This is a genomic window from Pseudomonadaceae bacterium SI-3 (genome assembly GCA_004010935.1).
In the GTDB taxonomy this organism is placed as follows: Bacteria; Pseudomonadota; Gammaproteobacteria; order Pseudomonadales; family Pseudomonadaceae; genus Stutzerimonas.
In genome coordinates this window covers 2,529,661-2,587,331 of the sequence record CP026511.1, presented here as the reverse complement: position 1 = coordinate 2,587,331, position 57,671 = coordinate 2,529,661, and the positions used below count along the sequence as shown (strand labels likewise).

42 protein-coding genes and 2 pseudogenes (2 of these 44 only partly in view) are annotated in these 57,671 nt (G+C 60.9%); 17 read left to right on the top strand and 27 right to left on the bottom strand.

What is annotated here, in order from left to right:
- The 5 genes from C1896_12150 to C1896_12130 all read right to left on the bottom strand — a co-directional run.
- On the bottom strand, window positions 1-111 hold the 5' end (the start) of the coding sequence (locus tag C1896_12150; GenBank protein ID AZZ45575.1) for an urea carboxylase. The gene continues 618 nt to the left of window position 1, outside the view; 111 of the gene's 729 nt are visible here — the first part of the coding sequence; the start codon lies at window positions 109-111; the stop codon falls past the left edge of the window.
- A gap of 1 nt (window position 112) precedes the next feature.
- Window positions 113-949 (bottom strand): lauroyl acyltransferase, encoded by an 837-nt coding sequence (locus C1896_12145; GenBank protein AZZ45574.1) that lies wholly within the window; start codon window positions 947-949, stop codon window positions 113-115.
- A complete protein-coding gene (locus tag C1896_12140) occupies window positions 946-1,761 on the bottom strand; it encodes a lipid kinase (protein AZZ45573.1) in 816 nt (271 codons plus the stop codon). The genes C1896_12145 and C1896_12140 overlap by 4 nt, the downstream gene beginning before the upstream one ends.
- 845 nt (window positions 1,762-2,606) lie before the next feature.
- A complete protein-coding gene (locus C1896_12135) occupies window positions 2,607-2,879 on the bottom strand; it encodes a DNA-binding protein HU (GenBank protein AZZ45572.1) in 273 nt (90 codons plus the stop codon).
- 303 nt (window positions 2,880-3,182) lie between these two features.
- Complete coding sequence (locus C1896_12130; GenBank protein AZZ45571.1) at window positions 3,183-3,611, bottom strand: hypothetical protein; 429 nt, start codon at window positions 3,609-3,611, stop codon at window positions 3,183-3,185.
- Window positions 3,612-3,849: 238 nt separating this feature from the next.
- Here C1896_12130 and C1896_12125 point away from each other — a divergent pair, with 238 nt between their 5' ends.
- The 8 genes from C1896_12125 (at window position 3,850) to C1896_12090 (ending at window position 18,333) form a co-directional block, all read left to right on the top strand.
- Window positions 3,850-4,326 (top strand): transcription elongation factor GreAB, encoded by a 477-nt coding sequence (locus tag C1896_12125; GenBank protein AZZ45570.1) that lies wholly within the window; start codon window positions 3,850-3,852, stop codon window positions 4,324-4,326.
- Between the two features lie 541 nt (window positions 4,327-4,867).
- Window positions 4,868-5,923: an isochorismate synthase gene (locus tag C1896_12120; protein AZZ47651.1), complete on the top strand. Its 1,056-nt coding sequence runs from the start codon at window positions 4,868-4,870 to the stop codon at window positions 5,921-5,923.
- Entirely contained in the window at window positions 5,920-7,545 is a 1,626-nt protein-coding gene (entE, locus tag C1896_12115; GenBank protein AZZ45569.1) for a 2,3-dihydroxybenzoate-AMP ligase, read from the top strand. Before C1896_12120 ends, entE begins: the two co-directional genes overlap by 4 nt.
- 11 nt (window positions 7,546-7,556) lie before the next feature.
- Window positions 7,557-8,429 carry an isochorismatase gene (locus tag C1896_12110; protein AZZ45568.1) on the top strand — a complete coding sequence of 291 codons (873 nt, stop codon included), beginning with the start codon at window positions 7,557-7,559 and terminating at the stop codon, window positions 8,427-8,429.
- Window positions 8,426-11,521 (top strand): non-ribosomal peptide synthetase, encoded by a 3,096-nt coding sequence (locus tag C1896_12105; GenBank protein AZZ45567.1) that lies wholly within the window; start codon window positions 8,426-8,428, stop codon window positions 11,519-11,521. The genes C1896_12110 and C1896_12105 overlap by 4 nt, the downstream gene beginning before the upstream one ends.
- A gap of 12 nt (window positions 11,522-11,533) precedes the next feature.
- A complete protein-coding gene (locus tag C1896_12100; protein ID AZZ45566.1) occupies window positions 11,534-12,292 on the top strand; it encodes a 2,3-dihydro-2,3-dihydroxybenzoate dehydrogenase in 759 nt (252 codons plus the stop codon).
- An 18-nt stretch (window positions 12,293-12,310) separates the two neighbouring features.
- A complete protein-coding gene (locus tag C1896_12095; protein ID AZZ45565.1) occupies window positions 12,311-16,888 on the top strand; it encodes a non-ribosomal peptide synthetase in 4,578 nt (1,525 codons plus the stop codon).
- A complete protein-coding gene (locus C1896_12090; protein AZZ45564.1) occupies window positions 16,885-18,333 on the top strand; it encodes a peptide synthetase in 1,449 nt (482 codons plus the stop codon). Before C1896_12095 ends, C1896_12090 begins: the two co-directional genes overlap by 4 nt.
- Before the next feature lie 46 nt (window positions 18,334-18,379).
- Here C1896_12090 and C1896_12085 read toward each other — a convergent pair whose 3' ends face one another.
- From C1896_12085 to C1896_12045, 9 genes are all read right to left on the bottom strand, one after another.
- Window positions 18,380-19,324: an ABC transporter substrate-binding protein gene (locus tag C1896_12085; protein ID AZZ45563.1), complete on the bottom strand. Its 945-nt coding sequence runs from the start codon at window positions 19,322-19,324 to the stop codon at window positions 18,380-18,382.
- Window positions 19,321-20,187, bottom strand: a complete 867-nt coding sequence (locus tag C1896_12080) for an iron-siderophore ABC transporter ATP-binding protein (GenBank protein AZZ45562.1) — start codon at window positions 20,185-20,187, stop codon at window positions 19,321-19,323. The genes C1896_12085 and C1896_12080 overlap by 4 nt, the downstream gene beginning before the upstream one ends.
- Window positions 20,187-21,230, bottom strand: a complete 1,044-nt coding sequence (locus C1896_12075) for a permease (protein ID AZZ45561.1) — start codon at window positions 21,228-21,230, stop codon at window positions 20,187-20,189. Before C1896_12075 ends, C1896_12080 begins: the two co-directional genes overlap by 1 nt.
- Window positions 21,231-21,232: 2 nt before the next feature.
- Entirely contained in the window at window positions 21,233-22,270 is a 1,038-nt protein-coding gene (locus C1896_12070) for a permease (GenBank protein ID AZZ45560.1), read from the bottom strand.
- A 56-nt stretch (window positions 22,271-22,326) separates the two neighbouring features.
- Window positions 22,327-24,288: a TonB-dependent receptor gene (locus tag C1896_12065; GenBank protein ID AZZ47650.1), complete on the bottom strand. Its 1,962-nt coding sequence runs from the start codon at window positions 24,286-24,288 to the stop codon at window positions 22,327-22,329.
- Between the two features lie 62 nt (window positions 24,289-24,350).
- Window positions 24,351-25,523: an MFS transporter gene (locus C1896_12060; protein ID AZZ45559.1), complete on the bottom strand. Its 1,173-nt coding sequence runs from the start codon at window positions 25,521-25,523 to the stop codon at window positions 24,351-24,353.
- A 245-nt stretch (window positions 25,524-25,768) separates the two neighbouring features.
- On the bottom strand, window positions 25,769-29,716 hold the full coding sequence (gene putA / locus C1896_12055) for a trifunctional transcriptional regulator/proline dehydrogenase/L-glutamate gamma-semialdehyde dehydrogenase (protein ID AZZ45558.1): 3,948 nt from the start codon (window positions 29,714-29,716) through the stop codon (window positions 25,769-25,771).
- 322 nt (window positions 29,717-30,038) lie between these two features.
- Window positions 30,039-31,127 carry an endonuclease gene (locus C1896_12050; GenBank protein ID AZZ45557.1) on the bottom strand — a complete coding sequence of 363 codons (1,089 nt, stop codon included), beginning with the start codon at window positions 31,125-31,127 and terminating at the stop codon, window positions 30,039-30,041.
- Window positions 31,128-31,364: 237 nt separating this feature from the next.
- The gene (locus C1896_12045) at window positions 31,365-33,065 is read right to left on the bottom strand and encodes a cellulase (protein ID AZZ45556.1); all 1,701 of its coding nucleotides are present in this window, start codon (window positions 33,063-33,065) and stop codon (window positions 31,365-31,367) included.
- A 628-nt stretch (window positions 33,066-33,693) separates the two neighbouring features.
- Between C1896_12045 and C1896_12040 the strand changes: the two genes are divergently transcribed.
- On the top strand, window positions 33,694-34,827 hold the full coding sequence (locus tag C1896_12040) for an aminotransferase (protein ID AZZ45555.1): 1,134 nt from the start codon (window positions 33,694-33,696) through the stop codon (window positions 34,825-34,827).
- Window positions 34,828-35,085: 258 nt separating this feature from the next.
- A complete protein-coding gene (locus C1896_12035) occupies window positions 35,086-35,304 on the top strand; it encodes a hypothetical protein (protein AZZ47649.1) in 219 nt (72 codons plus the stop codon).
- 86 nt (window positions 35,305-35,390) lie between these two features.
- Here the strand turns inward: C1896_12035 and C1896_12030 are convergent.
- Window positions 35,391-37,054, bottom strand: a pseudogene (locus C1896_12030) (GGDEF domain-containing protein).
- Between the two features lie 248 nt (window positions 37,055-37,302).
- Between C1896_12030 and C1896_12025 the strand changes: the two are divergent.
- Window positions 37,303-37,893 (top strand): alkaline phosphatase, encoded by a 591-nt coding sequence (locus C1896_12025; GenBank protein ID AZZ45554.1) that lies wholly within the window; start codon window positions 37,303-37,305, stop codon window positions 37,891-37,893.
- A 52-nt stretch (window positions 37,894-37,945) separates the two neighbouring features.
- On the opposite strand, the gene uvdE is transcribed toward C1896_12025, so the two are convergent.
- Together uvdE and C1896_12015 are read right to left on the bottom strand one after the other, a co-directional pair.
- Window positions 37,946-38,971, bottom strand: a complete 1,026-nt coding sequence (gene uvdE, locus C1896_12020; protein AZZ45553.1) for a UV DNA damage repair endonuclease UvsE — start codon at window positions 38,969-38,971, stop codon at window positions 37,946-37,948.
- Window positions 38,972-39,127: 156 nt separating this feature from the next.
- Window positions 39,128-40,957 carry an FAD-dependent oxidoreductase gene (locus C1896_12015; protein AZZ45552.1) on the bottom strand — a complete coding sequence of 610 codons (1,830 nt, stop codon included), beginning with the start codon at window positions 40,955-40,957 and terminating at the stop codon, window positions 39,128-39,130.
- Here C1896_12015 and C1896_12010 point away from each other — a divergent pair.
- The 4 genes from C1896_12010 (at window position 40,950) to C1896_11995 (ending at window position 46,068) form a co-directional block, all read left to right on the top strand.
- Complete coding sequence (locus C1896_12010) at window positions 40,950-41,210, top strand: hypothetical protein (protein ID AZZ45551.1); 261 nt, start codon at window positions 40,950-40,952, stop codon at window positions 41,208-41,210. The two genes, C1896_12015 and C1896_12010, sit on opposite strands and share 8 nt — an antisense overlap.
- Window positions 41,211-41,374: 164 nt before the next feature.
- A complete protein-coding gene (locus C1896_12005; protein AZZ45550.1) occupies window positions 41,375-43,273 on the top strand; it encodes a sigma-54-dependent Fis family transcriptional regulator in 1,899 nt (632 codons plus the stop codon).
- A gap of 103 nt (window positions 43,274-43,376) precedes the next feature.
- Window positions 43,377-45,383: a DNA helicase UvrD gene (locus tag C1896_12000; protein ID AZZ47648.1), complete on the top strand. Its 2,007-nt coding sequence runs from the start codon at window positions 43,377-43,379 to the stop codon at window positions 45,381-45,383.
- Window positions 45,384-45,447: 64 nt separating this feature from the next.
- Entirely contained in the window at window positions 45,448-46,068 is a 621-nt protein-coding gene (locus C1896_11995; GenBank protein ID AZZ45549.1) for a glutathione S-transferase, read from the top strand.
- Between the two features lie 34 nt (window positions 46,069-46,102).
- Here C1896_11995 and C1896_11990 read toward each other — a convergent pair whose 3' ends face one another.
- From C1896_11990 to C1896_11950, 9 genes and pseudogenes are all read right to left on the bottom strand, one after another.
- Entirely contained in the window at window positions 46,103-46,864 is a 762-nt protein-coding gene (locus C1896_11990; GenBank protein AZZ45548.1) for an NAD-dependent deacylase, read from the bottom strand.
- Window positions 46,865-47,286: 422 nt separating this feature from the next.
- Window positions 47,287-48,786 (bottom strand): methyl-accepting chemotaxis protein, encoded by a 1,500-nt coding sequence (locus tag C1896_11985; GenBank protein AZZ45547.1) that lies wholly within the window; start codon window positions 48,784-48,786, stop codon window positions 47,287-47,289.
- A 129-nt stretch (window positions 48,787-48,915) separates the two neighbouring features.
- Entirely contained in the window at window positions 48,916-50,163 is a 1,248-nt protein-coding gene (locus C1896_11980) for an FAD-dependent oxidoreductase (protein AZZ45546.1), read from the bottom strand.
- 15 nt (window positions 50,164-50,178) lie between these two features.
- Window positions 50,179-50,355 (bottom strand): annotated as a pseudogene (locus tag C1896_11975) (short-chain dehydrogenase).
- A gap of 71 nt (window positions 50,356-50,426) precedes the next feature.
- Window positions 50,427-50,855: a transcriptional regulator gene (locus tag C1896_11970; protein AZZ45545.1), complete on the bottom strand. Its 429-nt coding sequence runs from the start codon at window positions 50,853-50,855 to the stop codon at window positions 50,427-50,429.
- Window positions 50,852-52,279 (bottom strand): deoxyribodipyrimidine photo-lyase, encoded by a 1,428-nt coding sequence (locus C1896_11965; protein AZZ45544.1) that lies wholly within the window; start codon window positions 52,277-52,279, stop codon window positions 50,852-50,854. Before C1896_11965 ends, C1896_11970 begins: the two co-directional genes overlap by 4 nt.
- The gene (locus tag C1896_11960) at window positions 52,276-53,217 is read right to left on the bottom strand and encodes a helix-turn-helix-type transcriptional regulator (protein AZZ45543.1); all 942 of its coding nucleotides are present in this window, start codon (window positions 53,215-53,217) and stop codon (window positions 52,276-52,278) included. Before C1896_11960 ends, C1896_11965 begins: the two co-directional genes overlap by 4 nt.
- Window positions 53,218-53,219: 2 nt before the next feature.
- Window positions 53,220-54,182: a hypothetical protein gene (locus C1896_11955; protein AZZ45542.1), complete on the bottom strand. Its 963-nt coding sequence runs from the start codon at window positions 54,180-54,182 to the stop codon at window positions 53,220-53,222.
- Window positions 54,183-54,322: 140 nt separating this feature from the next.
- Window positions 54,323-54,538, bottom strand: a complete 216-nt coding sequence (locus C1896_11950; GenBank protein AZZ45541.1) for a TIGR02450 family Trp-rich protein — start codon at window positions 54,536-54,538, stop codon at window positions 54,323-54,325.
- A gap of 180 nt (window positions 54,539-54,718) precedes the next feature.
- Here C1896_11950 and C1896_11945 point away from each other — a divergent pair, with 180 nt between their 5' ends.
- A complete protein-coding gene (locus tag C1896_11945; GenBank protein AZZ45540.1) occupies window positions 54,719-55,618 on the top strand; it encodes a TIGR01777 family protein in 900 nt (299 codons plus the stop codon).
- 72 nt (window positions 55,619-55,690) lie between these two features.
- Window positions 55,691-56,716, top strand: a complete 1,026-nt coding sequence (locus tag C1896_11940) for a ferrochelatase (protein ID AZZ45539.1) — start codon at window positions 55,691-55,693, stop codon at window positions 56,714-56,716.
- Between the two features lie 36 nt (window positions 56,717-56,752).
- Here the strand turns inward: C1896_11940 and C1896_11935 are convergent, their stop codons facing one another.
- On the bottom strand, window positions 56,753-57,671 hold the 3' portion of the coding sequence (locus C1896_11935) for a histidine kinase (protein AZZ45538.1). The gene runs 1,718 nt beyond the window's last position; only the last 919 of its 2,637 coding nucleotides appear in the window; its start codon lies beyond the right edge, outside the window; the stop codon is at window positions 56,753-56,755.

The window sequence follows — 57,671 nt, the reverse complement described above, 5'->3', positions numbered from 1 at the left end:
GAGGTCGGTCAGGCGCAACAGCTGACCGCGCTTGAGCACGAAGGAGGTGTGGCCGCCGCCGGGTAGGGTTTCTTCATAAAGCATGGGGCGGATCGCGAGTGAAGCGCTCATGTCAGACTCCTTGATTGACGGTATGCAGGTGGCCTAGCTGCGGTGGCAGGTCGCCAGCGGCGGCGCGCGCGACTCGGCGATCGCTGTTCAGCGGGATGTCATAGGTGACGCGTGCGCCGTAGGCGCCAGGGGCGTGAGGGTCGAGGCGGGTCTTGTCGAACACCAGGATGCGCGTTCCGAGGGTGAAGCCTTCGGATAGGTCGTGGGTGACCATGAACACCGTCAGTTGGGTCTCCCGCCAGAGTTGCAGAAGCAGCTCATGCATGTCCTTGCGAATGCCGGGATCGAGTGCGCCGAAGGGCTCGTCGAGCAATAACACACGGGGCTTCATAACGAGTGCCTGGGCGATGGCCAGACGCTGCTGCATGCCGCCGGAGAGCTGTGCCGGGTACTTATCCAGCGAGTGACCAAGGCCCACTTTGCGCAGGATGACTTCGGCCTGCTCGCGTGCTTCGCGCTTGCTACGGCCGAACAGGCGGCCCAGTAGCGGGGATCTGGGCAACTCCAGGCCGAGGGCGACGTTGTCCAGTACCGACAGGTGTGGAAAGACCGAATAACGCTGGAACACCACGCCACGGCTGGCGTCGGGCTCGCCGGCGATGGGTGCGCCATCGAGCAGGATGTCGCCGCGGCTGGGCCGTTCCTGACCGAGCAAGAGGCGCAGAAAGGTGGATTTTCCGCAGCCGGACGCGCCGACCAGGGTGCAAAATTCACCTTCATTGACGCTCAGGTTCAGCCGTTCCAGCACCACCTGATCGCCATATTCCTGCCAGACATTGTTGACCTGAATGAAAGGGTTGGTTGGCCGTTCGCCAGCCGGGCGGATGACATGACTCATGCCTTGGCTCCTTCGTACCAGGGGAAGGCCAGCTGGGTGAGCTTGCGTAGACCGAAATCCATGCTCCAGGCGAGCAGGGTTATCCAGGCCACGTACGGCAGGATTACGTCCATCGCCAGATAGCGGCGGACCAGAAAGATGCGGTAGCCAAGCCCGTCGGTGGAGGCGATGGCCTCGGCGGCGATGAGAAACAGCCAGGCTGAACCGAGCACCAGGCGCAGTGCAATCAACAGGCGCGGCAGTAATTGCGGTAGCACCACCCGCAGGATCAGCGTCCAGGTGTTGGCGCCCAGCGTCTGCGCTTTGATCAACAGCTCCGGCGGCAACTCTCGGGCGCGCTGTTCCAGATCGCGGGCCAGCACCGGGGTCACGCCAATGACGATCAACATCACCTTGGACAGCTCGCCGAGACCGAAGACGATGAACAGAATCGGCAGGATCGCCAGCGGCGGGACCATCGACAGTACCGTCAGCAACGGCGATAGGGGCGCGCTGAAGAGCGGCAGCGTCCCAGCGGCAACACCGAGGCACAGCCCGGCAACGGCGGCGATGCCGAGGCCGACGCCGAGGCGCTTGAGGCTGGACGCGGTGTCCTGCCAGAACAGGTAGTCGCCACTGCGTTTGTCCGGTGTGAAGGCAAGGCGCTCCACAGCGCTGGACATCTGCGTGAAGCTAGGCAAGAGCTTGTCGTTGGGGTTGGTCTCGAGCCGTTGTGCAGAGCTGACCAGATAGGCGAACAGCAGAATTGCGAAGGGCAGCATCACCAGCAGCGTCCAGCCGGTGCGGCCCGGAACACGATTGATCAGGCGCATGGAGAGGTCCCCCTTTCGATCGGGGGGTGTTGCCGCGGGTCGGTCGTGTTGTCGAAGCCGAGCAGGGGCATAAAAGGCCTCCAGTGAGTGGACATGGCAATAGGAGCTGCGTGTCGAACGCCGTCTCCCGGGCTTTTATCCCGCCGTGTAACCTCACTGGAGGTCGCCAACTCTCGGACCAGCCACTCGCAACCGCGAGCCGGAACCCTAGTCAGCTATTTCTGAATTTTCTCGTCCTTGAGCCGCAGCTTCCTGGCAATAGGGTTTTGCAAGAGCAGTGCCAACCACAGACCTGCATGTTACGGCGCTTGCGGCGGGGTTAAGCAGCGCTGGCGCGCTTTAATAGTGCAGGACGAGCGTTCCATGCCCCCTTTCGGGACGCCAGCTGGTAGATCCAGAGCAGCGTAGGCGAGGGGTGCATCAAAACCTGTCTGGCAGCGAAGCCGCCTGGGACTTTTGCTTGCAAGGCGGAAACCGCGCATGCGGAGCTGAGCACTAAAGACAGGTCGCTAAGGGGATCTTCTAGGGTGCTACCGCACACCAAGATCAACCGGCGCGAGGACGTCAGACGATTGATCGCCCGAGGACACACAGGCAATAGTCGGCAGCCACCTGGTGCTGTCGTGCCAGTCTGCTTGTCTTGATCAGGGTTTCTGTTGCGCAAGTGCAGGTGAGATTGAAAGCCTACCGGCTCAGGCGAATGTCACGAACGCGCGGTATGGAAGCTTTCGCCTTGCGGCTATAGGGCAGGTGGAATCAGGCGGGGATAAGCAGGAGCGGGAAGGTCCGAGCAGGCGCTGCGTCCGTGAGGACGTCAGCGGCCCGGTTTCCTGGGATGCAGTGACTTAGTTCACTGCGTCCTTCAGCGACTTGCCTGGCTTGAAGCCTGGCAGCTTTGCTGCGGAGATCTTGATCGTTGCGCCAGTCTGCGGATTGCGGCCATCACGGGCTGCACGCTCTTTGACGGCAAAGGTGCCGAAGCCGACCAGCGTCACGCTGTCGCCGTTCTGCAGGGTGTTGGTCACGCTTTCGGTGAAGGCATCCAACACGCGGGTGGCGGTGCTCTTCGGTACATCGGCGGAGGCGGCGATCGCTTCAATCAACTCGGCTTTATTCACGGGTGTGGCTCCAGATTGGAATGGGTGGTCAGTATAAGCAGCGTCTCGCTCTGCCGCCTGCGGCAAATTTCCTCTTTTTCAAAAATATCCGGTGCGGGGCGACAAATCGTTTGTTTGCCTAATCCAGACGCTTTTGTCTGGACAGCGGGATTTTGGCTCCGGTTCATTGCCCTCCCGACCATTGGTAGGGTTGCCGTCGGCAGGATGCATCAAAAGCGATCCATGCGCGGCTAACCAGGTCGCGCCAAGCGCAAAACGCCCATGAGCCGGCCGATCAACAGGCTGATTGGCTCGCATTCGACTTTAGTAGTGAATGTCGACGTCGATCTCACTGGGCTTGTCGCCTAGTACTTCGAACCGGCTCTCCTCGAATGCTGGCGGACCCATGACCTTGGGGTTATTGGACAGTCCATAGCCTTCGGTAGGAAACATGCCAAATCGGAGGTCCAGCTCGCCGTTAGCGTTTTCGTCGTGGTAGGCCATCACCGCGTACTGACCGGCTGGTACGTCATCGAACACCAGTGTGACCGTTCCGGTCTTGGCTGGCGATTCGCTCGAGGCAAATGCCTGGTCCGCTTTACGGAACGTCTTTGGGTCCGAGAACAGAGCCACGCGAACCGTGCCACGGTCGTGTTCGATGTTGTTCAGTTTGACCGTCAGCGGCTGGCCGTCGGCGAAAGCCGCTTGACCTACCGCCATTGCTACCAAAGTTAGCGCTACGCGCAGTGTCATCGATTCGCTCCTGGTTGGCGTGCATCTCGGATGGATTGGATGGCGCGGACATATCAAGCGTGCCCGGAACAGCATGGCGATAGTGCCGCGCTTCTAACGGATCGACCAGCCTCTACGGTTGATTAGTCAGCCTCGGCTTAGCACACGTAGGTGCCCATATCGATTGAGAAGGACGCCGTGGCTCTAGAAACGCCGCAATGCGATGCTAGTCGCCAAACGCCTTACTGACCGAGCCCGCATGAACAAGACCCATCTTCAGACGCTGATCATCGACAAGCTGCAGGCCGACCTGGCTGTTGCAAAGGATGCACTGAAGGCCTCTCACGAGGCGGCGACGCACGCCGAAAGCAAAGCGGAGAACAAGTACGACACCCGTGGTCTGGAGGCGGCCTACCTGGCTGATGGCCAACGGCGACGCGTTCATGAAATAGAAACAGCGCTCTCCAGCTATCGAAACCTGCCGGTGCGATCGCATCGCAATGCAGCGATTACCCTGGGCGCTTTGGTTTCGTTGGAGTCCGCTGACAATTGCCGCTGGGTGTTCCTCGGGCCGGATGCCGCTGGGCTGACTGTGACGATTGAAGGAGAAGAGGTGCTGGTGATCTCTCCGCGCTCACCGCTGGGCAGAGCGCTGCTGGGCTGCGAGGAAGGTGATGAGGCCGAGATTCGTGTCGAAGGACAATCCATCCGCTACAGCGTTATCAGCGTCAGCTGATCTGCTTTCACCGCCCGAAACAGAAAGGGCATCTCAGCGAATTTCTAATAGCCATAATTTACTGCTATATCAATCAGATATGAACCTGATCTGATGTGGATTGTACGGTTTGTGTTTCTGCTTTTGCTCGGTGGGTGTGAGGCGCAAGGCCATTTGATAAGTCATATCAATAAACGTCTCTATCCTGCTGATTCTAAAGGATAAAAAGTTATAGAGTGGCTCATTTTAGCCGCTACCTTTAGCTCTCGCACCCAACCGTTCTACCGCACTGTTTCTACCTTGCTGCTGGCGTCTCAGCGTCGCTTGGTGCCGGCAAAATGCCACCCCTCATTCCGTTCAGAAACAATTTGACGCATCCAGTCGAGCTGACTATCGTGCCGCATGCAGATGATAAGCAATCTCATTAGTATTTGCGGAGGTGGTGGTGAACGCATTGACTCGCGTCGCCTACGACGGGCCTGAGGCAGGGTACAAATTCCCGCCGTCGTACCGATTCTACTCACCGGCTGGGGGTATTGAAGCCAGCGGTTGTTTCAAAGTGATAGACACGCCGGCGGAGGGTGCCGGGCCGGGCCTTGAAAGGGACGTCCAGCGCGGTTTCGCCGAAGCCCAGGCAGCCGGGCTGCGCAATCCAGTGCTGGTTGGTGTAATTCCTTTCGATAAGCAGCAACCTTCAAATTTATTCATTCCGCGACACGTCAGTCATCTCCCGCCGACGGCACCGCCTACCTCAATTTGTGGATTTGCTTGTGGTAACGCACGCCAGTGCATCGAGCAGCCCAACCAGGCTGGCTTCCAGCAGGCGGTCAACCGAGCGCTTGGCGCGCTGCGCAACGGACGGCTCGACAAAGCGGTGCTGTCGCGTCTGTTGCAGCTTGAGTTCGATGAGCCGCCCTGTGCCGCGACGATCTTCCAGGGGCTGCGTCAGCAGAATCCCGAGGCATACCACTTCTTCACCGACCTGCCTGGCGGCGGCGTCTTGATCGGCGCCAGCCCCGAGCTTCTACTTCGCAAAACCGGCCAGCGTCTGGAAACCAACCCACTGGCGGGCTCAGCCCGGCGTCATGCCGATCGAATCGAAGACGAGTACTCGGCACAGTGCCTGCTCGATTCCGCCAAGGACCAGCACGAGCACCGCTTGGTGATCCGCGATATGGAACGCCAGCTTCGCCCCTTGTGCCGAGAGCTGCACATCCCAGGCGCACCATCTCTAATGAGCACGGCAAAGCTGTGGCACCTGTCGACGCGGATCGAAGGCGAGCTCGCCGAGCCCGTATCGGCGCTCAAACTGGCGTGCCAGCTGCACCCGACTCCCGCGCTCTGCGGTTTCCCTACCGCCGCAGCCAAGCAACTGATTGCAGAACTCGAACCCTTCGATCGAGGCGTCTTTGGCGGCATTGTCGGCTGGTGCGACGCGGCAGGTAACGGTGAGTGGGCCGTAGTGATCCGCTGCGGCGTGATCGATGACCGCAGTGTTCGGTTGTTCGCCGGGGCTGGGCTGGTATCGGAATCTTGTCCTGAGTCGGAGTGGCGCGAGACCGGCACCAAGCTCGGCACCATGCTCGCAGCGTTTGGTCTCGATCGGGAGGCGGTATGAGCCTGGTTCCGTTTACGCGCTGGCCTGATGAATTCGTAGAGCGCTATCGTCGGGCCGGCCACTGGCGTGGCGAACCGCTGAGCAAGATGCTAGTCGAGCAGGCCAGCACCCAGCCGGACGCCGTTGCGGTAGTCGACGGTAGCGGAGCATTGAGCTATGCCGACCTGGACCGGGCTTCGACCAACCTGGCGCAGCGGCTGGCGAACCGCGGCCTGGGGCAGGGCGACCGCGCACTCGTGCAGCTGGGTAATCAGGCTGAGCTGTACGTTGTGTTCTTTGCATTGTTGAAAGCCGGCATAGCGCCGGTCAATGCACTGTTCAGTCACAACCGTCTGGAGCTGGTGGCCTATGCCGCGCAGGTCCGACCTCGGCTGCTGATTGCCAGTCGGGCCCATTCGCTGTTCATGGGCGATGCGTTTGTTGAGGAACTGACCGAACTTATTCCCGAGCTGGATACCGTCTTGCTGCACGACGATCCCCACCCTGAGCTGCGTCTGCAGAGCTGGTGCGTGCAAGCGAAGGCACTGCGATCATTCAGCCCGACGCCGGCCGGCGAAGTGGCCTTCTTTCAGCTCTCCGGTGGCAGTACCGGGACGCCAAAGCTGATCCCGCGCACCCATGACGACTATCTCTACAGCGTCCGTCGCAGCGTCGAGATCTGTCAGTTCGACCGCGAAACCCGTTACCTCTGCGCACTACCGGCAGCGCACAACTTTCCGTTGAGCTCCCCCGGCGCGTTGGGTGTGTTTCTCGCTGGCGGTCGTGTCGTGCTGAGTCCAGACCCCGGTCCCGCCAGTTGCTTCCCTTTGGTTGCACAGCAGCAGGTCAACATTACCGCGCTGGTGCCGTCTGCCCTGGCCATGTGGTTACAGGCCGCGCCCGGCTATCACCATGAACTCGCATCGCTGCAGTGGGTACAGGTGGGCGGCGCAAAACTGCCAGAGTCCCAGGCCAGGCGGGTTCCCCAGGTATTGGGATGCCGGCTGCAACAGGTCTTTGGCATGGCTGAAGGGCTGGTCAACTACACCCGACTGGATGACAGCGACGAGCATGTCTACCTGACCCAGGGCCAGCCGATGAGCCCGGATGACGAGATCAAGGTCGTCGACCGTGAGGGTCATCCAGTGGCTGCTGGCGAAATCGGGGCACTGATGACGCGCGGGCCGTACACGATCCGCGGCTACTTCCAGAGCCCCGAGCACAACGCCGCCGCATTCGATGCCGAGGGTTTTTACCGCTCCGGTGATCTGGTCCGCCAGCGAGACGATGGCTACCTCGTCGTCGTCGGCCGGATCAAGGATCAAATCAATCGTGGCGGCGAAAAGATCGCCGCCGAAGAGGTGGAAAACCTGCTGATGGCGCATCCCGCCGTAGCGCAGGCGGCGCTGGTTTCAGTGCCCGACGAGGCCATGGGCGAGAAGAGCTGCGCCTACATCGTCAGCCCCGACCCAACGCTCAAGGGAATCGTGCTGCGCCGGTTTCTGCGCGGGCTCGGCTTGGCCGACTACAAGCTTCCCGACCGATTCGTACACATCGACGCGCTGCCAGTGACCGCTGTTGGCAAGGTGGACAAGAACCGCCTGCGCCGTCGCGTCGCTGAACAACTGACCGTTACCGAATAAGGATTCGTTTCATGGCAATTCCCACTCTGACGCCATACCGCCTGCCCAGCGAATGGAGCGCGAACAAAGTGCAGTGGTCGCTCGAACCGGATCGCGCGGTCCTGCTGATTCATGACATGCAAGCGTACTTCTGTGATTTCTGGGGGCAGGACAGCGCCTTTATCGATGAACTGGTCTCGCGTCTGGCACAAGTTCGTCAGCGCTGCAAAGCACTGGGGATTCCCGTCATCTACACAGCCCAGCCAGGTGAGCAAGCCGATGCGGACAGGGCGCTGCTGACCGACATGTGGGGGCCGGGCATTACGCAATATCCCGAGCGTCAGGCGATCGTCCCGGGCCTGGTGCCTGCTGACGACGACACGGTTCTGGTGAAATGGCGCTACAGCGCGTTTCAGCGTTCACCGCTGGAACACATGATGAACGAGCTCGGTCGCGACCAGCTGATCATTGGTGGCATATACGGCCATATCGGCTGCCTGATGACGGCGTGCGATGCGTTCATGCGAGACATCCAGCCCTTCATGCTGGCCGACGGCATCGCAGACTTCGGCGCGACCGAGCACGAGATGGCGTTGAACTACGTGGCGACGCGGTGCGGCAAGGTCGTGACATGCCGCGAAGTGCTCGAGCTGGGCGCTGCCAACCGGTCATTGCCGAGTCAGGAGGGGCTGGAAGCCCGGTTGCTGTCGATGCTCGACGAGATGGATGAACCCTTCGACCCCGACGAAAACCTCCTCGACTACGGCTTGGATTCGATTCAGATCATGACCCTGCTGAGCGAATGGCGGGAGCAGGGGCTGGAACTGAGTTTCACCGATCTGGCCAAGACCCCGACGTTGAATGGCTGGTGGGCTCTGCTCAACGAGCACGGAGGTGTCCGATGAGGTCGCTCGGGACTGCCCAGCAAGGGCTCTGGTCCGGCTACCTGCTCAACGAAGACCGCGCCATGTTCAATACCGCAGAATGCATCGCGTTCGCCGGCAAGATTCACGCGGCGACGATGATCGCCTCGGTGCAACAGGCGGTGCGGGAGTGCGAGGCGCTATCCGGAGTGTTCGTGGCCGATGAAGACGCGGTGTTCTTCAAACCCTGCGAACTGCCAGTGGTCGTTCAACAGGTGCAGGTTCCGGCAGGGACGGATGCGGAAGGCTGGGTCCGTGACTGGGCCATGCGCGACATTCGCATCGCGATCGATCTCCAACGCGAGTTGCCGTGCCGTTTCGTGTTGCTGCAGGCCGAAGGGCGCGACTTTCTGTACAGCTGTGTGCATCACATAGCCCTGGATGGATACGGCACCAACCTGCTGTACCAGCGAATCGCCGAGCTCTACGGCGCTGCGATGAGCGGTGACCCGGTGCCAGCCAGTGAGTTTGGCCGATATGAAGATGTGCTCAAGGAAGACGCCGAGCGGGACGCTCAGGGCCGTACCGCCGCTGCACGCGGTTACTGGCTGGAAACATTGTCACGCATGCCGGAGCCTGCCAGCTTCAGTGAACGCAGTGCGCCGATATCGGCCACGTTCGTCCGTCACGGCGCTCCGTTCACAGCGCCTCTGTGGCAGGCACTGAATCAGGTTGCCGAAGCTCATGGCATCGGCTGGCCGGACCTGCTGCTGGCCGGTGTCTCAGCTCATCTCCGGCAGGTAAGCGGTGTCCGCTCCCAGGTACTGGGTTTGATGGTGATGAATCGCATCGGCTCGGCCTCGTTCAATGTGCCGTGCATGCAGATGAACATTGCGCCCTTGTGCCTGGATCTGCCGGACGATGCCGATCTGATCGCCTGCGCCAAGGCCATCGGCAAGCTACGTCGTAGCAGCCGCAAGCATCAGCACTACCGCTACGAATCCCTGCGCCGAGACCTGGGTCGTGTTGGAGGAGAACAGCGTCTGTTCGGCCCGCTGATCAATATCATGCCGTTCGACCGTCCGCTGACTTACGGCAACTGCCCGGCGCGAACGCTGAACCTGAGCGCAGGTCCGGTGGAGGACCTGACGCTGGAAGTCCAGATTGGCGCCGACGGCATGCCGGTACTCGACTACGACGCCAACCCGGCCTGCTACAGCCTCGACCAGGTGCGCAGCCTCCAAGAAGAACTGTTCGATCTGCTCGAATGCTGGCTGGCCGAGCCGCAGCAGCCACGCGCCGTGCTGCTCGAAGAGCTGTTTGCAGTTCGCCGAGCCTGGCAAGTCCTCAAGACCCCTGGTCGCGCCTCCCACGTGCAACCGAGCAATGTGCTGGAGGCGATACGCCTACAGGCACAGAGCAGGCCTGAGCACATCGCGCTGGTTCAGCATGAGCAGGCGCTGAGTTACGGCGAACTGCAGGCTCGGGCCGAGATGGTCGCGGCCGCGCTTGTCGAACAGGGGATTGAGCCGGGCCAGCGCGTCGGTGTGATGCTGAGCCGTTCGCCACAAGCAATCCTTGCCCAGTTGGGGGTGCTGCTCGCTGGTGCGGTCTACGTACCGCTGGACCCGGAGCAGCCTGCCGATAGGCAACGGCTGATCTGCGAGACGGCCGAGCTGGAGCTGGTCATCACGGAGGCCGCCTATCGGCATCGGTTGGCGGACATCCATCCTGGTGCGATCCAGCTGATTGGGTTGCTGACTTCGGCCAACCGGACCTATAGCCCACGCGACAACGATGCGGCCTGCTACCTGATGTTCACCTCCGGTTCGACGGGTGCGCCGAAGGGCGTCGAAGTCAGCCATCGCGCATTGGCGCATTTCGCTGAGGCGGCTCGGCAGCGCTACGGCATTGGTTCAGCCGATAGCGTCCTGCAATTCGCGCCGTTCAACTTCGATGCGAGCATCGAGGAGGTCTTCGTCAGCTTGTCGGCCGGGGCGACGTTGGTGCTGCGGACCGACCCGATGTTGCAGTCAATGGCCTCGTTCGTAGAGGGACTCGAGCGACTGGCGATCAGCGTGCTCGACCTGCCCACAGCGTTCTGGAACGAGTGGGTCGTGGCATTGCGCAGCGGCCAGGTGCGGATCCCGGCATCGCTTAAGACGGTGATCATCGGTGGCGAAGCGGTATACCCCGAGCAACTACAGGCCTGGCAACGTGTTGGGCGGCCCGATGTTCGTTTGATCAACACCTACGGTCCGACCGAGACCACGGTGGTCGCGAGCAGCTGCGATTTGCAGAACCTCGACCCCAACTGCGAACGGCTGCCTATCGGTCGACCACTGGCAGGTGTCGAGGCGCTGTTACTGGAGCGTGGCAATCGCCCTGGATCGGAAGGTGAGCTGGTGCTGTTTGGCCCACAGCTGGCCAACGGTTACCTCAACAGCGACTCGCCGGCCTTTGCCCATCTACGCATTGGTGAGGAGACGATGCGGGTCTACCGAACCGGTGACCGGGTGCGGCTGGTCGATGGTCAGCTGGTGTACCTCGGTCGGCTGGACAACGAGTTCAAGATCAGCGGCTATCGCATCCAGCCGGGAGAGGTCGAAGCACGGATGCTGGCACTGTCGGGTATCGACGAGGCCTGCGTGCTAGGCCTGGAACTTGATGCCGGAGTGCGCCGGCTGGTGGCGTTCTTCGCTGGCTCGCGGGACGACGTCCGAGCGATCAAGCGCGAGCTGAGCGCCGTGCTGCCAGCAGCGATGGTGCCTACCGATTACCGTCATTTCGCCGTCTTGCCTCGTACCAGTAGCAACAAGATGGACCGTAAACGCTTGCAGCAGGCCTATCTGCAAGGCTCGACCGAGCGCGTGCTGAACGACGAGACGCAGCGGCGCGTCAGCGCTATTTGGCAGCAGATCCTCGGTGTCAGCGGCATTCAGCCGGAAGACAACTTCTTCGAGCTCGGTGGGCAGTCGCTGCAGACCATCCAGATCGTCAATCGCCTGGGCGCCGAGTTCGGCACCGCCGTGAAGGTTTCCGATGTCTTCGATCACCCGCAACTGGCGGACTTCTGCAGTTTTTTGGACAGCCGACTGCAACAGCGCGAAGAACTCGTGGAAATGGTTTGGTGAAGGGGCGGGCAAATGAACGATCAGATGAGTTTCAGCGGGCAGAGCGTTTGGGTGACCGGTGCCGGGCAGGGGATCGGCCGCGCCGTGGCCGAAGGCTTTGCACGGCTGGGTGCGCAGGTCGTCGGTTTCGACCGCGCCTTTTCCGAAGGTGACTACGGCTTCACGACCTACCTGCTTGATGTCGGCGATGCGGGCGCGGTGCGCCATGCGTGCGGCGAGCTGCTGGGTGGACAACAGCGGGTTGATGTCTTCGCCAGCGTTGCCGGCATCTTGCGGCTCGGGGCTATTGAGGATCTGAGTTCGGCTGATTGGGACGAGTCGATACGGGTCAACGTGTCCGGTGCCTTTTATCTGCTGCGCGAACTGATCCCGCGTTTCAAGGTGCAGGGCAGCGGAGCGGTAGTGGCGGTGAGCAGCAATGCGACTCACGTTCCACGCATGCAGATGGCCGCGTACAGCGCATCCAAAGCTGCGCTTACCAGCCTGATCCGAACAGCGGGCCTGGAGCTGGCTGAGCACGGCGTGCGCTGCAATCTGGTCTCGCCGGGCTCCACCGATACCGCCATGCAGCGTGGCATGTGGCACAGCGAGGATGCGCGAGAGCGGACCATCGCCGGCTTCCCAGAGCAGTACAAGCTGGGTATCCCGCTGCGCAAGATCGCCACGCCAGAAGAGGTCGCCCGTACCGTGCTGTTCCTCGCATCGGACCTGGCGAGCCACATCACCCTGCAGGACATCGTCGTCGACGGCGGCGCCACCCTGGCGGCCTGAGATTCCGAGAGGTAGCAGATGCAAAACAACATAATTGGCCTGCTGAAGCACTTGGCTCAGCAGGGCGTGCAGCTTGCGCTCAACGATCAGCAGCAGCTGGTTTCGCAGTCGAGCAAAGAGGCCGTGACCCCCGCGCTCGGGCAGCAGATTCGGGACAATCGCGACGCCATCATCGAATGCCTGAGGGCTCAGCGCGCATTCGACGCTCCTATCGCGCCACAAGACCTCAGCGTCGGCCCGCTGTCGTCATCGCAGAGCGGGCTTTGGTTCATTGAGCAGTACGAACAGGATTCGCACCTGTACAACATGCCCGTCTTCTTCCGCCTGACCGGCGAGCTGGACGTGGCGGCACTGGAGTTCGCCTTCGATGCGCTGGTCGCCCGTCACGCCAGTTTGCGCACGCGCTTCCAGCGTAGCGCCGAGGGCCGGGGGGAGCAGGAGATACTGCTGCACACCGGCTTTCATCTGGCGCGGGAAAATCTCAGCCATCTCGAGCCGCAGGCGATTGAGGAGCGGGTTGCGCAGCGAGTGCGGGAAGAGATTGAACGTCCATTCGACATCACCAGCGGGCAGCTGACGCGTGTCACCTTGCTAACGCTGGGCGAGCGCGAGCACGTGTTGATGATCAACCAGCACCACATCATCTCGGATGGCTGGTCGGTGAAGAACATGTTCGCCGACCTGAAGACTGCGTTTCTCGCTTATCAGAATCGTGAGCCGCTGATTTGGGACGAGCCCGCGCTGACCTACATCGACTACGCATGCTGGTTCAACTCGCGCTTATTCCGGGACTATCACGAGCAGTACAAACCCTTCTGGGTCGAACGCCTGGCGGGTATCCCCGAAGTGCACAGCCTGCCGCTAGACAAGCCACGGCCTGCCCAACCGGCCAGCGGCGGCGAAGTGGTGTTCTCGACTATCGACAATGCGCTCTGGGATCGTTTCAAAGGGCTGTGCCAGCAACACAACACTTCGCCCTTCATCGGCCTACATGCGCTGTTCGCGCTGCTGCTGGCACGTCATTCCGGTGAGCGCGATATTGTCGTTGGCACCCCCTTGGCCTACCGCGAGCGGGCGGATGTCGAGCCTTTGGTAGGTTTTTTCGTCAACACGCTGGTGTTACGTACGCAGCTTCCCGAACAGCAAAGCTTTGTCGAGTATTTGCGCCAGTGCCGTACTGACGATCTTCAGGCGTTCGATCATCAGCTCTATCGGTTCGAGGCCCTGAGCGAAGCGCTGGGCATGGACCGCCATACCGCGATCAACCCGATCTTTCAGATCATGCTGGTCTACCAGGCGCGGGTCGACTTCAACGACCTGATCCCCGGCTGTGACGCGGTGGAGGAGACCTCTCCGGTACTGCCTGCCAAGACCGACATTTCGGTCAAAGTCACCGAGCTGATTGATTCGGTAAGGGTTGATTGGTTATATGCCACGGCGTTGTTCGAACGCAGCAGTATCGAAGGCTATGCGAGCCGACTGCTGAACATGCTGAAGGCGGTGGTTGATGCGCCAGAGCAGGACATCTGGCAGTTACCCATGCACGATCCTTCGTTGCTGGACCAGACCGCTGAGCGCCTGTCGTCGTTGCCCGCGCTCTATCCCGACGGACTGACCGCGCTTTCGCTGTTCACAGACATGGCTCAGCTACATCCGAATCGACCCGCGCTGCGGCAGGGGGAAGGCTACGTCAGCTATGCGGAGCTAGACGCCCGTGCCAGCCGGCTTGCCAATTGGTTGCAGGCTCAGGGCTGTGCGCCAGGCGACCTGATCGGTGTTCTGGCCCGGCGAGAAAACGCGTTTGCGGTCGCGTTGCTCGCGTGCTGGAAAGTCGGCGCGGCCTATGTCCCGCTGGACCCGAACTATCCCCAGCAGCGCCTCAGCCACATCATGCGGGACGCCAATTTGCAGCTCGTCATCGGTCAGGGCGTGGCGCCATTCGAGCTGGAGCCAGGTGCGCGTTGGGTCGATCTAGATAGCCATGAAACCCAGGCGCAGCTAGATGCCCAGTCGCCATGTGCGCCGCCGCTCCTGCATGACCCGCAACGACTCGCCCAGGTGATCTACACCTCTGGATCGACCGGAATGCCGAAGGGCGTGATGATCGAACAGGGATCACTGGTCAACCTGCTACTCGATCACGGTCGCCGGCTCGATGTCGCGCCGGGTGATCGAATGCTGGCCTGCATGTCCTTGTCGTTCGATGCCGGCAACATGTGTGCGCTGGTGCCGTTGGTTCACGGTGCATGTCTACTCTGGGCCGATCCCGGTGAGAGCCTGCTGGATGAGATCGAGCGCACCGAAACCACACACATGATTTTCGCGACGGCCTTGCTCGCGACGCTGCCGGAGCGGCCATTGCCGGCGATGAAAGCGGTGGGCTTCGGTGGCGAGGCCTGCCCACCTACGATCCCACAGCGTTGGGCGTCCCAGTTCCGTCTGATCGATATGTACGGGCCGACCGAAGCCACCGTTACAGCGCTGACCAAGACGCTCGCGGCAGGCACTCGCCTGACCATCGGCCAACCTATCGATGGCATGCAGGCGGTGATCCTGGATCGGCACGGCGCGGTGTGCCCGGTTGGTGTTCCGGGTGAGCTCTGTCTGGCGGGACTAGGGTTGGCCCGCGGATACCTCAACCAGCCGGAGCGCACAGCTGAGGCCTTTCGTGAGCATGATTTCGCCGGGGTGAAGGTACGGATGTATCACACCGGAGACCGCGCACGGCTGCTGGCCAACGGTGAATACGAGTACCTGGGCCGTCTGGATGCGCAGATCAAACTACGCGGCTACCGCATCGAACCGGGCGAGATCGAAGCTCTACTGCATGCCAGCTGCTCAAGCCTGCAGGAAATAAAGGTCTTGGTCGTCAGCCAGGGCACACGTCAGGCGCTGGTGGCCTACGCTACGGTAACCGCGGGCGAAGCGACACCCGAGCCAGACGCAGTATTGCAGGCCGCAGCCCATCGACTGCCTGAATACATGGTGCCTCAGCGTCTGATCATCCTCGACAAGATGCCGCTTACGGCCAACGGCAAACTGGATCAGCGGCAGCTGCCCACGGTTGAGCTGGCCGAAGCTGAACAGCTGGTGCCGCCCGCTGGCGATCTGGAGCGACACGTGCTGGAGATCTGGCAGGGTGTGCTGGAGCAGCCGCTGGGCGTAGATAGCGATTTCTTCCGGTTGGGCGGTGATTCGATTCTGAGCATCCAGCTGGCGACACGTCTGCGCGATGCCGGCTACCCCTGTAGCGTCAAAGAGGTGTTCGAGGCAAAGACCGTGCGCCGGCTGTGCCGCGTGCTCGAAGGGCCACGCGAGAACCAGGCGATCCGCGCCGAGCAAGGTCTGCTGACCGGCGATTTCCCTCTGCAGCCCATCCAGCAATGGTTCTTTGAGCAGCCCTTCGCTCAACCCCAGCATTGGAACCAGGGCGTTGTGCTGAGCCTGCCGGCCGAGGTGAGTCAGCTCCAGCTGATGGACTACATCCGCCAATTGTTGGCGCAGCACGATGCGCTGCGGCTGATCGTCATTCCGTCTGGCCAGTGTTATCGGGATTTCCTGCCCTTACCCGAGCCTGCCCAACTGGATGCCGCGGAGCTGGGCGAATCGGGGTTACAGCACGCGCTAACCGAGCTGCAATCCCACCTCGATCCGGCCAGCGCTCGAACGCTCGCCTGGGCCGTCATCGAGAACTTGCCGAACGGCCAGCGAGGGCTGTTTATTGCGTTTCACCATCAGGTCATTGATGCGGTGTCGTGGCGCATTCTGGTGGAAGACCTGCAGAGACTGGCCCGCGGCGATGGGTTGCCCGACAAGACCAGCAGCTACCGCCATTGGGGCGAGGGGCTCGCTGCCTATGCGCAGCGTGCTGAAGCGCAGCTGCCGTACTGGCGTGAGCAAGTCGGTGCGATGGGCCAGGCATTTACCAATCAAACCGTTCCCCAAGAATGGTCGTCCAGCGAGCACTCCGAGCCGCAACTGTTGCAGCTGGATGAAGTCACCACTCGGCAACTGACTCAGATAACGACCAGGCGATTGCAGGTCGACGTCCGCGAGTTGCTGCTGGCTGCGCTGACCCGGTCGCTGATGGAGCTGGGGCTCGGCGAGCAGCAGTTGATCATGCTGGAAGGTCACGGCCGCGAACCGATTGATGCCGGGTTGGACGTCAGCCGCACGGTTGGCTGGTTCACCAGCATGTTCCCGGTCAGGGTGCATAACCAGGCGGACTGGCCGGCGCTGGTTCAGCACGCTGCCGAGCAGTTGCGCCAGGTGCCGGACAAGGGTGTTGGCTATCTGCCGCTGCGCAGCAATCCGGCGCATCGTGACAGTCTTCCGCTGCCCGCCGTCGCGCTGAATTACCTCGGCAATTACCAGAGCGGAGCAGGCGAGTGGCAGCCATTGCCGTTGCCACCGGGCAACCCGAGCGGTGCTGGCAACCTGTCTGCAGAACTGATCAGCCTGCATGGTGGCGTGTTTGACGGCTTGCTGACCTTGCGACAGATCGGCAGCCTGCGCTCGGACCTCGGTGCCCGCTTTTTGCAGTCGTTACGAACTAACCTGCAAACCCTGGCTGCGCTGGCGGGAGAGCTGCAATGACGTCACTGAACCTACAGCTCGCCCACGTTTTCGCCCGTCACGCCGAGCGCCCGGCGCTAGGGTGCCTCGGCGCCAGTTTCAGCTACGCCGAGTTGCAGGCACGCGTCGCGGCCATCGTGTTGCAACTGCGCGCAGACGGATTGACTGCAGGTGATCGCGTCGGGCTGCATCTTTCCCGTGGGCCGGATCTGATCGCCGCGCTGCTCGCTTGCCTGCATGAAGGGCTTTGTTTCGTACCACTCGAGCCGGAGTTTCCGCTTGACCGACTGCAGGGCATCGCCGACGACGCATGCCTGCACCGCATCATTCAGGATGAACAGCCGTCGCGCTCGCTGGCACCTTCGCTGCGCCTGAGACCCGGTCTGGCAGCGATGCCCGAGCCGCTGGTGCTCGATGACCAGCTGCCTGCGTACATGATGTTCACCTCCGGCTCTACAGGAAAACCCAAGGGCGTCGTGATTGGCCGGGCTGCCTTAAGCAACTTCCTCGACGCCGCGACCCGGCGTGTCGGGATCGGGCCGGACACACGTTGGCTGTTCACCACCACGCCGGCTTTCGATATCTCTCTGCTGGAGATGCTCGGGCCACTTTGGGTAGGCGGCTATGTCGAAGTGGTCTGCGCACCAGCTCACAAAGACCCGGTGGCGCTGCTGCAGTTGCTCGACAGCCGGCTGGACCTGAACACCCTGCAGGCCACGCCTGCATTCTGGCGAATGCTGCTCAAAGCGGGATGGCAAGGGCGTGAAGGTCTGACCGCGCTCTGTGGTGGTGAAGCTCTCGACGCTACGCTCGCGGCACGGCTCAGCGTGTCGGTGGGGCAGCTGTGGAACTGCTATGGCCCCACCGAGGCGACCGTCTGGTCGATGATGGCGCAGGTCGAACAGCCATTGGCGGACCATGGTGTGCGGCTCAAGCGTTCACTCGATGGCTACCGACACTGGATTCTCGACGAGAACGGCAATGACATCGGGCCGGGCTGCGAGGGTGAACTGTGCATTGAAGGGGTCTCGCTGGCACAGGGTTACTGGCAACGCAGCGATCTGAGCGAGCAGGCCTTCATCAGCTGGCAAGGGCGGCGTCTGTACCGTACCGGAGATCGGGTTCGCCGCATCGGCGACGACGAATTCCAATACCTTGGACGTCGTGACGATCAGATCAAGTTGCGCGGTTTTCGAATCGAACTGGGCGAAATTGAAGCCAACCTGCGGCGCATCGAGGGGGTACAGGATGCTGCGGTACGGTTGCTGGGTAAAGGCGACGAGGCCTGCCTGGTTGGCTATGTGGAGACACGAGGCGAAGGTGCGCCCGGGCGGGTTCAGATCCGCCGGGCACTGCATCTGAGTCTGCCGCACTATATGGTTCCGAGTCGCATCGTGCTGCTGGACTCGCTGCCGAAAACTCCGAGTGGCAAGATCGACCGTAAGCGGTTGCCCGAGCCGGTCTGATCGAGTGCGCTAGCCCGTGGCCCGGGCGGCCACGGGGCAATCTGCGTTAGTTTTTCGCGACCGGCTCAGCGTCTGTTTTGCCGACGATGGATTCCACATCTTCGATCACCTGCAGGGCAGCCATTGGCCCACCCAACGAGGTCCATAGCGACCCATCGACGGCGGCGAAACGCTTGGCCTCGATAGACGAGAGCTGGCGGAACGCCGGTGTTTCTTCAGCCTGGCTAAGCGCCTCGACGGCTTCGCCGCTGGTGGCCAGAGTCCCGATCACCAGCCAGTCCGCATCCAGTAGTTCAAGGGATTCAAGGCTCAGTGCCATGGAATGAGTGTGGCCTGGGTCCTGCTGGTGAACCGGGCGGACCAGGCCGACGTCTTCCACCACAGTGCTGGAGAACGCGTCCTTGAACATGTAGGACGGGCCCTTCGGGTTCCAGCGAACGATACTGAACGTCTCGCCTTGATGGTCCTTCAGACGCTCACGCGCCTCGGCTGCACGTGCTTCGTAGCGGTCCAGAAAAGCCTTGGCTTCATCATTCTTGTTCAGCACATGAGCGGTTCGCTGCATGCTGGACTGCCAAGGTTCGGCCCATTTAAAGGTCGTGACGGTCGGCGCGATCTCGTTGAGTATCGCCAGCTGCTCTGGCTTGACCGGACCGGTAAGGATCAGATCCGGTTCCAGCTCAAGCAGTGTCTCCAGGTTGGGGTTGTCCAGATCGCCGACGACCTTGATGCCTGTTGGCACCTTGCCTTCCAGGTAACGCGGCGGTGCAGCCTGGCCGCGTCCGTTAACGGTGCCGATCGGCGTCACCCCCAGTGTCAGCGCCGTATCCAGATCGATTTCGTTGAGCGTGACAACACGCTCAGGCTCGGCCGGAACGGTGACGGTGTTGCCGAACGCATCTTCCACCTGACGGGTAGCGGCGTGCGCACTGAGCGTCATCAACCCCGCTATAAGTGCGATGGTGAGGTTCCAGGGGGTTCGTTTGATCATTGGGTTGTGTCCTTTTGAGCGGGTTCGGGCACCGCTGGGGTGCGGGTGGCTGATGGCGCAGAGGCGGGAAGCGCAGACTCGGCGAGCGAACGGCGACGCGGGACGATCACCGGAGCGCCGTCACCGGGCGCCGGCAGGATGTCCACCTCGGTCTGGTAAAGGCGGTCCACCAGCGCTTTGGTCATCACGTCGCGGGCAGGCCCCATGGCCTGAATCTGCCCGTCGGCGATGGCAATCAGTTCATCGCAATAGCGCGCGGCGATGCCCAGGTCATGGATGACGATCAGCACCGTGCGGCCTTCGGCTGCGATCCGGTGAACCGCTTCCATGACTTCGGCCTGATGGCCGATATCCAGTGCGCTGGTGGGTTCGTCGAGCAGGATCAGATCGGTGTTCTGCGCCAGGATCATGCCCAGCCACGCACGCTGCGCCTGCCCGCCAGAGAGCGAAGAGGCCTGGCGATGCCAGATAGCGTCGAGCTGCATGGCCGCGCGAGCGCGAGCGACCTGGCGAGCATCCTCGTCGCTCCACTGGTTGAACCATCCCTGATGCGGATGCCGACCGTATTGCACCAGCTGTTCGACGCGAATCCCCTCGGCCATTACGGGGCGCTGGGGAAGAAACGCCAACTGACGGGCCAGGCTTTTTATTGAGTAACGAGACAGCGACTGCCCATGGATGTGGATTTCGCCACGTTGCAAGGGCAGCTGACGCGCCAACAGCTTGAGCAAGGTCGATTTACCGCTGCCGTTGGGCCCGACGATGCCAATCAACCGGCCTTTGGGCAGGGAGAAGGTAAGGTCGTCCAGAACCACCTTGTCCTGATAGGCGAAATGAAGGTTTTCGACGCTCAGTACGGTCATCAGTCAGCCCCTCGTCTGTCCTTGAGTAGCAACGCAAGCAGCAGAATGCCGCCGAGTAGCCTTGTCATGATGCCGGTGGGGATCTCTTCCGGCTGCGCCAGCACCCGCACCAGCGTGTCGCTACCCAGTAGCAGCACCGCTCCGCAAAGGGCCGATAGCCAAAGCGGGGCAAGGTTATCGCGCGCCAGCCAGGACGCCAGGATCGGTGCGGCCATGGCGATGAATACGACCGGCCCGCCAATCGCTGTGCCCAGCGAGGCCACCAGAATGGCCAGGCCCAACACGCCGAGTTGCACCAGCGGCACGCGGATGCCCAGGTTCTGCGCAGTGGCATCGCCAAAGCGCAACAAAGCCAGGGGGCGGTTGACCAAGGCCAACAGCGGACACAGCGCCAGCAGGACCAGCGCGATCGGGTTGACGGTCTGGTAGCTGACCCCAGCGAAGTGACCCATGGTCCAGAGATAGAGACTGCCCAGGTGTACCAGCGGCTGCGTCGACATGGCGAAGTCGCCGATCGCGCCGAGCAGCTCCGACAGCGCGATACCGATGACGATGAACAGATAGCCTTGCTCTCCGGGGCGGCGGCACAGGGTGAACAGCGCTACGGCGGCCAATACCGCGCCCAGGGGAGAGGCCCACCAGGGCCAGCTGCCCAGCGTCAGGTATAAGGAAAAACCGACAACCGCCAGCGAGGCGCCTTCGTTCACACCGATCATGTCTGGCGTTGCGAGGCGGTTGCGCACCAGCGTCTGGATCAGGCAGCCGGCCATGCCCATGGCAAAGCCGGCAACAATGGCCGCGGCGACCCGCGGCATGCGGATCTTGAACACCATGATCTCGTGCAGCTTGCTGCCATTGCCAAGCAGGGTGGCGAGCACGTCTCGCATGCCCATCTGGCCGGAGCCCAGGCTGATCGCCAGCGTAGCCAGTATGGCAAGCAGCAGCGTGAGCAGGCCGCACATCAGCCAATTGCGTCGGTGCAGCAGCAAACTCAGGCTGCCCATGCGCAGCGTCCACACGCCGCTGGGAGTGATGGATGCCATGCTTACCTCACCGCCAGCAGGGATCGGAAGCCACCGCGCAAGACGATAGCAATCAGCGCCGGTGCGCCGAGTGCGGCCAGCAAGGTGCCGACCGGCAGCTCGAAGGGTTGCAACAGCCAGCGCGCCAGCACATCAGCCGCCAAGAGGAACACCATGCCGAACAGCGTCGAGAACAGCAGCTGTCGGAGCAGTGCCACCGGTTCGATCAGTCGAGCGCAGTAAGCTGCCAGAAATCCTACAAAGCCAACTGGCCCGGCCAGGGAGATTGCGCAGGCCGTCAGCAATGTCGAGGCGACCAGGACGCCCAGTCGCACCCAGGTGGTGTGAATGCCCAGCGCCCGCGCCTGGCTGTCACCCATTTGCATCAGGGTCAGTTGTCGGCAGAGCAGGCCGGCAAGTGCCAGGCCCAGCAGCGCGACGGGCGTGACGGTGCCCACCGCGTCGAGCCGGGTGGCCGAGAGGGAGCCCAGGTTCCAGAACCGAAATTGCTCCAAGGCCACACGTGTCGACAGCAACATGAAATTCGACAGACCGCCGAATATTGCAGCCAGCGCGACGCCGGCGAGGATGAGTTTCAGTGGGCTGGCCTGACCCAGCATCAAGCCGATGCCGAGCACCACAAGGTTGCCCAGCAGGGCGCCGGCACCGGACCAGAGCAGATAGCCCCGTGTCGATTCGACGCCGTAGAAAATGAGACCGATGACCAGCCCCAGCACTGCGCCGGCATTAACGCCGAGCAAGCCGGGTTCGGCCAGCGGATTACGTGTTGCGCTTTGCAGCAGCGAGGCGGCGATGGCAAGACTTCCGCCAACAACGAGCGCTGCCAGCGTACGCGGCAAACGCAGTGTCTCTACCACCATGGCCAGTTTTTCATCCGCCACGGCGAGTTGGTTTCCGAGAAGATAGTGCAGCACCTCGACCGCGCCGTAGACGCCCGCGCCGGTGCTCATCGAGAGCGCCAGCAAGCCCAGCAGAAGCGCGCCGCCAGCCATGAGGACCGCTTGCTGGTAGCCGGGGAAGGTCGAATCAATTCGTGTCATTGGTTTCGAGCAAACTCCTGAAACCCGGCAGCCAGGCTGCCGGGCAATGGCGGGTATCAGATGTCGTAGCTGAAGCCAACGAACACTGTACGGCCCATGAGGATGTTATCGACCGACTGGGCGACATCGTCGCGCTTCTCGTTGGTCAGGTTGTTCATGCCGGCTTTCAGCGACAACTCGCGGGTGGCCTGGTACTTCGCACCGAGATTCAGTTGATGGAACGCACCGCTCTCAACATTTGGCTGCGCTGCCGACACGTAGAGGAGTTGGCTGCCGGTGTACTGGTAGTCCAGATTCAGCCCCAGATCGGGCATGGCCTGCCAGTCGAAACCGATATTGGCGACGTGCTGCGGGGTGTTGCGCAGTTGTTCATCGGTATCGAGGTCTTCGGCATCCGAATAGGTGTAGTTCGCGCGCACTCCCATGGTGTCGCTCAGGTTGTAACGACCTTGCAATTCGTAGCCTTGCACGCGCGCCTTGCTGACGTTGCTATAGGTCATCACGGCAGGTCGATATCCGACTCGCCATGTATCGGTGATGATCATGTCGTCGATATCGTTGTTGAACAATATGACGCCTGCTTCGAGACGCTCGTTCTGGTAGAGCGTACCGATCTCGTAGCTGGTCGCGGTTTCGGGCTTGAGGTTCGGGTTGCCGACCAGCGTACACATGCCGCGGCAGGCCAATACGCCATAGGTGTCGTCAGACTGATAGATGCTTGGTGCCTTGAACGAGCGCCCAACGCCACCTTTGATCACCCAGTTGTCGGTGAGGTTGTACACGCCGTAGGCCCGCGGACTGAATTCGCTGCCGAAGCTGTCGTGGTCATCCAGGCGTCCACCCAGGGTCACGTCCAGATCACCGATAGAAAACTCGTCTTGCAGGTAGACGGCCTTCTGGTCCACCTCGGTTTCGCTGCCAAGATTCTGGTTGTGTGTCAGCTCGGTACGACGCAACTCACTGCCGAGGGTAAGGAGGTGGCTGCCGAGAAATGCAGTCACCTGGCCGTCGACGGTGTGGTTTTTTTGCTCGATGTCGCCCTTCATGCCGCGCAGCGTCGTCATGATCTGCGAATCGTCCATCAACTCGACGTTTTCGTAGTAATAACGCACCCGCGTGTTGAAGCCGTCCCAGTTGCCGGTATGGCCGAGTCCAAAGCTCCAGCGCTCCATCTCCTGCACGTTCAGGACCACCGCACCGAAGTTGTTCCACTCGGCCTCGCGATCGTCCTTGCGGTGGGTGATGTCCAGGTCGATGGTCTGACGTTCGTCCAGCAACCAGCTGAGGGAACCGTAGGCGCTGCTAGCCTGACGCTGTTCCGCGGCATCGGTATTCGGATTGACCGTTTGTTCGCTGAGCCAGGCGGCCTGGTCAGTGGTTTCCAGAATCAGATTGCCGAGCAGCTTGTTCTCGATCAGCGAACCACTGACGTAGCCGCTGGCCTTATGGCCATCACCCGACTCGCCCTCGGTGGGGTGCTCGTAGGTGTAGGCGATACCGGCTTTCGTCTCTTCGGTGGGCTGGCGCAGGATCACGTTGACCACACCGCCCAGTGCATCTGCACCGTACAGCGACGACATCGGGCCGCGTATCACTTCGATGCGCTCGATGGCCGCCATCGGGATCGAGGACAGATCGAAGTCGTTGGCATAGTTGGAGGACAGCGCATCGCGCGAATTGATCCGGCGGCCGTTGACCAGCAACAGCGTGTAATCCGAGTCCATTCCGCGCAGCTTGATTTCCTGCCGGCCGTACGTGGACGACGGGTTGAGGTGCACACCGGGCAGGTATTTCACTGCATCGGCCAGGTTGTAAACCGGTCTCTGCTCAAGCTCCTCACGGGTCACCACCGATACGCTGGCCGGCGCGCTGAGCTCGCTGTGCGCCGTCTGGGTGGCGGTGATGACTTGCTGCTCCAGAGTAACAGGCTCGGCCGCGAGTGCGGCAAGCGGCATAAGGCTGGCCAGGATGGTCAGGGATAGGTGACGGGGACGGCTGATACCCCGGTTTAGTGCGATTGACATAGCATGCTCCGTTGCTGCTCGAGGGTCGAAAGGACTGATCACGTATCCGCGACGGGTTAGCCCGCCTGTTGTTTGGTTGAGGTGAGGCACATGTCGCGCTGTCTGATGCCATGAAGCAGATAAAGCACGCCGATACCCGCCACGACGCCCGCTACTGCATAGAAGGCGGCTAGGTGTTCGAAGCCGATCACTTGGTGTTGAGGCCCTTCGCTCAGATAGCGCGCTGAAAACAAACTGCCGAGTCCGGCTGCGACATTCGAAACCGTTCCCTGAAACGCCATGAATGCTGCGCGTTGGTGAGCATGGGGAACGCCGGCGGCAATGGTCATGGTGCTGTTGGTACGCACGGCACTCAGCGCCATGAACAGCGTGAAGATGACGTAGAGGGAGATGCCCACCGGTGCGGCGAACCCAAGCAAGGTCACCAGCGAGAGGCAGCCGCTGCTGACAAGCACCACTGTTACCGCGCTGCCGCGATCGATCCAGGCGCCGCCAATCCGCATGGCCGCAAGGCTGGCGACGCCGCCGAGCAGATACAGCAGACCCAGATGCGGGCGCGGAAAATCCAGGTTGAATTCAAAGTAAGTGGCGAAATGGGGCACCAGTAGGAAGTGCCCAAACATCTGCAATGACGTGATGCCGAGTGCGACCAGGCAGAGGCGCGAACCCAACAGCGATCGGACCGAGGCTTTTGGCCGTTCCACGACCGCGGGCTTGGGCAGCAACAACTGGCACAGCAGCGCCAGCAGCAGCCCCGTCCCGCCCAACAGGAAAAAAGGTGCCGTCCAGTTCCAGCGAATCGAACATTCCAAGGCCAGCGGAATGATCAGAATCGCGGCGAGTGAAAAGCCCATCCCGACATAGGCAAGCTGACGGCCACGCTCCGCAGGCGGTATCAGGTCGAGCATGGTGGCCATCAGAATCGCGCCCATCGGACCCGCCACCAGGCCGGACAGCACGAAGATTGCGATCAGCTGGCTGGGGCCGGTCGCCCAGGCACAGCTCAGCAGCAGGGCAAATCGCAGGACGAGGAGGGTGATCAGCGCGCGCTTGCGGTCGAAACGATCCAGCCAGGGTGCACTGACGAACCCACTTAGCGCGGCAGCCAAGGTTGCGCCGCCGCTGATGTAGCCAACGTGGCTGGCCTCCATGCCGAGCTCGCGCACGAGGTCCGGCCCAAGCGGCATGACCATCATCAGGCTGCCAATGGACAGCATGTTGATCAGCATCGCTAGGTGAACAGAGATCCTCGTATGGACGGCAACTTTCATTGGATTGCGGCACGCTCGGTTTGTCAGGCGGCTGCATCCTAAGTCAAGCTGAAAGCTATATCAAACACAAATCGTTCGCATTACCATAATCAGGTAATCGCAGCTGATCTTCTGAGCTCGGCAGGACAAGTGCACGTTGAAATCAGACGATCCAACAGCGTGCGAAAACCGGCGGGGCCGTTACAGCCGATAAACTGTGTTGGTCAGCCGATGGTCATCAGACTCGCATTGCCGCCCGCCGCAGCGGTATTGATGCTCAACGCGCGCTCAATCAACAGCCGCTCCAGAGGAATGTCGGTATCGCCGCTGGCCATTCCCTGCACACCGACAATCGGACCGCTGCGTTGCGACAGCCGCTGGCTGACGTCGAGCAGCTGGTCGGGCCCGCCGTGGTACAGCACCAAATCGAAACGCGTCGCGTCGCTGGTCCAGTCCGAGGTCAAGGTGATCCTGGCTTGGACCGTCTGAGGGAGCGAGGCGTGAAGCGCTCGCGCCGGCGGGACATCCGGTAGCACGGCCTCGGTGCCAACGGCCAATACCGCCGCCAGCTGGATCATCAGGTCACCTTCATCGTCTGCCAGACACAGCACATGCTCGCGTGGCAGCAGGCTGTAGCTGTTGCGCTCACCGGTTGGGCCGTTGAGCAAGCGAGTGGTACCGCTCTGGGATTGGTTGGCGTAGCGCTCACAGAGGGCAGCAATTGCTTCCCGGCCGGTTTGCCGAGCCCAGTCCTGGAACTGCCGGGCGGCGTCGGCCTGGGCGGGGGCGCGACGCACCTCGGGTAGCGTCTGCGTACCGCCGAAGTTCAGTGCGCGCAACAGCGCGTCGTGTGGCCGCTCCGATAGCAGGCGATACAGATACAGCGGGCCGCCAGCCTTGGGTCCGGTACCGGAAAGGCCTTCACCACCGAACGGCTGCACCCCTACTACTGCGCCAACAATGTTGCGGTTGACGTAGAGGTTGCCGACCTTGGCACGTTCGATGACCTTGGCGATGGTTTCATCGATGCGGGTATGCACACCCAAGGTCAATCCGTAGCCCGCCGCGTTGATCTGGTCCAGAAGTTGGTCCATCTCCGTGCGGCGATAGCGCAATACGTGCAGCACCGGGCCGAAGACTTCCTGCTGCAGCTCGTCAAGACGTTCGAGTTCGATCAGCGTGGGCGTCACGAAGGTGCCATGCGCGCATTCCTTCTCGTCGACACGGGCCAACTGATGCACGCGTCGGCCTTTGTCGCGCATGGCCTGCAAGTGGCGCTCGATGGTGTCGCGCGCTTCACTATCAATGACCGGGCCTACATCCACTGACAGGCGCTGCGGATTACCCATGCGTGCTTCGGCCATCGCGCCCTTGAGCATGCCGATGACTCGTTCAGCGACATCTTCCTGTATGCAAAACACCCGCAAGGCGGAGCAGCGTTGACCGGCGCTGTCGAAGGCCGACGCCATCACATCCATGACGACTTGTTCGGCCAACGCTGAGGAGTCAACGATCATCGCGTTCTGACCGCCGGTTTCGGCGATCAACGGAATGCTACGTCCACGCTCGTCCAGGCGACCGGCGATGCTGCGTTGCAAGATCGAGGCGACAGCTGTGGAACCGGTGAACATCACGCCGCGGATACGTTCGTCAGCGACCAGCTGGGCACCGACGGTTTCGCCGCGCCCTGGCAGCAGCTGCAGCGCGCCCTTGGGAATGCCAGCTTCATGCAAGATCTGCACGCCCAGCATGGCAATCAAGGGTGTTTGCTCCGCCGGCTTGGCCAGTACGGTATTGCCGGCGCCCAGCGCGGCGCAGATCTGTCCAGTGAAGATCGCAAGAGGGAAATTCCACGGGCTGATGCAGACCACCGGGCCAAGTGGTACATGGGTGTCGTTGTGGAAGTTGTCGCGCACTTCGGCGCCGTAGAAACGCAGAAAATCGACGGCTTCGCGCACTTCCGCAATGGCGTTGGCGTATGACTTACCTGCTTCGCGGATAAGTACTCCCAGCAGCTGTTGCATGCGCTGTTCCATCAGATCCGCGGCCTTTGCTAATGCAGCTGCGCGCTCTGCGGGCGGGGTGCTTCTCCAAGCGCTGGCGCAGTCGAGGGCGCAGCGCAGGGCATTGTCGACATCCGCTTCGCTGGCTTCCTGAACGTGACCGACCGTATCCCGATGATCAGCTGGGTTGAGCAAGGGCGCGGCGGAATTCGTCGAAACGGCGTCACAGCCGAGTAGTGGAGCAGCAGTCAGGCGTTGGCGTGCCCCGGCAAGCAAGGCGGACGAAAGCGAGGCCAGCCGTTGCTCGTTGGACAGATCAAGCCCGCAGGCGTTGAGCCGACCGGGCCCATACAGGTGCTGGGGCAGCGGAATCCGGGGGTGCGGCAGGCCGAGTGTGCCTTCCGAGGCGAACATCTGTTCAACCGTCGTCACCGGGTCTGCGACAAGCTCTTCGAGCGAGATGCTCTTGTCTGCGATGCGGTTGACGAAGGAGGTATTGGCGCCGTTTTCCAGCAGCCGGCGGACCAGATAGGCCAACAGGGTTTCGTGGCTGCCAACGGGAGCATAGATGCGGCAGGGCCGGTTGAGACGTCCGTCCTCTTTGCCCACGACCTGCTCGTAAAGCGGCTCGCCCATGCCGTGCAGGCACTGGAATTCATATTGACCGGGGTAGTAGTTCTGCCCGGCCAGGTGATAAACCGCGGCCAGGGTATGCGCATTGTGTGTGGCGAATTGCGGATAGATGGCTTCGGGCGCGGCAAGCAGCTTGCGCGCGCAAGCAATGAACGACACGTCGGTATAGGCCTTGCGCGTATAGACCGGATAGCCCTCAAGGCCATTGAGCTGCGCCAGCTTGATCTCGCTGTCCCAGTAAGCGCCCTTGACCAGGCGGATCATCAACCGATGGTGGCTGCGCTTGGCCAGATCGATCAGGAAATCCACGGTATAGGGGCAGCGCTTCTGGTAAGCCTGGATGACGAAACCGATGCCGTTCCAGTCGGCCAATGACGGCTCGAAGCAAAGCCGTTCGAGTAGTTCCAGGGACAACTCAAGGCGATCCGCTTCCTCGGCATCGATGTTGATGCCAATGTCATAGCGCCGCGCCAGTTCAGTCAGTGACACCAGGACAGGGTAGAGCTCATCCATCACCCGGTCGTACTGCGCACGGCTGTAGCGCGGGTGTAGAGCCGACAGTTTGATCGAGATGCCTGGGCCCTCGTAAATGCCACGACCGCGCGAAGCCATGCCGATGGAATGGATCGCCTGTTCGTACGAGGCCAGATAGCGCCGCGCATCTGCGGCGGTGAGCGCAGCTTCGCCAAGCATGTCGTAGGAATATCTGAACCCTTTGGCTTCCATGGTTTGGGCATTGGTCAGCGCTTCGTTGATGGTTTCGCCTGTGACGAACTGCTCGCCCATCAACCGCATCGCCATGTCCACGCCCTTGCGGATGAGCGGCTCGCCACCTTTGCCGATCAGGCGGTTCAGTGATGATGAAAGGCTGGTTTCGTTATGCGTGGCGACCAGCCGGCCGGTGAGCATCAAACCCCAGGTGGCGGCGTTCACGAATACCGACTGGCTGTTGCCCAGGTGCGGTTGCCAGTTGCCGGTGCTGATCTTGTCGCGAATCAACGCATCCCGAGTGCCCCTGTCCGGCACTCTCAGCAAGGCCTCAGCCAGGCACATTAAGGCGACGCCTTCCTGGGATGACAATGAGAATTCCTGTAGCAACCCCTGCACCAGGCCTTGCCGCCCACCGGCGCTTTTCTGGTTGCGCAGCTTCTCGGCGATGCGTAGCGCAAGCCGGCGGGTCGCTTCGGCCTTTTCCGGCGACAGCCGCGCCTGCTCCAATAGCATCGGCAACGCCTCCGGCTCAGGGCGGCGATAGGCAGCGGTGATGGCTGCGCGGAGCACCGACTGCGGCAGAATGCTCTGTGCAAATTCGATGAACGGCTGGCTGCCAGGAACAAGATTGGCCGTTTGATCCTCCCCGACGTGCGACACCGCCTCGGCCTCGGGCGGACTCGTGTCGCGTTCGACCTCCTCGAGGTAGCGGAGCAGTGCCTGCTCGATCACCCACTGTGGCGGGCGCTCGATCCGTCTGGCTGCGTCCTCGAGTCGATCGCGAGTTGCCTCGTCGAGCGTGATGCCGAGTGTGCTGGTGACCATGTGGCTGTCCTCCGTGGTGCGGTAGGCGGGATACCTCGGCGGCTGCGCAGCAAGCTGCGATCTGTCATCTCCACCAGTAGACAAGCCCGTGCGGCTTATCCATCTGTCTCTCCTCAGCGTAGACCCTCGCTGTGCATTGATCCGGCGCATCCGGCAGATGACGCCTCGCCGATGATTGCTGGCTCTGGACTCTCACGAAACAATGCGTCTAGCGACGCAGTTCAATTGGGTCTACGAGATCTGAAAGCGCTGGACCGCGCCTCCACAGATGCAGGATCGCTCTCCGGGGCGCTGCTCGAAGCCAGCACACGCGTCGCTGGGTTCAGTGTTTTTCCGGCTCCGGCACGTCGGACTCGCTGACCCCTTCTTTGCGGATCTTTTCCTCCGCCTCATCTTCATCTTCTGCGTCGCCCTGCAGGCTCTGTTGTTCGGGCGCTGGGTCATATTGCAATTCGACCAATACAGGAAAATGGTCGGAACCGAACTCGGGCAGGCGTTGGATGCGTACCAGCTGGAAGTGATGGCTATGAAACAAGTGATCCAGCGGCCAGCGGAGAAACCAGTGCTGAGCGTGGAAACTGTTGACCATACCGCGACCGACGCGTGGGTCCAGCAATCCGCTGATCTTGCGAAACAGTCGTGTGTTGGGTGACCAGGCTACATCGTTGAGGTCGCCGGTGACGATGACCGGAATGTCTTCCAGATCGTCCCGAACGCTCTCGGCTACTACCAGCAGTTCGACGTCGCGCTCGGTTGATTCGTCGTTTTCCGTGGGGCTAGGCGGGGCGGGGTGCAGGAAGTGCATGCGGATCGCCAACTGATCATTCAGACGGACCTTGGCGTGCATCGACGGCACATCGTCTTCGACGAGGAAACGGGTTTCCGCATTTTCCAACGGCAAACGGGACCAGACATGCATGCCGTAAAGGTTGTCCAGCGGGCACCGGCAGGAGTAGGGGTATTCATCGCTCAGTTCCTCGAGTTGATCCTCCCACCATTGGTCAGTTTCGAGCGTCACCAAGATATCGGGGCGGTGCTCGCGGACCAGCGCTTTGAGCTTGTCGGTCTGGCGGTTCGGCGTCAGGACGTTCGCCGCCATAACGCGTATGCGGGGTTTTTCGCGGGCAGGGACAGCGGTCTTTACCTCGGGACGCCACAGACGGGTGTAGGGAATGATCCACCAGGCCTGGTAGGCAAGGCACAGGATCGACAGAGCACTGATCAGAACTTGAAGCGGTTTGGCGTAAGACAGCAATAGCGCCTGGGCCAATAGCAATGCAAAGGCGAGTACGCACAGTTGCAAGCGGGGGAAATCGAGCCCGCGTACCCACCAGACGGGGTTCTTCCAGAGTGGTAGAAAAGTCAGCACGACCAGCAGACCAGTCGCTGCCAACAGGATTTCTTCCGTCATGACCGATCCTCGGTGCTATTCGGCGCGACGTCATATCGGCCGTTCGGGTAGCTGTAAGCAGGCATAACGAATTCGTCCCGTCTACGCGTTGATTGGTTCCGCTTGTTTTGTGATGAAGAGGTGGGGAGAGGGTGTAGGCCTCCTGCGGGCCCGCTGAGTAAGGAGAGCCAACAAAAAAGGCCTGACACGCAAAACGTGTCAGGCCTTCGCTAGAGTTAGAGTAGCGGCCGCTTGAGGTTACAGCGGTTCGCCAATGGCTGCGCAGCTGTTCGGAGTCGCGGCATGCTTTCTCAGCACCGCTAGCTGCGGCTGCTCCGCGCCGCCCGCTACGTCGAGTGCAAGGATGTAGTTGCCCCACCATGGACCACCGGCCCAGTAGGTCAGCGGAACGCAGTTCTCGCGCAGATAGCCGAGCAGGTTATCCATCGCGACGATCGCGTCGGGCGCATACTTCGGCACGCCCATCTCGCCGATGAAGCCGCGCAGGTTGTTGGTCCTCAGCCAGTCCACGAAGGGTTTGGCGCGATTGATGCCGAGCTCCGGTGCGAAGGTTTCGGTCTTGTCCACATACATCCCCGACGTATCCCGGTCGAGGTACATGTGGGCTTCGAAGATCAGGTTATTGTTCGGGTCGCGCATCCAGGGATCGGCGATGAGCTGGGTGTTTGATTGCGGCCAGTGCCAGGCGCTGGAGAACCGATCTCCGGCAACGTAGATCCAGTTAGTGCGGTCGACCTTGCGGATTTCCTTGGCGGCCGCCAGCGCAGCTTGCGGCCAGAGCCCTTTGGTGTTCGGCTCGTTCATCAGACCGTAGCCGCTGAGTGCCGGATGTTTGCCGACTTTCAGCGCGATACGCTTCCAGGTATTGGCGAACGACTGGATCGATACCGTTTCGGAACCTATCGGCTGGCGGTAGTAACGATAGTAGTTATGCATGTCCAACACGACCTTCACGCCATGCTTGTGGGCAAAGTCGAGCGATTGGGTGAGCAGTGCCAGTTGCGCAGTGTCGAGCTCGGTGTCCAGCTTCGGCTGTATGCGCTCCCAGAGAAAAGGCAGACGCACCAGCTTCAAACCCTGCTCGGCGTATTTCTTGTAGTAGGACTCGGCTGGATAGATGTAATTGGTCCCGTGTTTTCCCGGCAAGACCGAAGGACCGAAGGCGGCGCCAGACAGCGCAACACCGACAAGGCGTACCGGCTCGATTGCCGGCAGCGTGACCTCCGCAATCGGCGCCGAAGGCGCGGCGGGCAGGATGACCGGAGCCGCTACCAGGCTGAGTTTGTTCGGATAACCAATGCGATTGCCATCGAGCACTGGGCCATCCATAAACACCGTAAGGGCGCCGCTGGCGGGCTTTACCGAGGTGATGGTGCGCACCTGACCGTCGGCCGTACGTACCGATGCGCCAACTACGAAGGCCGCCTTGTTCTGTGCGGTCGCGGCGACCGAAACGCCTGCCGACGCACGCCAGGAGCCGTTCAGCCAGTAGCTGTTGGTGAATTTGTTGATCAGCGCCGCATGGCTCGGCGAGGCAACCGGCGCGGGGCTCGGCGAGGCTGGCACGGGTAGCGTGCTCGCCACGGTGCTCACGCGGAGCCTGTTGGGATAACCGACCAGATTGCCGTCGAGCACCGGACCATTCATGAATACGGTCAGGGCGCCGCTGGCCGGTTTGAGCGCGGTGACCGTGCGAATCTGCCCATCTGCCGTACGCACCGAGGTGCCGACTCGAAACGCTGTCATGTTCTGTTGAGTCGCGGCGACCGAAACGCCTGCCGAGGCGCGCCAGGAGCCGTTCTGCCAGTAGCTGTTGGTGAACTTATTGACCAATGCCGAGTAAGACAGGCTCGACGCGCTCGTATCCACGGCATTAGCAGCGTAAGCGTCGCCTACAGGGAACAAGCCCAACAGCGTGGCCAGGGCCATTGCAGGCATGAGGCCTTTGCTGGGCCTCGGGGGAAAATGGTTAAACATCGGCTCACCGTGATCATGAACACCGAACTAGGTTTCGGTGTAGCGACAAGGGGAGGTTGATCAATAAGCGGCGCTGCAACGGCAGGCGGTATCCCACAAACAGAACGAACCAATCAGTAAAACGACCGGGGCTGTGAAAGCTCCCGTTTCGTTTGCGTACTTATAATTTATTTTGCGAATCGCTAAAACTTTTAGCGACCTTGTATTGGCGCCAATAAATAGACTATCTCAGCGGTTAATAGCAGTTTGATATTAAGTCGCCACGCTATTGTCCATGCGCGCCGGTCTGGAGACCTTTAGTTATAAGGGCTGCGCGGATGATGGCGTCATTTTTTTGAATTAACCGTTAACGTTGTCTCCCTTCTAGCTAAGGAAGTAATCCGATAAACGGTAATTTATTTGTTGAACTATTCTGAAATTTCGGTTGCTGGTTGCGCGGGGTTTCAGGGCAACGGCAACTGCATGTAAGCGGCACTGGGTTCGAGGCGTTTCGCTGTAGGCGGCCGAGCTGGGAGGACGCTTTGGTTGTTGTAAAGCGCTCAAGCTTCGGGCAGGGTCAAAGTCAGGCCTCTATCTGCGGAGTCATTCCATGTCGGAGCTATACCCTCGCGTTGATCCCGATGGGCTGATCGAATACTCGGTCGTCTACACGGACCGATCGCTGAACCACATGTCCCGGTCGTTCCAGAGCGTGATGAACGACATCTCCAGCACGCTGAAATCTGTCTACAACGCCCACTCAGTCGCAGTGGTGCCGGGCAGCGGCACCTTTGGAATGGAAGCGGTGGCACGTCAGCTGGCCCACGACCGCAACTGCCTGGTGATTCGCAACGGCTGGTTCAGCTATCGATGGACGCAGATATTCGACATGGGCCGGATTCCGGCGCAGTCCACCGTGCTCAAGGCGCGACCACTGGATCAGACTGCGCAAGCTGCGTTCACACCGCCGCCTATAGATGAAGTGGTCGCCAGCATTTCCACCAACAAGCCGGACCTGGTATTTGCTCCCCATGTGGAAACCTCGTCCGGGATCATCCTGCCGGATGACTACCTGCGCGCAATCGGCGACGCCGTGCATGCGGTGGGTGGGCTGTTCGTACTTGATTGCATTGCCTCCGGTGCGCTCTGGGTTGATATGCAGGCGAGCGGCGTGGACGTGCTGATCAGCGCGCCTCAAAAAGGCTGGAGCGCTTCACCCTGTTGCGCACTGGTGATGCTCAGCGAGGCTGCCCAGGCACGCGTCGAGGCGACTCAGAGCAGCAGCTTCGCCTGCGACCTGAAGAAATGGCTGCAGATCATGCAGGCCTACGAGCAGGGCGGTCACGCCTATCACGCCACCATGCCGAGCGACGCCTTGGCGCGCTTTCGCGATGTCATGCTGGAAACTCGAGACTACGGATTTGAAACCGTTCGTGCGCAGCAGCTGGAGCTTGGGCAGCGTGTCCGATCATTGCTGGCGCAGAAGGGCTTCAAGAGCGTGGCTGCCCCTGGGTTCGAAGCGCCTGGCGTGGTGGTCTGTTACACCGACGATGCTGGCATCAAGAACGGCAGCAAATTTGCCGCACAAGGTCTGCAGATTGCCGCCGGTGTCCCGCTGCAGTGTGATGAGCCTGCGGACTTCCAGACCTTCCGCATGGGGCTGTTTGGCCTCGAGAAGCTGAAAAACGTCGATCGGACTATCGATATCTTGCAGGGCGCCCTCGAGCAGATCGTCGCCGGCTAGGCTCCGGCGAGTGCAACGGTCAGGCGAAATCTAGACCGCTCGTCGAACAATCGGGGGCGTTGCGACTGATTCGCAAGTCGGCCGTTTCGGCGCGTCACGCGCGAAATGGCTTGCGATTACGGTCATTGGGAGGGGTAAGAGGTGCTAGAACCGGCGAGCTAGACACATTCCTGAAACAAAAATGTGTTTGCACGAACCGTTATGCTGGCTACGCTGAAATTGTACAAAGCTTATTACAACAAGAAAGAGGGGCTAACTATGACCAACAACCAGAATGCTCAGGTCGTTGCACTCGAGTTGTGGCGCTTTTGCGCTCACTGCGTTGCTGCCATCGTTGTTGTAGGAGCGGTACTGATTGGGTTCCTTGGATCATGGGAGCTGGGCCTCAAGGTCGGTGTCTTGCCGTTACTTGCACTCGTTGCAGCGGACATCTTGGCCAGACGGCGGGAGCATGACATTCAACTAAGGAATTCCTGACCACCTGCCATCCTGCGCGAGCTGGTGGAGTTCGTGCAGGATATTCACTCATTCAAGATGAACATCCCGGGTACGTTTGCCACCCGTTATCGGTGCGTTAACTCGTAAAGGGTCGCCCAATCAGACACCTGGTCTGCCGGCATGGGTGGCGCTATACCGTATCCCTGGGCCAGATAGCAGCCCATCCCCAGTAGCATTTTCTCTTGCAGGTCCGTTTCTACGCCTTCCGCAATCACTTCTCGTTCGAACGTCCGCGACAGGTTGATGATTGCCTCGGATAAAGCGAGGTCCTCCTTGTCGTGAAGAATGTCACGCACGAACGACTTGTCGATCTTGATCGTTTGTGCCGGTAATCGCTTGAGATAGTTGAGTGATGAAAAGCCCGTGCCGAAGTCATCCAGCGAAAAGGTGACCCCCATCTGCTGGCAGTCGATCAGGCATTGGCTGACGTGCTCGAGATTGTCGATGGCCGTGGACTCTACAATCTCGAGATCAAGTAACCGCGGTTCGACATCCGAATGTTTGGCCAGCAGGCGCTGCAAGCGATCGACGAAATTGGGCAGCTGGAAATGCCGCGCCGCGATGTTCACGCTCGTCGGCCAATGATGTCCGTCGGCGGCCCAGATGCGTAGCTGGCGTAACGTCTGATCCATCACCCAGTCTCCGATATCTATGATGACATCGGTCCGCTCCACAGCCGGTAGGAACGCGTCAGGCGGCAATAGACCCAGCTCCGGGTGCTGCCACCGCAGCAGTGCTTCGAAACCGATTACCGTGCCGTTGCGCAGGTTCACCTTGGGCTGGTAGTGCAGGCGCAGCTCATCATTCTCCAGCGCATGTTTCACGCACTCGATGTTCTTGAAGGCTGCCTGCGTCTTCTGACTGATCGACACGTCAAAGAAGCGAAAGCGTGCTTGGCTTCGTACATCGCTTGATCAGCATGGCGTAACAAAGTATCGGGGCCTTCGTTATCCTGTGGGTAGATGGTTACGCCGAGAGAGCCGGCAACCTTCATAACGTATCCGTCGATGTGGAAGGGCACGGCGATGACGTCCAGGACGCGCTGCAACGCGGCAGGAAGCAGCGTTTCATCGACTTGATCCAGCAGCAACACGAATTCGTCTCCGCCTAGACGCGCAAGAAGATCTTCCGTGCGCAATTCCCGCGTCAGCCGGTTTGCCACTTCGACGAGTAGCAAATCGCCCGTGGCGTGCCCGTAGCGGTCGTTCACTGCCTTGAAACCGTCGAGATCGAGAATGCATACCGCAAGCGACCGGCCATGACGCTGCGCTGCCGAGATGGCTTGATGCAGCCGGTCGTGCAGATACACCCGGTTCGGGAGTGTAGTGAGCACGTCGTGGGACGCACGCCACTGCATGGCCTCGAGTAACTCCTGCTTTTCCGTCACATCGAACCGGATCGAAATGTACTTCTCGACGTGTTGCGCCAGGTCGTCCTTGATCGGGACGATGGTGCTGTTGACCCAGTAGAGCGAGCCGTCCTTGCGGCGGTTGCATATCTCGCCCTTCCAGATATGGCCACTTGAAATGGTGCGCCATAACGTCCGAAAAAATTCGGGAGGGTGCTGACCAGAATTGAGCAGGCGGTGGTTCGTGCCGATCAGTTCGCCCTTGGTGTAGCCAGATATTGCACAGAATTGATCGTTGATATGAGTAATGGTCCCGCGGAGATCCGTCTCTGAATAAATCGCCGCAGCGTCTACAGCGGTCCGATATTTATCTTCATTCATTGGCTAACCACGCTAACGACCACTGGCTTAGGGGTACCTGAATGATTACGGCCCCTTTGGATTAATACTGACTCGGCGCGGTAGGGAAAGTGCAGCGGGGGAGTAGGGTATTGGCTCTCTGCAGCGTAGCCGGCGTTACGGTCCTGAGAAGTCACACTGTTTCAGGAACGGGTTGTCTGCTTGGAACTCCGATGAATAAGCGCAGCAGCAGACCCAACGTCCTGCCTATTCAACCCGGTAGTACCTCTATGTCCCCAACCCGCCTGACCTCCGCACGTGCCTGGCTCGATCGCCTTGATAAGTCGCGTCACGCCATGCCGCTGCTGTTTGTAGCGTCCATGATGGAGACGCTGCTCATCCCGATTCCCATCGAGGTGATTCTCATCCCCTGGATGCTCTGTCACGCCGACCGTAAATGGCGGATCGCAACGGTCGCGCTGGCTGGAAATCTCACGGCCGCCACGCTGGGTTACTACCTGGGTGTATTCGCGATGGATCAGTGGGGCGATACGCTGGTTGGACTGTTTGGTGGACAGGAAGCCTACGACGCGTTTGATCAGCAGTTCCGGGAGGATGGGTTCACCGCGATCCTGGCGATTGGCATCATCCCGATCCCCTTCCAGATCGCCGTGCTCGTGGCGGGCGCCAGCGCCTACCCGATCTTTCTGTTTCTGGCGGCCGCCTGTCTCGCCCGGGGTGCCCGTTACTACGGCCTTGCATTGTTGATCGCGGTGGCGGGCAAAGCAGCATTGGATATCTGGAATCGCCATGCCAAGCCGATAGGCATCGCCGGGCTCGTATTATTTGCGGTGTGGCTGTGGTTCAAGTTGGCGCCCTGAACCACTGCGCGAATCGAGATCACAGCCGCTGCATGACGCGGCAGGGAGACCGCTAGGCGGCGCGCCTCTCTAGGTACTCACGGTAATAGTCCAACGTGGCGAGATTCTTGTCCTTGGCTTCGAACATCATGTCGAAACGGTCGAGGAATTCACGGGCGTAGAGATTGGTCCAGCGATTCCACATGCGCTTGCTGTGGCTGTAGAGGTCGCGCTTGCTCAGCGTTTCGAGGAGGGCTGGCATCTCCATTTTCTCATCGGCGGAAAAGCCCATTTCCATCAGTCGCTCCGGCGGCTGCGAATAGTGCATGGTTGGCCTTACGCCGTGCCAGCTGTCGATAATGCGCGCCACGCGTGGGTCGTGTGGGTCGATATACCGGTCTTCGTTGATCCAGCAGTGGTGGATATCCAGCACCACGGGCGCCAGGTCGGCGAGCTGCAGGCAATCATCGACGCCGTAGGTCTTCTCCTCGTTCTCGAAGGTGATGCAGTGGCGCGCTTCCTGCGATAACCGTGGCCATATCGAACGAATGCCTTCGACGCCCAGGCGACCTGCGATGTGCACGTTGCACTTGAAGTCCTGGAACTGCCGGCCGAAGCCCATCATCCGGATCATGTCGGCGTGATACTCAAATTCCGCCAGGCTGTTTTCCACCACCTGAGGCTTGTCCGAAGCCAGCACACAATACTGGCCGGGGTGCAGCGACAGGCGAATGCCCAAGGCTCTGGCTCGCTCGCCGATCTGTGCGAAGCCCGTTTCGATCGCGTTACGCACGTCCGCCTGGCGATAGAAATCCGCCACCTCCGGATGGCTGTAGAAGGGCAACAGATCGCTGCTCAGACGCAGCATGCGCAGCGGCTCCGGCAGTGTGCTGACGTAATCGATCAGCCGAACCTGCGCCGCCAGGTTGTGCTCGATGATGTCGTTCAGCTTTTCCCGCGCTACCTCCTGCGACACGCTGTTGAGCCAGCGCAGCGTGGTCGCGCGCGGATTGAAAGTGCGCTCGATTGCTTCCAGCTCCTTTAGCGATTCGCTGTGGCTGGGATGGCGGTACATGCAGGCGAAACCGATTCTGTACATAACGACCTATGTTTGGCAGCGCTTGGAACTGCGCGCCGTAGATGACTGTTCTGTTTAGTACCTCGACGATGCGCCGCGTGCGATGCATCTGATGAACTGTCGATTACGGAAACGAGAACGGGGCCCGAAGGCCCCGTATGCGTGCCGCTATTCAAATCAACCGCAATGGTAGCTCGGCGCCAGTTTGTAGACCGAAGTGTCCAGCCCCTCGAATCGGGCCTTCAACTGCAGGGCCAGGTAAAGCGAATAATGCCGCGACTGGTGCAGGTTGCCGCCATGGAACCAAAGGTTCTGCTGCTGTGTGGGCTTCCACATGTTGCGCAGTTCGCCTTCGTATGGGCCCGGATCCTTGGTGGTGCCGGACCCCAGTCCCCAGCAACGGCCGACCTTGTCAGCGACATCCTGAGAGATCAGTTTGGCCGCCCAGCCGTTCATCGAACCGTAGCCCGTGGCATAGACGATAAGATCTGCCGGCAAACGGCTGCCATCGCTGAGCAGCACGGCGTCCGCCTCGATCCGCTCGACGTTCAGCCCTGGTCCGCTCTTCAACTTGATGGTGCCATTGGCGATCAGCTCAGAGGCGCCGACGTCGATGTAGTACCCCGAGCCGCGACGCACGTACTTGAGAAACAAGCCGGACTCATCGTCACCGAAGTCGAGCATGAAGCCGGCAGCCGCGAGGCGATCGTAGAATGCCCTGTCGCGCTCTTTTACCTGCTCGAAGGCCTGGCGATGGAATTCGGGTAGAACCTTGTAAGGGATGGAGGCGAAGAGCATGTCGGCTTTGTCGGTGGTCAGCCCGCTTTCGAGCGCATCCTCGGAGTAGAGCGGGCCGAAGACGATATCCATCAGCGAGTCGGAACGCACGATGTGAGTGCTGGAGCGCTGGACCATGGTTACCTCAGCGCCGTTTTCCACCAGATCGGCGCAGATGTCATGTGCCGAGTTGTTCGCGCCAATGACCACGGCGCGCTTGCCGCGCCAGGCATCGCCACCCGGATGCTGGCTGGAGTGGTGCTGCTGACCTGCGAAACTTTGCGCACCGGCATACACCGGGACGTTGGGCACACCTGACATGCCGGTGGCCAGGATCAGCTGCGTGGGCTTGAGCGTTAGCGGCTTGCCGTCGCGCAGCACCTGAACGGTCCAGTGGCCTTCGTTTTCATCGAAACTGGCGCTGACGCACTCGGTCTTGGCCCAGTAGTTGAGTTCCATGACCTTGGCATACATTTCCAGCCAGTCGCCGATCTGATCCTTCGGTGTAAACACCGGCCAATGTTCCGGAAACGGCAGATAAGGCATGTGGTCGTACCAGACCGGATCATGCAGGCACAGCGACTTGTAGCGACCGCGCCATTGGTCGCCGGGCCGCTCGGCTTTGTCGATGATCAGCGAGGGTACACCCAGTCGCTTGAGTCGTGCGCCCAGCCCCAGCCCACCCTGGCCGCCACCGATCACCAGGCAATAGGGCTGTTCGGTGATGCCGAGTGCGGCTTCTTCATCGCGGCGCTTTTCCAGCCAGTTGCGCCGGTCGACACGCCCATGGCCGTGCTCGGCACCCATCGGCCTGCGGCGCCCGGTCGGCTCCTCGAAACTCTTGAGTTCACGCATGGTGGTGAGCAGTGTCCAGCACAGGCCGTCCTTCAGTCGCACGTAACCTTTGCCGCGCGCGACTTCGGTTTCCAGGCTGATCCAGCCTTCCAGCACACCGTCAGTAAATGTCGCTTCACCTTCGACTTTCCAGCTCTCCGGTTTGGTCTCCTCAAGACGGGCTTCAAGCATGTCGCGGATATCGGCCTTGCCCTCGAGCGTGACCAGATTCCAGCTGAACAGGACCAGATCCCGCCAATGGCAGTCCTCGGCAAAGAGATCGAGTGCGCCGTCGATGTCACGTTGCGCGAGGCGCTGGCCGAGGCGTTCGACCCAAGCGGCGAGCTGGGCAGTGGGTGTCTCGGCAGGGGTCATGGAGTCGATACTGATGTTCATGGGTATGTCCTTGCGAAGGTTCTTGTTATCTATGCAGCGTGCAGTCGTTCAGCGCTCCCACGAAGCCGGTTGGCATGCGTTGAAGCTGGAGTCTGCGAGCGCAACCGCGTGGTGTCCGCTTGGGTCAGTCGATGGCCCGTTCAGGGCCGGGAAGCGAAAGGGGCATGGGATTCTCCTGATCATTGTTGTTGTGGCCGGATACCACATCGATCAGAGCAAAGGCCGGGCCAGGGATCGGGAACGCGCGTTATAGACGGCTTTGTTGCACGGACCACGTCGCTGACGGAGCGTGGCTGTATCAGATCTGACACAGTCCGCTGTGGCAGTCTGTCTCCTGTTTGGGACGGCATGCGCTGCGCGACTGATTGGCCTATGCTGGCGCAAACCGCTCATGAATCAGCGCGGAGAAAAACAACAATGACGTCACCGCACATCGCTCGACATGCCCATCAGGTTCTCAGTTTCGGTGAAGGACTGAGCGCGGCCCATGGGCCTGCTTCCGACCCCGCCATCGCTCGCTCCTGGCGGCGTTGCCTGGATCAGCACCGTCTCGACCCAACGAGCGCACGTGCAACCTGCGTAGTCGAGCAGACGCGCCTGCGCGAGCACCGCGAACGGTTGCAGCAGGTGGTCGGTGTGGCGCACTGGCAGATGAACAGCCTGCATCAGCAACTGGGCGGCGCTGGTCATGCGGTCCTGCTGACGGACGCGCGTGGCGTAGTGATCGACAGCGTTTCCAGCGAGGCGGAGCGCACGGAATTCCAGCGCGCCGGCCTGTGGCTCGGAGCTGTATGGGACGAGGCGGTCGAAGGCACCAACGGCGTCGGAATGTGCCTGCTCGAACGCCAGGCCTTGACCATCTGCCGTGACGAACACTTTCGTGGCCGTCATGCCAGGCTGACCTGTTCGGCCAGCCCGGTGTTCGATCCGCAGGGCGAATTACTGGCGGTACTGAACGTGTCATCGGCGCGCGAAGAGCTGTCGCACCAGCAGCGTTTTCACACCATGGCGCTGACCAATCTGTCGGCGAAGCTGATCGAAAGCTGCTTCTTTCTGCAGCATTGCGAGGGCGCCTATCTGCTGCGCTTTCACGCTCAGCCCGAATACATCGGTCTGCTCAGCGAAGGGCTGCTGGCGTTCGATGGTGGGGGCCGAATAAGCGCCGCCAACGATACGGCACTGGGGTTGCTTGGCGCTGGTCGTAACGCCTTGCTGGGGATGTCGCTGGAGCAGGTGTTGGATATTCGTCTGGACGAACTGCTGCAACGCGCCACACCGCAGCCAGGCACCTGCTGGCCGCTTCGCACATTGGACGGCCAGCTGCTGCATGGCCAGCTACGCGGTCCGAAAATGCGCGTGATTCCGGCTCGGGGCAAATGCGCGGAACCACAAACAGCGGGGTTGTGCCTCGAGGACCCATCGCTGCGAAGCCGCTTTCAACGAGCGCTCAAGGTCATGGAGCGGGACGTGCCGGTGCTTCTGCACGGCGAGACTGGAACGGGCAAGGAGGCGTTCGCCGCCGCTCTTCATCGCGCCAGTTCGCGGGCGCAAAAGCCGTTCGTTGCGCTTAACTGCGCCGCTATTCCCGAAACGCTGATCGAGAGCGAGCTGTTCGGCTATCGCGGCGGCAGTTTCACCGGGGCACGCAAGGAAGGCATGGCGGGCAAGCTACAGCAGGCCAACGGTGGCATTCTCTTCCTCGATGAGATCGGTGACATGCCGCTGGCCCTGCAAACCCGGTTGCTGCGTGTATTGGAGGAGCGCCAAGTCTTACCACTGGGCGCTGTCGTGCCGACGCCGCTGGACGTGCGGCTGATCAGCGCCAGTCACCGCGACCTGCAAGGATTGGTCGCCGAAGGGCGCTTTCGCGAAGACCTTTTCTATCGTCTCAACGGGCTAACGGTGGAGCTTTCACCGGTACGAGCGCGCAGCGATCGTGATGCGTTGCTTGATCACCTTACCGAGAAGGAAGCACGGGGGGAGGCCGTACAGCTGGACGCCAGGGCACGCCAGCTGCTCCTTTCTTATGACTGGCCCGGCAACGTTCGGCAGATGCGCAACGTGCTCAGAACCTTGATTGCCTTGGCTGAAAACGGTTCTATCGGCGGCGCTGACGTTGAGGCTGTGCTTCCTGCATACCCGCCGTTAACGATGCACGAGCCAGCCCAGGATCCGCTGGGTCAGGCCGAGCGCGAGGCCTTGTTAGCGGTTCTCGACGCGCGGCAGTGGCACGTCAGTCGCGCTGCGCAACAGCTGGGGATCAGCCGTAACACGCTGTACCGAAAACTTCGCAAGTACGGAATCACTCGAAGCTGACCGGGTACTGCGGGAACACTTGGCGGGCTTGTCGCCTGGAGCCCAGCCGCAAGGCAAAAACCCGTACCATATCGGCCACCTGTCTAGCCCCGGTTGGTTGTTCATGCTGTCTGCCGTCAAGCGCTACAAGCTGCTGGTGTCCAGTGCGCTCGCGCGTTGTTTTCCGCGTACCTCTGCGTACGTTCAGTCTGAAGATGATCTGATTCTGCGTCGCTGGCCGGACGCCGGGGTAAAGTCCGGCGGCAAGTCGGGGCATCCAGGCAAAAAGGTCAGGAAAGCCAAGTCAGCCGCTAAGCCAACGCGCCTTGCAGATACGGCTGCCAGTACCGCGCCCAAGGTCGCGTCCAAGCCCCGAACGAAGGCGCGCAAGCCGGCCGGTGACGGTATCTACGGCCCTGCGAAACTCTGCGTGAACGAGCAACAAATCCAGGCCATGCGCCTGCGAGTAGGGCGGGCGGTGGACGCAGGCGTGATCCGAGCGCCGTCCGACGAGCAATGGGCGATGATTCTTGAAGAGTCGCCAGCAACACGGATATTCGCAGGGGCGGGCTCGGGCAAATCCACGACGCTGGTGTTGCGCGTGGTGTTCATGCTCTGCCATCTGGACATCCCGCCCGAGCGGCTCACGGTGATTTCCTTCACCAATGCCTCGTGCGCCGAGTTGCGCGAGCAATTGATCCGAGTGCTGGGCTTCTGGAATTTCGACTTTGATCCGGCCCGCGCACGTCAGTGCGTTCGTACCTTCCACTCGGCCATGGCGGTGCTGGCCAAGGACCTGCTCGGCAAGCCGCAGTGGTTCGAACAACTGGACGAGAAGGGGGCTTCGCCCACAGAGCTGGACAACCCGCTCACCGCGTCGCGCTTACGGGCCGGCCAGTTGCGGTTGCTGAAAGAGGCGTACCAGCGCTGTTACGCCGAAGACCAACGTTTCCGAGAGCTGGTGCATACCTTGCTAGGTCTCGCTCCGCCGCCCGAGTCTGGCACCCGGCGGGCGGTTCCGCGTGCGCCCTTGGACGGCTGCAAGCTGACCGGCGAGTACAGTGCAGCGCCGTTGTTCGAGGCGTTTTATGTCCAAGCCGGCTTCATCGAAAGCATCGGCATTCGCATCGACCAGATTCAACTGACACGGCTGGCGTGCAAGGAACCCGAGCGTAACTTCATCGAAGTGCTGCAGCTGTTCTGGCGGCATTTCCAGAGCGCTCTGGAAGCCCAGGGCTTGATGACGTTCAACGGTGCGTTCCAAGCCCTCACTCAGCAGCTGAACGGCGGTGGCAAGGTTTCCGGCGATGCGCTGGCACCGTTCAGCCATCTGCTGATCGACGAGTTTCAGGATATATCGCCACAGATCGTTCAGTGGCTGCAGGCGTTGCACGGCACCCTTGCGAGACAGGGTGAAACGGTCAGCCTGATGGCAATCGGTGATGACTGGCAGTCGATCTATGGCTGGCGGGGCAGTTCGCCGGAGCTGTTCATGGACTTCGACAAGTACTTCCCGGCCAAGGGCGGGGCGAAGCAAAGTCGGACGTTGATGCTGGAAACCAACTATCGTTCCATCGAACCGGTAATCCGCGACGGCGAAGCCGTGCTGGCGGGCGTTGCGGTCAAACAGGCCAAAGCCAGCAAGGCGAGCCGCCCAACGCAGCCAGGCGATCACGGCGTGAAACTGATTACCCGTTTCGATATCAAGACCCGTCTGCCCGATCTGATCCGCGATATCCAGACCCAGTGCGACCACGTTGCCGGGCTGCCGAACGCCGACCGCAATGCCGTACTGGTTCTCAGCCGCCGCAACGAGCCCTTGCGGGCCATCGAGGCGCAGCTGGATCGCAAGCTGCCGGTCAAGGCATACACCATCCACCGCGCCAAAGGCCTGCAGGCGGAAGTTGCGATCATCGTCGATGACTGCCTGCCGAGTGAACGCCACCCGCTGCGCAGTGCGTTGTACGCCTACAGTGGCTTCTTTCGGAACAGCTATGACCAGGCCATGGCGGATGAAAACCTGCGGCTGGCGTACGTGGCAATCACTCGCGGTGTAAGCCGGGTGTTCTGGTACACGCAGAAAGCGCAGGGTGCGACGCGGCTGCTTGCTGACAAAGGTAAGGCCCGTTAAGCAGCGGCAATTTACAGCTAGGGTTGAGCGTTGACTGATCGACTAAAGAACAGGAGCGAATCGCATGTTGAAACTCTGGGGCCGAGCGAACTCGACCAATGTGAAGAAGGCGCTCTGGTGCCTTGAAGAGCTGGATGTTCCCTACACACGAATCGATGCAGGCGGCGCCTTCGGAGTCGTAAGCGACGCAGACTATATCGCCAAGAATCCCAACCAGCTGGTGCCATGCCTGGAAGACGGCGCGTTGGTGCTGTGGGAGTCCAATGCCATAGTCCGCTATCTGGCCGCTCGTTATGGGGAAGGAACACTCTGGAGCGCAGACCCTGCCGAGCGCGCAGAGGCGGACAAATGGATGGACTGGGTCACCTCGTCGCTGGCCGCTCCCTTCCGCACGGTGTTCTGGAACATGGTGCGCACTGCGCCGGATCAACGCGATATGCCAGCAGTACAGATGGCAATCGGCGAGTGCGGAAGGTTGTTGGCTATCGCTGACCATGCCCTCTCGAAACAACCCTATCTGGGTGGCGTCTCGTTCGGCATGGGCGACATCCCGCTCGGCTGCTTCGCCTACGCCTGGTTCGAGATGCCCATCGAGCGCCCGGACCTACCGCACCTGCGCAGCTGGTATGAGCGACTGCTAGAGCGTCCGGCCTATCAGGCGGCGGTGGTCACGCCACTGACCTGAAGCGTGTGGCTCTGCAGCCAGGCTGGTACGGCGCTCAGCGGTCACCAAAGGCCAGCTCGACCAGTGGTGGCAGCTGCTCACCAGCGAGCCCTGCCAACGCAAATTCCCGCTCGCTGTGATCGGTATTTGGCTGCGGGTTGACGTGGACCACTACGGCTCCGGCCCGCCAGGCCAGTCCCGGGACTTCAGCAGCGGGGTAGACCATCCCGGAGGTGCCGACCGAAATGAGCAGATCGCAGGTCTCTGCGGCAGCGAAGGCGGTATTCAGTGCTTCGGTCGGCAGGCTTTCGCCAAACCAGACGACGCCGGGGCGCAGCTTTGCGCCGCAGGCATTGCAGCGCGGCGGCTCCAGTCGGCGTCCACCTTCGGGCTCGTCCGGCATACCCAGCGGTGTGTCGGGGCGCTCGCCGCAGTTGAAACAACGTGGCTGATGCAGGCTGCCATGCAGGTGAATGACGTCGGTGCTGCCCGCGCGCTCGTGGAGGTCGTCGACGTTCTGGGTGACAAGCGTGAGGTGAGGGACGTGGCGGGCCAGTTCGGCAATGGCCACGTGCGCAAGGTTCGGCTGGGCCTGCAGCACCTTCATCCGACGCCACTCATACCAACCCCAGACCAGAGGCGGATCGGCTAGGAAGGCTTCGGGCGTTGCCAGCGACGCCGCGTCGAAACGCTCCCATAACCCGGTGAGTGAGTCGCGAAAGGTCGGAATACCGCTTTCTGCCGACACGCCTGCGCCTGTAAAAACCACAACGTGCCTGGCACTACGCAGCGTGTCGACCAATGAGGCTGGGATCATGAGCTGACTCCTCTGTGCGGCGATTGAGCTGAAAGCGACCAATACCATTCAAGGCACCCAGGTGCCAAAAAAAAGACGGTCACTCCATAGCGACTGCCAGTGAGGCCATTCGTTACTCAAGCTCCAACGTTTCAGAGTATCGGCGTCGCTACGCTCGTGGGTAATCGCTGTGGGCGCGGGCATAGGCTAGACGGCTGCATCGTTAGTAGATGCTGCGGACCGTAGCTTGTATGTCGCCAAACGTAGAGGGCGAGACCAGGTAAGCGTCGCGATCCTTGACTCACGCACCGTTCGGGAATGACCGGCCCCTGAGGTTTGATAGCGGCTTCGTACGGCTGATGTTCCGCACTGTAGTCACTCCCAAGGGGCTGATAGCAGGGAAGGCCGCGGGCTCCGGTGTACAACCGAAGCCCTGATGTCATTTATGAACGAACGGCGAAGCGTCCGCTGAGCGTGCCCAGTCGTGAGGCCAGCGCAGTCAAGCCAACGCTGTCCTGCTCCAGCTTGCTGGCATCTACAGCGTTCTGCTCGGCGATCTGCTGAACGCTCTGCAGGTGGCTGGCGATATCCGCGGAAACCGCAGTCTGCTCATGGGTTGCGGCAGCGATCAGCTCGTTCATATGACTGATGGATTCGATCTCCTGTGCCATGGATTCCAGCAGCACCGTCGTGTGCTGGCTGTCTTCGACGCAACGGGCCACGCTCTGCCGGCTGACCTGCATCGAATCGGCGGCTTTGCGGCTGCTTTGCTGCAGGCGCGTGATGATCTCTTGAATCTCGCGAGTAGAAGTCGCCGTTTTCTGCGCGAGGTTACGCACCTCATCGGCAACCACCGCAAAGCCTCGGCCTTGTTCCCCGGCCCGAGCGGCCTCGATGGCGGCGTTCAAGGCCAGCAGGTTGGTCTGTTCGGCGATGCTACGGATCACTTCGAGCACGCGCCCGATCTGCTCGGACTGGGCGGCCAGGTCTTGCATGACCTCGTCGGTTCCGTCGATGCGCTGCGCCAGCTGGGCAATTTCCTGACGGCTGGTCGCGACCGATTGCCGGCCCTGTCCCGCCTTCGCGTTTGCGGCTTGTGCCGCTTGTGCCGCCCGATCGGCATGACCGGCGACTTCTTCGATGGCGGTCGACATCTGCTGCATTGCATCGACCATTTGTGCGGTTTCGCCCAGTTGTAGATCGGCACCGTCGCGCATTTGCCGGGTTGCGGCGCTCAGGCTGCCAGCCGTCCCGTCGAGCCCGCGTGCATCGATTACCACCGCACTGACCAATTCGGACAGTTGATCAAGCAGCTGATTGAACCGCTCGCCTACCGGCCCGCTGGCTGCGGAGCGATGGTTGAGGTCGATCCGTTCAGGGTTGCGGGTGATCTCGGCCGCAGCGCTCAGCAGCGCTTCGCCTTCGCGCGCTTCGGCGTTTCCGCGTATCGCCAGATAAATGAGGATGGCACTCTCAAGTACCACATAAAACGCATGCAGGAAGACTTCACCCCAGGTGCCATGGGGCATCAGGAACACCTCGGCACCTTGCTGCTGTAGTGCAAAGAACGCCAGGTGATGCACCGCGATGGTCGCAGCAGCCACGACGATGGGCAGCCAGTCCCGGTAATACACCAGGAACGCGAGCAGGGCGAAGATGCCGAAGTGCATCTCCAGCATGCCGTGCTCCTGGTTGATGTGCAGCGCTGACATGACCATGAACGCAGCGCCGATGAGGCAGCGCATCAGCCGCTCGCCTGAAATCAGTGCGTTGAGCACTGTCATCGCGAGCGCGGTACCGCCACCCACGACGATGGCCTGTGCCCAGCTGCCGCTCATTGCTGCCAAACCGAGCGCGTATACGAAGAGAAACCACAGCACGCCGAGCATGATTCGATCGGCCTTGCGGTAGTAGTCTTGCATGGTGAAGGTCGTGCTGTTCATCGAATGCCTCTCGTAAAGCGCTCGGGCGCGCATCGCTATATCGGCTGGCTTTTAACTGGAACTCAGACCGCTCATCGGCTCATGGCCGGTTCGTGGCATGGAAGACTCGGGGTGCTGTGTGAGTTGCGTTCAACCCCGGTTGCCCAGCGCATCGGCCACCCGCATCGCACTGACCACGCCGTCTTCATGAAAGCCATCACCCCAGTAGGCGCCACAGAAGTAGCTGTGATTCGGGCCGCACAGTTCATCGGCGCGATTTTGTGCAGCGATTCCGTCCAGGCTGTATTGCGGATGAGCATAGGTGTAGCGCCCGAGAATCCGCGAAGGGTCGATGAAGCGGGTCTGGTTCAGGCTGAGGCAAAACGTTTCCGGCGCTTCGATACCCTGCAGTAGGTTCATGTTGTAGGTGACCGCTGCCAGCTGCTCGCCCGGACTGCCGAGGCGGTAGTTCCAGCTGGCCCATGCCAGCGGGCGCTTTGGCAACAGCCGGGTATCGGTGTGCAGCACCACGTCGTTATCGGCATAACGCAGTGCGGCCAGAATCTGCTGTTCGGCCGAAGTCGGTGCGTTTAGCAGCCTCAACGCCTGGTCGCTGTGACAGGCAAAGATGACTTTGTCGAAACGCTCGGCACCCTGCGCACTGACGACCGTCACGCCCAGGCGATCGCGGTTCACTTCGAATACCGGGCAGTTGAGCCGGACGCGCTGGCTGAAGCCCTGGGTCAGCGGTCCGACATAGGCACTTGATCCACCCTCGATCACATACCACCGAGGCCGTTGGCTGACCGGCAGTAACCCGTGGTTCTTGAAGAAACGAACGAAGAACAGCAGCGGGAAACCGAGCATTTCATGCAGCGACATCGACCAGATTGCAGCCCCCATGGGCACGATGTAGTGATCGATCAAACGTTGGCTATAGCCGCCCCAACGCAGGTATTCGCCGAGCGTGACGTGCGGGGCTATGCGCTGATTGGCGTAGTCGTCGAGGCTCTCCTTGTTGAAGCGCAGAATGTCGCGGACCATGTTCCAGAAGGAGGGCGACAAGAGGTTGCTGCGCTGGGCGAAAAGACTGTTTAGGTTATTGCCGTTGTATTCCAGGCCGGATAACGGATCGCTCACCGAGAAGCTCATTTCGGTCGGTTTGAAGGCCACGCCGAGACGCTCGATCAGTTCGATGAAGTTGGGATAGGCCCGTTCATTGAATACGATAAAGCCGGTATCGATTGCGTAATCCCGACCCAGCAGACTGACGTCCACCGTATGCGTATGTCCGCCAAGCCAGCCAGCTGCCTCGAACAGGGTGATGTCGTGCTCGCGATGCAGCAGGTGCGCGCTCGTCAGGCCGGAGATACCGCCTCCGATGATCGCCACTTTCATGACCGTTTTCCTTGATCAACGGCGCGCCATGCGCTGGCCCAGTGCGTACTGCAGGCGTGCCGGTAGTAGAGAGGTGGAACGCAGTGCGGCGACAAACGCCGCCAGAAAGACGATGCCATGCGGCTGCCGATCAAGCTTGCCGGCGATTTGGCGTGCTGCCCGTTCTGCTGGCCAGCGCTTGGGCATTGGGAAGCCCTGCTGACCGGCCAATGCCTGACCAGGCCCGCGGCTCGCGCTGGTCAGCCAAAGGCATTGCGACGGGCTCATGCGATTCTCCGGTGCAACCAGCGAATCATCGATCCGACAACGGGAACGTGTTGATAAATCAAGGCGCCTGCGTCGAAATAATCGCGATGACGCACCACCTTGCCAGCCGCATTCCAGCGCAGCATGGTGCAACCTTCCAGGCTGATGAGCTGGCCTTGATTGAGGCGGGGATGGCGAAAGCTCATGACCCAGCGGAGATAACCTTCGCCTTCCCGCACCTCGTCGAAGGCGAAAAACTCGAAGTCGAGTGACGTGAGATCGGCGTACAGCTCTGCAAAATAATCGTGCAGCTGGGTTAGCCCGCAGATTTCATGCAACGGGTCTGTGAAATGGATGTTGTCGGCATAGAGCTCGGCAAGGCGGTCGAGATTGCGTACATCGAGCCGCGCGAAGTTGGCCGAAAACTGCTGCAGAAAGCCGCTCACAGCACCTCTCCCAATTGCCTGAATGCTGAAAGCGCACGCTCACGGCTCATTGGCAGATCGATGATAGGAGACGGGTACTCGACGCCTGAAAACAGCCCGTTCAGCTTCGCCGGGTTGTGGATTCCGCGTTTGTCCAATTCCGCCAGCTCGGGCAGCCAACGCCGCAGGAACCGGCCGTCCGGGTCGAATTTGGCCGACTGACTTTGCGGGTTGAACAAGCGGAAATAAGGCACCGAATCGGTCCCCGTCGAGGCGCTCCACTGCCATCCGCCATTATTGGCGGCGAGGTCGCCATCGATCAGGTGCTGCATGAACCAACGCTCACCTTCGCGCCAGTCGATCAACAGGTTTTTGCTCAGAAACATGGCGACGATCATGCGCAGGCGATTGTGCATCCAGCCCGTGGCCAGCAATTGGCGCATGGCGGCATCGATGATCGGAAATCCGGTACGGCCCTGCTGCCAGGCCGCCAGCTCATCCGGTGCGTGACGCCAGGGCAGGGTATCGGTTTCTCGCCGGAACCCCCGGCCCATCGAGACGTGTGGATAGCCGACCAGTACATGTTTGTAGAACTCTCGCCAGAGCAGTTCATTGATCCAGGTGACCGCACCGGGATTGCCGCTGTCGTGTTCGCCCCGATTAGCTCTTAAAGCGGCATGCAGGCATTGCCGAGGGGAAATGACGCCTGCAGCCAGGTAGGCGGAAACTTGGCTGGTACCCGGCTCGGCGGGGAAGTCGCGACGTTGTTGATAGTCCGCCAGGTCGTCTTCGGCGAACTTTGCAAGGCGAAGTTGGGCGAAGTCTTCGCCAGCCGGCCACAGCGAACGCAGATAGTCGCTGGGTTGGGCGAAACCATCGACTGCCTGCGGCACCGAGTCGCTGACAACCAGCAGCGATGCCTGGCGATCCGGGACGGGGAGACACGCGGGAAGTGACTGTGTCAGCCGGGCATAACACACCTTTCGGAACTGGCTGAAGACCTTGAAGTAACCACCCGACAGCGTCGTGATGGTCCCTGGTGCAAACAACAGCTGATCAAGGTGGCGACGCATGTCGGTGGGCGTTTTTCGCAGCGCTCCGGCGACCGCCTCGTCACGGCGCTGCTCGTTCACACCGTACTCGTCGTTGACGTGCAGGGTACTGATCTCATGGGTGTGGCAAATATCAACAATCACCGCCGGCACTGCCTGCCAGTCTTCAACGGTGCGGATCAGCAGCGGGACGTTCAGTTCCGAGAGGCGTATCGACAGTTCGGCCAGATTGCGTAGCCAGAAATCGACCTTGCACGGCGCGTCGTCATGGGCGAGCCACTGCCCAGGTGTAATCAGATAGAGCGCCACGGTCGGACCGGTGCTCATCGCGGCAGCCAAGGCGCTATTGTCACTGACGCGCAAATCGGTGCGTAGCCAGAGAAGCTGGTTCATTCCCGATACCCTTTGAGATTTTCAAGCAGCGGCCCATCCTGCAGGACTTCGAGGGCGGCGAGGGGGTCGATGGCGAGGGTCAGGCCAGGTACGTCGCGCAGTTCGGCCAGGTGGATGCTGGCTGCAGGCCCTGCCAACAGCAGCGGCATACCGTGCGGGTCGGCCAGGCGCGGCAGTTGGCGCTTGAGGTAGCCACTATCCAGCGACTGGCTGGCATAGAGCAGCAGGCCACGCGGTTTGATCCGTTCCAGCGCCAGCGGCAGTTCCGCCAGCGGCACCGACCACTCGATTACCTCGGCAGGGCAACCGGCGCTGGAGACCAGCCAGGCGCTGAGCCACAAGCCCGGCTCGAAGCGCTGCTCGCATAGGGTCATTAACAACAACGGAGCGCCGTTGTGCTGGCGGTTGCTGTGATAGATGCGGGTGCCGAGCTTAGTTCGCAGCCATGAACAGAACAATCCACGCTCGAGCTCCGCACCGAACGAGCTGGTCCAGCGTTGTTCGAGGCTCAGCAGCAAGGGCATTAGCAGGTGCTTGCACAGGGTAAGTGGTGGATATAGAGACAGCGCACGGTTGAAGCTGTCGTCTAGCTGTCGCTCGGAAAGGTCGGTGACGGCCTGATACATCTGGTCGTGCATTCCGGCCCACTGGTTATGTTCGGTGGGATTGGTGCTCTGGCGGGCGTCCAGCAACTGCTTGACTTGACCGACTGCAACGCCCCGGTTGAGCCACTTGAGAATGCTCTGGATGCGCTTGACGTGACTGTCGTCATAGAGCCGATGGCCCTTGGGCGTGCGACGCGGCACGATCAGCCCGTAACGACGTTCCCAAGCCCGCAGGGTGACCGGATTGACTCCAGTAAGGCGCGCGACCTCCCTGATCGGAAACCAGCCGTCTTCACGACTGGGGTCGATCTCATCATCAATATTCAGGGTCATGTTTAGATGCCGTTGCGTAGGCTGAGGTCTTCTGGATGGGGCTGCATATACACCTGGCTGGCCACGTAACGGTCCGGATGACGGCGGAAGTGGTGCTTGAGCAGCGTCATCGGTACGACGAGGGGCACGATGCCCTCGCGGTATTGGCTGATGAGACGTTGCAGCTCCTGCTTGTCGTCGCCGCAAAGATCGTTCTTCAGATAGCCGCTCAAGTGCTGCAGGACATTGCTGTGCGTGCCGCGCGAAGCTGTGGTTTTGAGCGCTGCCATCAGCCGGCTGAAATAGACCGGTGCGAACTCGTCCAGCGGCTTAGTGCCGACCGTCCCGACCAGCCGACCGAGGGCTTTGTATTGCAAGGGGTTGGTCGCCATCAGCTGGTACTTGTGTCGCGAATGGAATTCGACCAACGCCTTGCGGGTCAGCCCGGCTTCGAGCAAACGCTGCCATTCGGCGTAGGCAAAGATTCGGGTAAGGAAATTTTCCCGCAGCACAGGGTCGTTTAGCCGGCCGTCTTCTTCAATGGGCAGGTCCGGCCGCGCTTCCATTAGTGCATGAGCGAACAGGCCGGAGCCGCCACCGTCGATGGGATGCCCATTGGCCTGGTAGACCTTGACCCGCTCCATTCCGCAGGAGGGGGATTTCTGCATCAGGATATAACCGCTGATATCACCCAGTTCGCGGGCGATCTGCTTGCCGTAAGCGGTCAGGGCTTCACTGACATCCAGCTCCGGGTGCACGGTGCCAACTGCGCGAGGGCTGTCGGGATCGCCGACCAGGCGGATTGGCTCACGTGGCGTACCGAGACCTATGGCGACCTCCGGGCAGACCGCCACGAACTCGAAATGTTTGGCCAGCGTTTCGCTGCATAGCCGCGATTCCTTATGGCCGCCATTGAACCGCACCGGGCTGCCGAGCAGGCAGGCACTGATACCGACTTTGATTGCGGGACGAGAGGCATTGGGCATGGGGATGACCTCACTGTGTTCCTGTACAGATAAGAGGTTCTGTACAATATGTGGAGATCATAAGCGCTTACTTGTACAGGTCAATAGCCCGTGTACAAGAAGTGTTGATGCGGCTATCGCCTAGCGAGCGCGACGGTTCGTTACCGCCAGCCAAACAGCCATTGCTGATCGTCTTGCAGCGCGTGCCAATCAATCCATTGGCTGCGTCGAGTGAGGACGGCCTGCAGCTCCACCTTCAGCAAAACGTCATCTTCATCCCGTAGGAGCTCCGTGACGAGAAAGTGTTTTTCCTTGTTCTGTGGTCGAGTAGCTGTCCATTTAGAAAGCAGCAGCTTGTCTGGATTGAATCGATTCATAGCGACTGGACGCCGGTGAGAGACTGGATGTGCATTGGCCACCTGTTTGCCAAGTTGTACATGGACTACGCTTGCACTACTAAGTTATACAGCAATCGATGGCTGTATAGGTGTAACATCAGAACGTAGCAGCTCGCGGAGTCATAGGCGCGAGCCCACAGCTGACTTGCGGAGGCCGCAATGAACATATTGCTCACCGGCGGGACCGGCCTGATCGGTCGTGCACTGTGTAAACACTGGTTGTCTCAGGGCCATCAGCTCTGGGTCTGGAGTCGGTCACCCGAGCAGGTGGCGGACCGTTGCGGCGAGTCAGTAACGGGCATCGGCGATCTGGGCGAGCTCGATCAGGTCCGGCTTGACGCGGTTATCAACCTTGCAGGTGCGCCGATTGCTGATCGTCCCTGGACCAAATCCCGCCGTCTGTTGCTTTGGAACAGCCGTATCAAGCTAACCGAGCAGTTGGTTGAATGGCTTGCAACCAGGCAACAAAAGCCTGCCCTGCTGATTTCCGGCTCGGCCGTTGGCTGGTATGGCAACGGTGGTGAACGAGAACTGAGCGAGGATGACAGCGCGGTTAGCAACGATTTCGCTAGCCAGCTCTGCGCCGCCTGGGAGGAAAGTGCCACGCGAGCTGAGTCGTTGGGCATTCGTGTGGTGCTGGTCCGAACGGGGCTGGTGTTGGCAGCTCATGGCGGGTTCCTACAACGGCTCAGACCCTTGTTCGCGCTCGGGCTGGGAGGCAGACAAGGTAGTGGTCGTCAGTGGATGCCGTGGATTCACATGAACGACCAGATCGGTCTGATAGATTTTCTGTTGCACCAGCCAGGTGCTGCTGGGCCCTACAATGCCTGCGCACCTCAGCCAGTGCGTAATGCCGACTTTGCCAAGGCGTTCGCAGCGAGTTTGGGGCGACCAGCAGTTCTGCCGGTACCGGCGCTGGCCTTGAAGGTCGGTCTGGGTGAGCTGTCGGGTTTGATTCTAGGCGGTCAGAAAGCCCAGCCGTTGCGATTGCAGGCCGCGGGGTTCCAGTTTCGCTTCGTGACGTTGGATGCGGCATTGGCGGACCTGCGCAAGGCGTAGTCGCTATGTGAAAATAGCGCCGCGGCCAACGGGTTGCGGCGCGCTCCATTAAATCAGTAGTTGGAAATGTGCATGTCAGAGCAGGCGTTGTTGTTGGTCAATCTGGGTTCCCCGGCGTCCACTGAAGTGGCTGATGTACGCCGCTATCTCAACCAGTTTCTGATGGATCCCTATGTCATCGACCTGCCTTGGCCAGTTCGCCGGTTGCTGGTCTCGCTGATCCTGATCAAGCGCCCGGAACAGTCCGCACATGCCTATGCTTCCATCTGGTGGCCAGAAGGATCACCACTGGTGGTGCTCAGTCAACGCCTTACCGACGCCGTCCGCCCGTATTGGAAAGAGGGCTCCGTGGAACTGGCGATGCGCTATGGCGAGCTGTCCATTGAGCGCTCGCTGCTGAAATTGGCTGGGCAGGGCATCCGGCAGGTCACTTTGGCGCCGTTGTATCCACAGTTCGCCGACAGCACCACGACCACCGTCATCGAAGAGGCGCGGCGGGTGATTCGTGAGCGAAAGCTCGACATTCAGCTGTCGATACTGCAGCCGTTTTTCGACCAGCCGGAGTACCTCGATGCGCTGGTTGCGAGCGCTCAACCGCACCTGGAACAACCCTTCGACCACCTGCTGCTGAGCTTTCACGGCTTGCCTGAGCGGCATCTGCGCAAGACGGATCCAACCGGCGCGCATTGTCTGAAAACCGTTGATTGCTGCCAGCGTGCCGAAGGTGCCGTCCTTGCCAGTTGCTACCGCGCGCAGTGCATCCAGAGCGCCGCTGCGTTCGCCGAGCGCGCCGGCTTGCAGCCCGAACAGTGGTCGGTGTCGTTTCAGTCGCGACTAGGGCGTGCCAAGTGGATCGAACCCTATACCGAGGCGCACCTTGAAGAGCTGGCTGCCAGGGGGGTTAAGAAGTTGTTGGTGATGTGCCCAGCGTTCGTGGCCGACTGCATCGAAACGCTGGAGGAAATCGGTGATCGAGGCCGCGAACAGTTCGTGGCGGCCGGAGGCATGGATCTGCAGTTGGTCCCTTGCCTGAACACTCATGAGCAGTGGGTGCAGGCTTTGATTACTCTGTGCCGTCGGGCGCCGCTGGCGTTGTAAGCGGCCCGTCTCGGCGTGAGGGTGCGGAAACGACCCTCACGTCACGGGTTCTAGCGCGAGCGCTTCGAATGCTTCCAGCGGAACGGGGCGGCTGAACAGGTAACCCTGAAACATGTCGCAGCCATTGGCGATCAGCAATGTCCGCTGTTCCTCCGTCTCGACCCCTTCGGCAATCACCTCCAGCTTGAGCCCGGACGCGAGTGCACAGGTGGCTCGGATGATGGTCTGGCTGCTGGCATCTTCGACCAGCTGACGGACGAACGACTGGTCGATCTTCAGTTGATCAAGTGGTAGTCGCTGCAGGTAGGCCATTGATGAGTAACCTGTGCCGAAGTCGTCAATCGAGAACCGAATGCCGTGCTGCTTCAGGGTTCTCATCCGAACCACCGCTTCTTCCATGTCATCGAGTAACAAGGACTCGGTGATTTCAAGCTTCAGCAGTCGCGGATTGGCGCCGGTACGCTGCAGCAAGGCTAGCACCCGATCCACGAAGTCGGCTTGGTAGAGCAGGCTCGCACTGAGGTTGACCGCGAGCGTCAGTGCCGCCTGGGATGGCTGTTTGGCCCACGTGGCGAGCTGCTCGCAAGCCTGGGTGAGGACTACGAAATCCAGTGCTTCGATCAGCCCCGCACGCTCTGCAGGCCCGATGAAGTGAACTGGGGTGAGCAAGCCGCGTTGCGGATGTTGCCAGCGCACCAGCACTTCAGCACCGACGAGTCCACGATGACGTTCGATCTGGGGCTGGAAATGAATCACGAACTCGCCGGCCGTCAAACCACGCCGGATCTCGTCTTCCAGGCGCAGGCGCTCTTGCACGGCTAGCTGCATGCGCGGGTCGAAGAAGCGCAGGGCGTTTTTGCCGGCTTGTTTGGCTTCGTACATCGACATGTCGGCGCGCTTCATCAGCTCTTCCGCGTCACCGTCGTTGCTGTTGAGCAGTACCACACCAATGCTG

Coding starts and splice junctions, on each gene's coding strand:
- C1896_12075 (AZZ45561.1), bottom strand. CDS start 21,230: ATGGCATCCATCACTCCCAGCGGCGTGTGGACGCTGCGCATGGGCAGC.
- C1896_12090 (AZZ45564.1), top strand. CDS start 16,885: ATGACGTCACTGAACCTACAGCTCGCCCACGTTTTCGCCCGTCACGCC.
- C1896_12005 (AZZ45550.1), top strand. CDS start 41,375: ATGACGTCACCGCACATCGCTCGACATGCCCATCAGGTTCTCAGTTTC.
- C1896_12015 (AZZ45552.1), bottom strand. CDS start 40,957: ATGAACATCAGTATCGACTCCATGACCCCTGCCGAGACACCCACTGCC.
- C1896_11990 (AZZ45548.1), bottom strand. CDS start 46,864: ATGATCCCAGCCTCATTGGTCGACACGCTGCGTAGTGCCAGGCACGTT.
- C1896_12105 (AZZ45567.1), top strand. CDS start 8,426: ATGAGGTCGCTCGGGACTGCCCAGCAAGGGCTCTGGTCCGGCTACCTG.
- C1896_12145 (AZZ45574.1), bottom strand. CDS start 949: ATGAGTCATGTCATCCGCCCGGCTGGCGAACGGCCAACCAACCCTTTC.
- C1896_12100 (AZZ45566.1), top strand. CDS start 11,534: ATGAACGATCAGATGAGTTTCAGCGGGCAGAGCGTTTGGGTGACCGGT.
- C1896_12140 (AZZ45573.1), bottom strand. CDS start 1,761: ATGCGCCTGATCAATCGTGTTCCGGGCCGCACCGGCTGGACGCTGCTG.
- C1896_12130 (AZZ45571.1), bottom strand. CDS start 3,611: ATGACACTGCGCGTAGCGCTAACTTTGGTAGCAATGGCGGTAGGTCAA.
- C1896_12050 (AZZ45557.1), bottom strand. CDS start 31,127: ATGACGGAAGAAATCCTGTTGGCAGCGACTGGTCTGCTGGTCGTGCTG.
- C1896_12000 (AZZ47648.1), top strand. CDS start 43,377: ATGCTGTCTGCCGTCAAGCGCTACAAGCTGCTGGTGTCCAGTGCGCTC.
- C1896_11940 (AZZ45539.1), top strand. CDS start 55,691: ATGTCAGAGCAGGCGTTGTTGTTGGTCAATCTGGGTTCCCCGGCGTCC.
- C1896_11995 (AZZ45549.1), top strand. CDS start 45,448: ATGTTGAAACTCTGGGGCCGAGCGAACTCGACCAATGTGAAGAAGGCG.
- C1896_11980 (AZZ45546.1), bottom strand. CDS start 50,163: ATGAAAGTGGCGATCATCGGAGGCGGTATCTCCGGCCTGACGAGCGCG.
- C1896_11965 (AZZ45544.1), bottom strand. CDS start 52,279: ATGAACCAGCTTCTCTGGCTACGCACCGATTTGCGCGTCAGTGACAAT.
- C1896_12095 (AZZ45565.1), top strand. CDS start 12,311: ATGCAAAACAACATAATTGGCCTGCTGAAGCACTTGGCTCAGCAGGGC.
- C1896_11945 (AZZ45540.1), top strand. CDS start 54,719: ATGAACATATTGCTCACCGGCGGGACCGGCCTGATCGGTCGTGCACTG.
- C1896_11960 (AZZ45543.1), bottom strand. CDS start 53,217: ATGACCCTGAATATTGATGATGAGATCGACCCCAGTCGTGAAGACGGC.
- C1896_12035 (AZZ47649.1), top strand. CDS start 35,086: ATGACCAACAACCAGAATGCTCAGGTCGTTGCACTCGAGTTGTGGCGC.
- C1896_12025 (AZZ45554.1), top strand. CDS start 37,303: ATGTCCCCAACCCGCCTGACCTCCGCACGTGCCTGGCTCGATCGCCTT.
- entE (AZZ45569.1), top strand. CDS start 5,920: ATGAGCCTGGTTCCGTTTACGCGCTGGCCTGATGAATTCGTAGAGCGC.
- C1896_11950 (AZZ45541.1), bottom strand. CDS start 54,538: ATGAATCGATTCAATCCAGACAAGCTGCTGCTTTCTAAATGGACAGCT.
- C1896_12070 (AZZ45560.1), bottom strand. CDS start 22,270: ATGACACGAATTGATTCGACCTTCCCCGGCTACCAGCAAGCGGTCCTC.
- C1896_12085 (AZZ45563.1), bottom strand. CDS start 19,324: ATGATCAAACGAACCCCCTGGAACCTCACCATCGCACTTATAGCGGGG.
- putA (AZZ45558.1), bottom strand. CDS start 29,716: ATGGTCACCAGCACACTCGGCATCACGCTCGACGAGGCAACTCGCGAT.
- C1896_12040 (AZZ45555.1), top strand. CDS start 33,694: ATGTCGGAGCTATACCCTCGCGTTGATCCCGATGGGCTGATCGAATAC.
- C1896_12060 (AZZ45559.1), bottom strand. CDS start 25,523: ATGCTGATCAACATGCTGTCCATTGGCAGCCTGATGATGGTCATGCCG.
- uvdE (AZZ45553.1), bottom strand. CDS start 38,971: ATGTACAGAATCGGTTTCGCCTGCATGTACCGCCATCCCAGCCACAGC.
- C1896_12045 (AZZ45556.1), bottom strand. CDS start 33,065: ATGCCTGCAATGGCCCTGGCCACGCTGTTGGGCTTGTTCCCTGTAGGC.
- C1896_12010 (AZZ45551.1), top strand. CDS start 40,950: ATGTTCATGGGTATGTCCTTGCGAAGGTTCTTGTTATCTATGCAGCGT.
- C1896_12125 (AZZ45570.1), top strand. CDS start 3,850: ATGAACAAGACCCATCTTCAGACGCTGATCATCGACAAGCTGCAGGCC.
- C1896_12080 (AZZ45562.1), bottom strand. CDS start 20,187: ATGACCGTACTGAGCGTCGAAAACCTTCATTTCGCCTATCAGGACAAG.
- C1896_11985 (AZZ45547.1), bottom strand. CDS start 48,786: ATGAACAGCACGACCTTCACCATGCAAGACTACTACCGCAAGGCCGAT.
- C1896_11955 (AZZ45542.1), bottom strand. CDS start 54,182: ATGCCCAATGCCTCTCGTCCCGCAATCAAAGTCGGTATCAGTGCCTGC.
- C1896_12110 (AZZ45568.1), top strand. CDS start 7,557: ATGGCAATTCCCACTCTGACGCCATACCGCCTGCCCAGCGAATGGAGC.